At 60.7% G+C, this 57,671-nt stretch carries 39 protein-coding genes (1 of these 39 running past the window's edge); 20 read left to right on the forward strand and 19 right to left on the reverse strand.

What is annotated here, in order from left to right:
• Together JFT85_RS00005 and JFT85_RS00010 are read left to right on the forward strand one after the other, a co-directional pair.
• On the forward strand, window positions 1–1,987 hold a 1,987-nt coding region (locus JFT85_RS00005; protein WP_201228705.1), incomplete at its 5' end, for an amino acid adenylation domain-containing protein.
• Between the two features lie 3 nt (window positions 1,988–1,990).
• Window positions 1,991–13,843: a non-ribosomal peptide synthase/polyketide synthase gene (locus JFT85_RS00010; protein WP_201228707.1), complete on the forward strand. Its 11,853-nt coding sequence runs from the start codon at window positions 1,991–1,993 to the stop codon at window positions 13,841–13,843.
• 146 nt (window positions 13,844–13,989) lie between these two features.
• On the opposite strand, the gene JFT85_RS00015 is transcribed toward JFT85_RS00010, so the two are convergent.
• Both JFT85_RS00015 and JFT85_RS00020 read right to left on the reverse strand, forming a co-directional pair.
• Entirely contained in the window at window positions 13,990–16,431 is a 2,442-nt protein-coding gene (locus JFT85_RS00015; RefSeq protein ID WP_141718259.1) for a TonB-dependent siderophore receptor, read from the reverse strand.
• A gap of 109 nt (window positions 16,432–16,540) precedes the next feature.
• A complete protein-coding gene (locus JFT85_RS00020; protein ID WP_053256590.1) occupies window positions 16,541–18,193 on the reverse strand; it encodes a cyclic peptide export ABC transporter in 1,653 nt (550 codons plus the stop codon).
• A gap of 198 nt (window positions 18,194–18,391) precedes the next feature.
• Here JFT85_RS00020 and JFT85_RS00025 point away from each other — a divergent pair, with 198 nt between their 5' ends.
• Window positions 18,392–19,219: a N(5)-hydroxyornithine transformylase PvdF gene (locus JFT85_RS00025; RefSeq protein WP_053256589.1), complete on the forward strand. Its 828-nt coding sequence runs from the start codon at window positions 18,392–18,394 to the stop codon at window positions 19,217–19,219.
• A gap of 143 nt (window positions 19,220–19,362) precedes the next feature.
• On the opposite strand, the gene pvdO is transcribed toward JFT85_RS00025, so the two are convergent.
• From pvdO to pvdM, 3 genes are read right to left on the reverse strand one after another with little or no spacing between them, the layout of a single operon-like run.
• Window positions 19,363–20,235 (reverse strand): dihydropyoverdine dehydrogenase, encoded by an 873-nt coding sequence (gene pvdO / locus JFT85_RS00030; RefSeq protein WP_053256588.1) that lies wholly within the window; start codon window positions 20,233–20,235, stop codon window positions 19,363–19,365.
• A 33-nt stretch (window positions 20,236–20,268) separates the two neighbouring features.
• Entirely contained in the window at window positions 20,269–21,549 is a 1,281-nt protein-coding gene (pvdN, locus tag JFT85_RS00035) for a pyoverdine-tailoring periplasmic protein PvdN (RefSeq protein WP_069552790.1), read from the reverse strand.
• Window positions 21,550–21,568: 19 nt separating this feature from the next.
• Window positions 21,569–22,918 (reverse strand): pyoverdine-tailoring dipeptidase-like protein PvdM, encoded by a 1,350-nt coding sequence (pvdM, locus tag JFT85_RS00040; RefSeq protein ID WP_053256586.1) that lies wholly within the window; start codon window positions 22,916–22,918, stop codon window positions 21,569–21,571.
• Window positions 22,919–23,060: 142 nt separating this feature from the next.
• On the opposite strand from pvdM, the gene pvdP reads away from it, so the two are divergent.
• Window positions 23,061–24,680: a pyoverdine maturation tyrosinase PvdP gene (pvdP, locus tag JFT85_RS00045; protein WP_069552788.1), complete on the forward strand. Its 1,620-nt coding sequence runs from the start codon at window positions 23,061–23,063 to the stop codon at window positions 24,678–24,680.
• On the opposite strand, the gene JFT85_RS00050 is transcribed toward pvdP, so the two are convergent.
• A complete protein-coding gene (locus JFT85_RS00050; RefSeq protein ID WP_053256584.1) occupies window positions 24,673–25,620 on the reverse strand; it encodes a DUF1853 family protein in 948 nt (315 codons plus the stop codon). The two genes, pvdP and JFT85_RS00050, sit on opposite strands and share 8 nt — an antisense overlap.
• Before the next feature lie 143 nt (window positions 25,621–25,763).
• Here JFT85_RS00050 and JFT85_RS00055 point away from each other — a divergent pair, with 143 nt between their 5' ends.
• The 10 genes from JFT85_RS00055 to JFT85_RS00100 all read left to right on the forward strand — a co-directional run bounded on the left by JFT85_RS00055 (window position 25,764) and on the right by JFT85_RS00100 (window position 35,350).
• Complete coding sequence (locus tag JFT85_RS00055; RefSeq protein ID WP_010210870.1) at window positions 25,764–26,654, forward strand: NAD(+) kinase; 891 nt, start codon at window positions 25,764–25,766, stop codon at window positions 26,652–26,654.
• Complete coding sequence (locus tag JFT85_RS00060) at window positions 26,651–27,625, forward strand: metallophosphoesterase (protein ID WP_162232025.1); 975 nt, start codon at window positions 26,651–26,653, stop codon at window positions 27,623–27,625. The genes JFT85_RS00055 and JFT85_RS00060 overlap by 4 nt, the downstream gene beginning before the upstream one ends.
• Window positions 27,622–28,491 carry a rhomboid family intramembrane serine protease gene (locus tag JFT85_RS00065; RefSeq protein ID WP_053256582.1) on the forward strand — a complete coding sequence of 290 codons (870 nt, stop codon included), beginning with the start codon at window positions 27,622–27,624 and terminating at the stop codon, window positions 28,489–28,491. Before JFT85_RS00060 ends, JFT85_RS00065 begins: the two co-directional genes overlap by 4 nt.
• 14 nt (window positions 28,492–28,505) lie before the next feature.
• A complete protein-coding gene (locus JFT85_RS00070; RefSeq protein WP_017138108.1) occupies window positions 28,506–28,766 on the forward strand; it encodes a YeaC family protein in 261 nt (86 codons plus the stop codon).
• Entirely contained in the window at window positions 28,763–29,593 is an 831-nt protein-coding gene (locus JFT85_RS00075; RefSeq protein WP_053256581.1) for a DUF2797 domain-containing protein, read from the forward strand. The genes JFT85_RS00070 and JFT85_RS00075 overlap by 4 nt, the downstream gene beginning before the upstream one ends.
• A 13-nt stretch (window positions 29,594–29,606) precedes the next feature.
• The gene (gene pepN, locus JFT85_RS00080) at window positions 29,607–32,264 is read left to right on the forward strand and encodes an aminopeptidase N (protein WP_201228709.1); all 2,658 of its coding nucleotides are present in this window, start codon (window positions 29,607–29,609) and stop codon (window positions 32,262–32,264) included.
• 206 nt (window positions 32,265–32,470) lie between these two features.
• Window positions 32,471–33,187 (forward strand): helix-turn-helix transcriptional regulator, encoded by a 717-nt coding sequence (locus JFT85_RS00085; RefSeq protein ID WP_053256579.1) that lies wholly within the window; start codon window positions 32,471–32,473, stop codon window positions 33,185–33,187.
• A gap of 52 nt (window positions 33,188–33,239) precedes the next feature.
• Window positions 33,240–33,575 carry a nuclear transport factor 2 family protein gene (locus tag JFT85_RS00090; RefSeq protein ID WP_053256578.1) on the forward strand — a complete coding sequence of 112 codons (336 nt, stop codon included), beginning with the start codon at window positions 33,240–33,242 and terminating at the stop codon, window positions 33,573–33,575.
• Between the two features lie 15 nt (window positions 33,576–33,590).
• Window positions 33,591–34,709, forward strand: coding sequence for a cell division protein ZapE (zapE, locus tag JFT85_RS00095; protein WP_078828453.1), 1,119 nt, complete (start codon window positions 33,591–33,593; stop codon window positions 34,707–34,709).
• Window positions 34,710–34,858: 149 nt separating this feature from the next.
• Complete coding sequence (locus JFT85_RS00100) at window positions 34,859–35,350, forward strand: GNAT family N-acetyltransferase (RefSeq protein WP_053256576.1); 492 nt, start codon at window positions 34,859–34,861, stop codon at window positions 35,348–35,350.
• Window positions 35,351–35,451: 101 nt separating this feature from the next.
• On the opposite strand, the gene JFT85_RS00105 is transcribed toward JFT85_RS00100, so the two are convergent.
• From JFT85_RS00105 to JFT85_RS00120, 4 genes are all read right to left on the reverse strand, one after another.
• Entirely contained in the window at window positions 35,452–35,673 is a 222-nt protein-coding gene (locus tag JFT85_RS00105) for a hypothetical protein (protein WP_053256575.1), read from the reverse strand.
• A 141-nt stretch (window positions 35,674–35,814) separates the two neighbouring features.
• Window positions 35,815–38,043, reverse strand: a complete 2,229-nt coding sequence (locus tag JFT85_RS00110; protein WP_169875332.1) for a TonB-dependent siderophore receptor — start codon at window positions 38,041–38,043, stop codon at window positions 35,815–35,817.
• Window positions 38,044–38,169: 126 nt separating this feature from the next.
• Window positions 38,170–39,912, reverse strand: coding sequence for a phosphoethanolamine transferase CptA (locus JFT85_RS00115; protein WP_053256573.1), 1,743 nt, complete (start codon window positions 39,910–39,912; stop codon window positions 38,170–38,172).
• 164 nt (window positions 39,913–40,076) lie between these two features.
• A complete protein-coding gene (locus JFT85_RS00120) occupies window positions 40,077–40,253 on the reverse strand; it encodes a DUF6026 family protein (protein WP_169874999.1) in 177 nt (58 codons plus the stop codon).
• A 269-nt stretch (window positions 40,254–40,522) separates the two neighbouring features.
• Between JFT85_RS00120 and gnd the strand changes: the two genes are divergently transcribed.
• Genes gnd through JFT85_RS00135 form a run of 3 tightly spaced genes read left to right on the forward strand, consistent with a single transcriptional unit; the run spans window position 40,523 to window position 43,847 of the window.
• On the forward strand, window positions 40,523–41,506 hold the full coding sequence (gene gnd / locus JFT85_RS00125; RefSeq protein WP_053256572.1) for a phosphogluconate dehydrogenase (NAD(+)-dependent, decarboxylating): 984 nt from the start codon (window positions 40,523–40,525) through the stop codon (window positions 41,504–41,506).
• Entirely contained in the window at window positions 41,503–43,026 is a 1,524-nt protein-coding gene (zwf, locus tag JFT85_RS00130; RefSeq protein WP_053256571.1) for a glucose-6-phosphate dehydrogenase, read from the forward strand. Before gnd ends, zwf begins: the two co-directional genes overlap by 4 nt.
• The gene (locus JFT85_RS00135) at window positions 43,023–43,847 is read left to right on the forward strand and encodes a Cof-type HAD-IIB family hydrolase (RefSeq protein ID WP_073638686.1); all 825 of its coding nucleotides are present in this window, start codon (window positions 43,023–43,025) and stop codon (window positions 43,845–43,847) included. Before zwf ends, JFT85_RS00135 begins: the two co-directional genes overlap by 4 nt.
• Window positions 43,848–43,922: 75 nt before the next feature.
• On the opposite strand, the gene JFT85_RS00140 is transcribed toward JFT85_RS00135, so the two are convergent.
• On the reverse strand, window positions 43,923–44,183 hold the full coding sequence (locus JFT85_RS00140) for a hypothetical protein (protein WP_053256569.1): 261 nt from the start codon (window positions 44,181–44,183) through the stop codon (window positions 43,923–43,925).
• Window positions 44,184–44,527: 344 nt separating this feature from the next.
• On the opposite strand from JFT85_RS00140, the gene JFT85_RS00145 reads away from it, so the two are divergent.
• Entirely contained in the window at window positions 44,528–45,853 is a 1,326-nt protein-coding gene (locus JFT85_RS00145) for a sigma-54 dependent transcriptional regulator (RefSeq protein WP_053256568.1), read from the forward strand.
• A 62-nt stretch (window positions 45,854–45,915) separates the two neighbouring features.
• Here JFT85_RS00145 and JFT85_RS00150 read toward each other — a convergent pair whose 3' ends face one another.
• From JFT85_RS00150 to JFT85_RS00180, 7 genes are all read right to left on the reverse strand, one after another.
• Window positions 45,916–47,226: a hypothetical protein gene (locus tag JFT85_RS00150; RefSeq protein WP_053256567.1), complete on the reverse strand. Its 1,311-nt coding sequence runs from the start codon at window positions 47,224–47,226 to the stop codon at window positions 45,916–45,918.
• A 49-nt stretch (window positions 47,227–47,275) separates the two neighbouring features.
• Complete coding sequence (locus tag JFT85_RS00155) at window positions 47,276–48,025, reverse strand: hypothetical protein (protein WP_053256566.1); 750 nt, start codon at window positions 48,023–48,025, stop codon at window positions 47,276–47,278.
• A 37-nt stretch (window positions 48,026–48,062) separates the two neighbouring features.
• A complete protein-coding gene (locus JFT85_RS00160; RefSeq protein WP_053256565.1) occupies window positions 48,063–48,740 on the reverse strand; it encodes a C39 family peptidase in 678 nt (225 codons plus the stop codon).
• 61 nt (window positions 48,741–48,801) lie between these two features.
• Window positions 48,802–49,497: a hypothetical protein gene (locus JFT85_RS00165; protein ID WP_053256564.1), complete on the reverse strand. Its 696-nt coding sequence runs from the start codon at window positions 49,495–49,497 to the stop codon at window positions 48,802–48,804.
• A 66-nt stretch (window positions 49,498–49,563) separates the two neighbouring features.
• Window positions 49,564–50,127 (reverse strand): adhesin, encoded by a 564-nt coding sequence (locus JFT85_RS00170; protein WP_069552779.1) that lies wholly within the window; start codon window positions 50,125–50,127, stop codon window positions 49,564–49,566.
• Entirely contained in the window at window positions 50,124–50,579 is a 456-nt protein-coding gene (locus JFT85_RS00175; protein ID WP_053256562.1) for a hypothetical protein, read from the reverse strand. The genes JFT85_RS00170 and JFT85_RS00175 overlap by 4 nt, the downstream gene beginning before the upstream one ends.
• A 318-nt stretch (window positions 50,580–50,897) precedes the next feature.
• Window positions 50,898–51,893, reverse strand: a complete 996-nt coding sequence (locus JFT85_RS00180; RefSeq protein WP_053256561.1) for a FecR family protein — start codon at window positions 51,891–51,893, stop codon at window positions 50,898–50,900.
• 151 nt (window positions 51,894–52,044) lie between these two features.
• On the opposite strand from JFT85_RS00180, the gene JFT85_RS00185 reads away from it, so the two are divergent.
• Complete coding sequence (locus tag JFT85_RS00185) at window positions 52,045–52,314, forward strand: PepSY domain-containing protein (protein ID WP_053256560.1); 270 nt, start codon at window positions 52,045–52,047, stop codon at window positions 52,312–52,314.
• 19 nt (window positions 52,315–52,333) lie between these two features.
• Here the strand turns inward: JFT85_RS00185 and JFT85_RS00190 are convergent, their stop codons facing one another.
• Window positions 52,334–57,478: a dermonecrotic toxin domain-containing protein gene (locus JFT85_RS00190; RefSeq protein ID WP_201228711.1), complete on the reverse strand. Its 5,145-nt coding sequence runs from the start codon at window positions 57,476–57,478 to the stop codon at window positions 52,334–52,336.
• A gap of 169 nt (window positions 57,479–57,647) precedes the next feature.
• Between JFT85_RS00190 and JFT85_RS00195 the strand changes: the two genes are divergently transcribed.
• Window positions 57,648–57,671, forward strand: the beginning of a protein-coding gene (locus tag JFT85_RS00195; RefSeq protein ID WP_201228713.1) for an Ldh family oxidoreductase. 1,014 nt of this gene lie beyond the right edge of the window; the window shows 24 of its 1,038 coding nt (coding positions 1–24); its start codon is at window positions 57,648–57,650; the stop codon falls past the right edge of the window.

Raw genomic sequence — 57,671 nt, forward strand, 5'->3', positions numbered from 1 at the left:
CACCATCGAACGCATGGCCGAGCATTGGCAGAACCTGTTGCAGAGCATGGTAGACGATCAGCAGCAGGCCATCGGGCAACTGAACCTGCTCAACCTTGATGAGCAACAACACATTCTGCAGCTCTGGAATGGCACCGATTCGGGCTACTCGGCCAAGCGCCTGGTGCACGAGTTGGTCGCCGACCGTGCCCGGGAAAACCCGAATGCAGTGGCGGTAAAATTCGCTGCGCAAACGCTGACGTACGGGGAACTCGATGGCCAGGCCAATCGCCTGGCGCATGCGCTGATCGCCCGTGGCGTGGGCCCGGAAGTGCGCGTGGCCATCGCCATGCCGCGCAGTGCCGAGATCATGGTGGCGTTCCTCGCAGTGCTCAAAGCCGGCGGCGTGTATGTGCCGCTGGACGTGGAGTACCCGCGTGATCGCTTGCTGTACATGATGCAAGACAGCCGCGCGCAACTGCTGCTCACGCACACCCGCGTGTTGCAGCAATTGCCGATCCCTGAAGGGCTGAACACCTTGGCGATAGACCGCAGCGAGGACTGGGCCGAGTACAGCGACACCGCACCCTCGGTCGCACTCGACGGTGACAACCTCGCCTACGTGATCTACACCTCCGGCTCCACCGGCCTGCCCAAAGGTGTGGCGGTGTCTCACGGTCCGCTCGTGGCGCATATCATCGCCACCGGCGAACGCTATGAAACCGGCCCGGCCGATTGCGAACTGCACTTCATGTCCTTCGCCTTTGACGGTTCCCACGAAGGCTGGATGCACCCGCTGATCAACGGCGCCAGCGTGCTGATCCGCGATGACAGCCTGTGGCTGCCGGAATACACCTACGCGCAAATGCACCGCCACAACGTAACCATGGCGGTGTTCCCGCCGGTGTACCTGCAACAACTGGCCGAGCATGCCGAACGCGACGGCAACCCGCCGGCTGTGCGCGTGTATTGCTTTGGGGGGGATGCGGTGGCGCAGGCGAGCTACGACCTGGCCTGGCGCGCGCTCAAGCCGACCTACCTGTTCAACGGTTATGGGCCGACCGAGACAGTGGTTACGCCGCTGTTGTGGAAGGCGCGCAAGGGCGACCCTTGCGGCGCGGTCTATGCGCCGATTGGTACGTTGCTGGGCAACCGCAGCGGCTACGTATTGGACGCGCAGTTGAACCTGCAACCGATCGGCGTGGCCGGTGAGTTGTACCTGGGCGGCGAGGGCGTGGCGCGCGGTTATCTGGAGCGTCCGGCGCTGACCGCCGAGCGGTTTGTGCCGGACCCGTTCGGCACACCCGGCAGCCGTGTGTACCGCAGCGGCGACTTGACCCGTGGCCGTCCCGATGGCGTGGTGGACTACCTGGGGCGTGTCGACCACCAAGTCAAAATCCGTGGTTTCCGTATCGAGCTGGGTGAAATCGAAGCCCGTCTGCGTGAGCAGGACAGCGTCGGTGAAACCGTGGTGGTGGCGCAGGAAGGGCCGACCGGCAAGCAACTGGTGGCGTATGTGGTGCCGACCGATCCGGCGCTGATCAACCAGGTCGAGTTCCGTGACACCTTGCGCCGCGCGCTCAAGGCCCGGCTGCCGGACTACATGGTGCCCACGCACTTCATGTTCCTGACGCACATGCCGCTGACCCCCAACGGCAAACTCGACCGCAAAGGCTTGCCTGCGCCGGATGCGAGCCTGATGCAGCAACGCTATGTGGCACCCGAAACCGAACTGGAACAGCAGATTGCGGCGATCTGGGCCCAAGTGCTGCGCCTGCCGCAAGTGGGCCTGGATGACAACTTCTTCGAAGTCGGCGGCCACTCCTTGCTGGCGATCCAGATCACGTCGCGGGTCCAGGTCGAGTTGGGCCTGGAGGTGCCGCTGGTCGAAGTGTTCCAGACCGAGACGCTGCGTGCCTATGTCCAGGCCGCTGCCACTTTCCGTGCGGGCAGCGCGGAAGACTTTGATGATCTACGTGACTTTTTGAGCGAACTAGAGGCGATTTGAACCATGCTTTCCAACCCGAACATCGATCTGGTCTCGCGCTTTCTTCGCCTGCCGCTTGAACAACGCCAGCAGTTTTATCAGCGCCTGCAAGCGCGCGGCATGAGCTTCGCGCAATTGCCGATTGCCCCCACCCGGCATGATCTCGACACATTGCCATTGTCTTACGCCCAGGAACGCCAGTGGTTTCTTTGGCAGCTCGACCCGCACAGCGCCACCTATCACATTCCTGGGGCGCTACGCCTGCAAGGCCAGCTCGACCTCGCGGCGTTACAGCACAGTTTCGACCGTTTGCTGGCCCGCCACGAAAGCCTGCGTACCCGCTTGGTACAGGACGGTGAGCAGCTGTTGCAGGTGGTGATGCCTGAGGCCAGGGTCGACATCGTGCAGATGCAAACGGACGAACAGCAATTGATGGCGCACGTAGAAGCGCAGGTTGCACGGCCGTTTGATCTGCTCCAGGCGCCGCTGTTGCGCGTGACACTGTTGCAGCTGGCCGACGATGAACATGTGCTGGTGATGGTTCAGCACCACATCATTTCCGATGGTTGGTCGATGCAGGTGATGGTTGACGAACTGGTGCAACTCTATGCGGCCTGCTGCGAGGGCCGCAGCCTGGCGTTGCCGGACTTGCCGATCCAGTACGCCGACTATGCCCTGTGGCAGCGCGGCTGGATGGAAGCAGGGGAGAAAGCCCGTCAGTTGGCGTACTGGCAAGCACTGCTGGGCGGCGAACAGCCCGTGCTGGAGTTGCCCCTCGACCACCCGCGACCGGCGCAACAAAGCCATCGCGGCAACAGCGTGCAGGTGCACCTGCAACCGGCACTGGTCAGCGGTATCAAGCGCCTTGCGCAGCAAGAGGGCGCCACCCCGTTCATGTTGCTCCTGGCCGCGTTCCAGAGCTTGCTCTATCGCTACAGCGGGCAATCGGACATCCGTGTCGGCGTGCCGAATGCCAACCGAAACCGTGTCGAAACCGAGCGGCTGATTGGCTTTTTTGTCAACACCCAGGTGCTCAAGGCTGACCTTGACGGGCAGATGACCTTCGTCGAACTGTTGCAGCAAACCAAGCGGCGCTCGCTGGAGGCCCAGGCTCACCAGGACCTGCCGTTCGAGCAATTGGTGGTGGCACTGCAGCCCGAGCGCAGCCTGAGCCACAACCCGTTGTTCCAGGTGATGTTCAATCACCAGACCGACGCCCAGGGCGGACGCGAAGGGCAGCAATTACCCGGCTTGCGCGTTTCGGAGCTGGATTGGGACAACCAGACCACGCACTTCGACCTGAGCCTGGACACCCATGAATCCCCGGAAGGTATCTGGGCCGCGCTGACCTACGCCACTGACCTGTTCGACGCCGCGACGATAGAGCGTTTGGCGCAGCATTGGCAGAACGTGCTGCAAGCAGTGGTGAGCGCACCGCACAGCCGTCTCAGCGACCTGCCGATGCTGAGCACAACCGAACACACGGTGATTCGCCAGGAATGGAACGCCCCGGCGACCGGCATCGACCTGCACGCGGTGCATCAGCTGTTCGAAGCTCAGGCCCAGCGGCATCCGCAACGCCAGGCGTTGGCCCTGAATGAGCAGGCCATCAGCTATGGCGAGTTGAATCGCCAGGCCAACCGTCTGGCCCATTACCTGATCGCCCAGGGCGTAGGCCCGGAGGTGCTGGTCGGCATTGCCGTGGAGCGCTCGTTGGCCATGGTGGTGAGCCTGCTGGCGGTGCTCAAGGCGGGCGGCGCGTATGTGCCGCTCGACCCGCAATACCCGCGTGAGCGCTTGGTGCACATGCTCGAAGACAGTGGATTACAGCGGGTGTTGACCCAGTCGTCCCTGCGTGAGCGTTTGCCGTTGCCTGAGCACGTAGTGGCCCTGGACATTGATCTGGCCGATGCGCAACTGGCGCAGTGTGCCGAACACAATCCCGGGCTCGACTTCGAACCGCGCAGCCTGGCTTACGTCATTTACACCTCGGGTTCTACCGGTAAACCCAAGGGCGTGGCGATCAACCATGCGGCTTTGAGTGAGTTCGCAAGCATCGCTGCGGGCTACTCGGGCCTGACCCCGGATGATCGGGTGTTGCAGTTTGCGACCCTGAACTTCGACGGTTTCGTCGAGCAGTTGTACCCGGCGCTGACTGTCGGCGCCAGCGTGGTCCTGCGTGGCCCGCAGCTGTGGGACGGGGCCGAACTGTACCAACAGATTATCGCCCAGGGCATCACCTTGGCCGACTTGCCGACGGCCTACTGGAAACTCTTCTTGCAGGATTGCCTGGCGGCCGGCCCACGTGCCTACGGTGCACTGCGCCAGGTGCATATCGGCGGCGAAGCCATGCCGCTCGATGGCCCGACGTTGTGGCGTCGCGCGGGGCTCGGCCATGTACGCCTGCTCAATACCTACGGGCCTACCGAGGCGACGGTGGTGTCCAGCGTGCTGGACTGCAGCGACGACGCGACGGTGATCGGTGCCAGCGCCAGCCCTATCGGCCGCGCGCTGCCGGGGCGTGCGCTGTATGTGCTCGACCGCGATTTGAATCTGCTGCCGGTCGGTGCCGTGGGTGAACTGTATATCGCCAGTGAAAGTGGTCTGGCGCGAGCCTATCTGCAGCGACCTGCGCTGACCGCCGAACGTTTTGTCGCCGACCCTTTCGGCTGCGCGGGCGAGCGCCTGTACCGCACCGGTGACCTGGCCCGCTGTCGCGCCGATGGGGTCATCGAGTATGTCGGGCGCGTCGATCACCAGGTGAAAATCCGTGGTTTCCGCATCGAGCTGGGTGAGATCGAGGCGTTGCTGTTGGCCCAGGCAGGCGTGCGTGAAACGCTGCTGCTGGCCGCTGACAACCAGTTGCTGGCTTACGTGGTCCCCACGCAAGCGCTGTCCGCGCCAGCGCAGCGGGTTGCCGGTGAACAGCTCAAGGCCAGCCTGCGCGAGCAATTGCCGGATTACATGGTGCCGACGCACCTGATCTTCCTCGCGCGCATGCCGTTGAACCCCAATGGGAAGCTCGACCGCCACGCGCTGCCCAAACCGGATGCCGCGTCGGTGCACACCGATTGGCAAGCGCCTGTAACGGCCTTGCAACAACAGGTTGCCGCGATCTGGGCCGATATCCTCGGCACTGAGCGTGTGGGCCTGACTCAGCACTTTTTCGAGCTGGGTGGGCATTCCCTGCTCGCCATGCAGGTGGTCTCGCGCATACGCCAGGCGCTTGACCTCGAAGTGCCACTCAAGACGCTGTTTGAGCAGCCGCGCCTGGATGGCTTTGTCGCGGCCATTGAAGCCCATTCGCCGACTGCGCCCACGGCTCCCGCGCTGCTGCCGGTGGGGCGTGACCAGCCGTTGCCGTTGTCGTATGCGCAGGAGCGCCAATGGTTCCTTTGGCAGTTGGAGCCGCAAAGCGCCGCGTATCACATACCGAGTGCCTTGCGCTTGAAAGGGCGGTTGGACACGGCGGCGTTGCAGCGCAGTTTCGATACATTGCTGGCCCGTCACGAAAGCCTGCGTACCCATGTGCGCCAGACGCACACGGGCGCCGAGCAGGTGATTGACCCGCTGGCGTCATTGCCGATGGTGCGTGCCGATGTCGAGGAAGCCCACCTCAAGGCGCGCGTCGAAGCTGAAATCGCCCAGCCGTTTGACCTGCAACAGGGGCCGTTGCTGCGTGTGACCCTGTTGCGTCTGGCGGATGACGAGCATGTGCTGGTGCTGGTTCAGCATCACATCGTGTCCGATGGTTGGTCGATGCAGTTGGTGGTGCAAGAGTTGGTGCAGCTTTACGCCGCTTACAGCCAGGGGCAGGGCGTGCAATTGCCGGAACTGCCGATCCAGTACGCCGACTACGCGGTGTGGCAACGCAACTGGATGGACGCGGGCGAGAAAGCCCGTCAGCTGGCGTATTGGCGCGAGGTGCTGGGCGGTGAGCAGAGCGTGCTGGAGTTGCCATTCGACCACCCACGCCCAGCGGTGCAGAGCCACCGTGGCGCGCGTTTGCCTATCGAGCTGGCACCGCCACTGGCCCGCGACCTCAAGGCGCTGGCCCAGCAACAAGGCGTGACGCTGTTCATGCTGTTGCTGGCATCGTTCCAGACCTTGCTGCACCGCTACAGTGGCCAGGAAGAGATCCGCGTCGGCGTGCCGATTGCCAACCGCAATCGCAGCGAGACCGAGCGCCTGATCGGCTTTTTCGTTAACACCCAGGTGCTCAAGGCTGACCTGCATGGCCAGATGAGCGTCGCGCAGTTGCTGCAACACACGCGCCAGCGCGCCCTGGATGCGCAGGCTCACCAGGACCTGCCGTTCGAGCAATTGGTGGAAGCGCTGCAACCGGAGCGCAGCCTGAGCCACAACCCGTTGTTCCAAGTGATGTTCAACCACCAGACCGATGTGGGCCAGGCCCAGGTTCAGCATCAACTGGCGCAATTGCGGGTCGAAGGGCTGGACTGGGAGAGCAAGACCGCGCATTTCGACCTGGACCTGGATATTCAGGAATCCACCGAGGGCATCTGGGCCACCTTCGGGTATGCCCAGGACCTGTTTGAAGCCGACACTGTGCGCCGTATGGCCCGGCATTGGCAGAACCTGCTGCAGGGCATGGTTGCCAACCCGCAGCAAACCCTCAGCCAATTGCCGCTGCTGGACACCGCAGAGCAGCAACAGATTCTGCAGCTGTGGAATTGCACCGATTCGGGTTACTCGGCCAAGCGCCTGGTGCACGAATTGGTCGCCGACCGTGCCCGGGAAAACCCGAATGCAGTGGCGGTAAAATTCGCTGCGCAAACGCTGACCTACGGGGAACTCGATGGCCAGGCCAATCGCCTTGCGCATGCGCTGATCGCCCGTGGCGTGGGCCCGGAAGTGCGCGTGGCCATCGCCATGCCGCGCAGTGCCGAGATCATGGTGGCGTTCCTCGCGGTGATGAAATCTGGTGGCGTGTATGTGCCGCTGGACGTGGAATACCCGCGTGATCGCTTGCTGTACATGATGCAGGACAGCCGCGCCAAGCTGTTGCTGACCCACTCGGCGGTGCAGCAGCGGCTGCCGATTCCGCAAGGCCTGGCAGTGCTTGCGGTTGATCAGGCCGAGGCCTGGGCCACGGTTGACGACACCGATCCACAGGTCGCACTCGACGGCGACAACCTCGCCTACGTGATCTACACCTCCGGCTCCACCGGCCTGCCCAAGGGCGTTGCGGTGTCGCACGGCCCGCTCGTGGCGCACATTATTGCCACCGGCGAGCGCTATGAAACCGGCCCGGCCGATTGCGAACTGCACTTCATGTCCTTCGCCTTTGACGGTTCCCACGAAGGCTGGATGCACCCGCTGATCAACGGCGCCAGTGTGCTGATCCGCGATGACAGCCTGTGGCTGCCGGAATACACCTACGCGCAAATGCACTGCCACAACGTGACCATGGCGGTGTTCCCGCCGGTGTACCTGCAACAACTGGCCGAGCATGCCGAACGCGACGGCAACCCGCCGGCCGTGCGCGTGTATTGCTTTGGGGGTGACGCGGTGGCGCAGGCGAGCTACGACCTGGCCTGGCGCGCGCTCAAGCCGACCTACCTGTTCAACGGTTATGGGCCGACCGAGACAGTGGTTACGCCGCTGTTGTGGAAGGCGCGCAAGGGCGACCCTTGCGGCGCGGTCTATGCGCCGATTGGTACGTTGCTGGGCAACCGCAGCGGCTACGTATTGGACGCGCAGTTGAACCTGCAACCGATCGGCGTGGCCGGTGAGTTGTACCTGGGCGGCGAGGGCGTGGCGCGCGGTTATCTGGAGCGTGCGGCGCTGACCGCCGAGCGGTTTGTGCCGGACCCGTTCGGCACACCCGGCAGCCGTGTGTACCGCAGCGGCGACTTGACCCGTGGCCGCCCCGATGGCGTGGTGGACTACCTGGGGCGTGTCGACCACCAAGTCAAAATCCGTGGTTTCCGTATCGAGCTGGGTGAAATTGAAGCCCGTCTGCGTGAGCAGGACAGCGTCGGTGAAACCGTGGTGGTGGCGCAGGAAGGGCCGACCGGCAAGCAACTGGTAGCGTATGTGGTGCCGTTGCACCCGGCGATGATCGACGATGCCGTGGCCCAAGCGAACGGCCGTGAGGTGCTGCGCCGCGCCTTGAAAACCCGCCTGCCGGACTACATGGTGCCCACGCATTTCATGTTTCTGGCGCGCATGCCGCTCACGCCCAATGGCAAGCTGGATCGCAAAGGCCTGCCGCTGCCGGACGTGAGCTTGATGCAGCAGGTGTATGTTGCGCCACACAGTGAATTGGAGCAGAAAATCGCCGCGATCTGGTCCGACGTGCTGCGCCTGCCGCGCGTAGGGCTGCATGACAACTTCTTTGAACTGGGTGGCGACTCGATTATTTCGATTCAGGTCGTCAGCCGTGCCCGCCAAGTCGGTGTGCGGTTCACGCCCAAGGACCTGTTCCAACACCAGACGGTCCAGAGCCTGGCGGCCGTCGCCCGCGAAGGCGAGGGCACCGTGCTGCTGGATCAGTCGGCGCTGACTGGCGAGCTGTTGCTGCTGCCCATTCAGCATGCGTTTTTTGCCGATGACATCCCGGCGCGGGAGCACTGGAACCAGTCCGTGGTGCTGCAACCGCACCAACGCCTGGAGGTGCCTGTGCTGGCGGCGGCGCTACAGGCCTTGATTGTGCACCATGACGCCCTGCGCACCGGGTTTGTCCAGGGTGTGAATGGCTGGGCGGCGGCGTATCGAAGTGCCGAACATCATCAGGCCGAACAGGTGCTGTGGCAGACCACCCTCACAACGCTCGCAGAGCTTGAAGCCTTGGGCGAGGAAGCCCAGCGCAGCCTCGACCTGAGTCAAGGCCCGTTGCTGCGTGCGGTGTTGGTGAGCATGGCCGATGGCTCACAGCGTTTGTTGCTGGTGATCCATCACTTGGTGGTGGACGGTGTGTCCTGGCGCATCCTCCTCGAGGACCTGCAAACCGCCTACCGTCAAATTGCCCAAGGCGCAGCGGTGGTGTTGCCCGCCAAGACCAGCTCCACGCGCGCGTGGGCCGAGCGGCTGCAAGCCTACGCCGGCAGCCCCGCGCTGGCGCAGGAATTGGCGTGGTGGCAGACGCAGTTACACGGCAGCCGCGCCGGTTTGCCCGGCGCCGACCCGCAGGCCAGCCTGAGCAACCGCCATGCACTGAGTGTGACGACCCAGTTGGACCCAGGGTTTACCCGTCGCTTGTTGCAGGACGCTCCCAGTGCTTACCGAACACAGATCAACGACCTGCTGCTGACGGCCCTGGCGCGTGTCATTGTGCGCTGGACCGGTGACGCGTCGATGTTGATCCGGCTGGAAGGCCACGGCCGTGAGGACCTGTTCGATGAGATCGACCTGACCCGCACCGTCGGTTGGTTTACCAGCCTCTATCCCGTGCAGCTGGCGCCGACCGATTCCCTGGCGGGCTCCCTCAAGCAGATCAAGGAGCAACTGCGCGCCGTACCGGAAAAAGGCCTCGGCTTTGGTGCCTTGCGTTACCTGGGCGATGCCGAGGCGCAACAGGCGTTGAGTGCCTTGCCGCAACCACGTATCACGTTCAACTACCTGGGGCAGTTTGACGGCAGTTTCGAGGGCGGCGAACAGGAAGGCTTGTTCGCGCCTTCCGGTGACGCCAGTGGTGCCGAGCAAAGCCTTGACGCACCGCTGGGCAACTGGCTGGAAATCAACGGCCAGGTCTACGCCGGCGAACTGAAGTTGAACTGGAGTTTCAGCCAGGCAATGTTTGCGCAAGCGACCGTGCAGCAGTTGGCGGATGACTACGCGGTTGAGCTCAAGGCGTTGATCGAGCATTGCTGCGCCGCCGCCAACCAAGGTGTCACGCCGTCGGACTTCCCGCTGGCGCGCTTGTCTCAAGGCCAGCTGGATGCGCTGCCGCTGACCTTCTCCGAGGTGGAAGATCTGTATCCGTTGTCGCCGATGCAGCAAGGCATGTTGTTCCAGTCGTTGTACGGCGAAGGGTCGGGCGACTACATCAACCAAATGCGCATCGATGTGGACGGCCTGGATGTCCCGCGTTTCCACCAGGCCTGGCAGGCGGCTGTCGACCGGCATGAGATTCTGCGCAGTGGTTTCCTCTGGCAGACCGATGCAGAGCAACCGTTGCAGGTGGTTTACAAGCAGCGGCGCATGCCGCTTGAGGCGCTCGATTGGACGGACCGCGCGGATTGCCCTGCGGCCCTCGACGCCCTGGCCGAGTCGGCGCGGGCCCAGGGTTTTGTACTGGAGCAGGCGCCGCTGCTGAGCCTGTCGGTCATACGCACAGGCGTGTCGAGTTACCACCTGATCTACACCAACCATCACATCCTGATGGACGGTTGGAGTGGTTCGCAGTTGTTCGGCGAGGTATTGCAACACTATGCCGGCGAGCCGCTGGCTGCGCCGACAGGGCGCTATCGCGATTACATCGCCTGGTTGCAGGCGCAGAACAAAGCCGTCAGCGAAACCTTCTGGAAAGACCAGTTGCTCAACCTGCAGGCGCCTACGCGCCTGGCATACGGCGTGGCGAATGAGGCACCGACGGCACTGGTGGCCAACGGTGAGCATCGCCTGAGCTTTGATGCCGCGCAGACCGAACGCCTCAAAGCGTTCGCGCAGAGCAACAAGGTCACACTCAATACGTTGGTGCAGGCCGCCTGGTTATTGCTGCTGCACCATCACACCGGGCAGGCCACCGTCGCGTTCGGCGCCACCGTGGCGGGGCGGCCGGCCGAGCTGCGCGGTATCGAGCAGCAAGTCGGGTTGTTTATCAATACGCTGCCGGTGGTGGCCACGCCTGAGGCGCAGATGCCGGTCAGCCAGTGGCTGCAACACGTCCAGTCGCAGAATGTGCGCTTGCGTGAGCAAGAGCACACGCCGCTGTTCGAAATCCAGCGCTGGGCCGGCTTGGGCGGGGAGGCGCTGTTCGACAGCATCCTGGTGTTCGAGAACTACCCGGTGTCTGAGGCGTTGGAGCAGGGCGCACCGTCGGGTTTACGCTTTGGTGCGGTGCGCAGCCTGGAGCAGACACACTACCCGTTGACCGTGCTCCTGGGCATGGGCGATAGCCTGGGGCTTGAGTTCAACTACGATCGGCAGGCCTTCAGTGCTACGCATATCCAGCGCCTGGCCGAACACTTCCAGCAGCTGTTGAGTGCGCTGATTGTGGATGCCGACCAGCGCCTGGCCGCACTGCCTTCGGCGGCATTGGCCGAGCGCCAGACGCTGCAGGCCTGGAACGCCACGGCGCAACGCTACCCGCTGCACCAGGCTGTGCATCAGTTGATCGAGGCGCAGGTGGTGCGTACGCCAGACGCGACGGCCCTGGTGTTTGCCGGGCAGCACTTGAGTTACGCCGAGCTGAACCGTCGTGCGAACCGCCTGGCGCATCGCTTGATCGCGGCCGGTGTGGGGCCGGACGTGCTGGTGGGCCTGGCGGTGGAGCGCTCCATCGAGATGGTCGTCGGCCTGTTGGCCGTGCTCAAGGCCGGTGGCGCCTACGTGCCGCTGGACCCGGAATACCCGCGTGATCGACTCACCTACATGGTGCAGGACAGTGGCGTGAGGTGGCTGCTGACCCAGGCTCATCTGCTGGAGCAACTGCCGATCCCGGCGGGCATTCAACACCTGGTACTGGAGACCGGCGAGGCGTGGCTTGAGGGTTATAGCGCACACAATCCTGACAGTGCTGTCGATGGCGAAAACCTGGCTTATGTGATCTACACCTCGGGCTCTACCGGGCAGCCGAAGGGGGCCGGTAATCGGCATTCGGCGCTCACCAATCGGCTCTGCTGGATGCAGCAGGCGTATGGCCTGGAGGCCAGCGACAGCGTGTTGCAGAAAACCCCGTTCAGCTTTGACGTGTCGGTGTGGGAGTTCTTCTGGCCGCTGATGAGCGGCGCGCGGCTGGTGGTCGCCGCGCCCGGGGAGCATCGCGATCCGGCGCGGTTGGTCAGCCTGATCAACGCCGAGCAGGTCACCACGCTGCACTTCGTGCCGTCCATGTTGCAAGCGTTCTTGCAGGACGAGGCGGTAAGCGCCTGCCATAGCCTGCAACGCATTGTGTGCAGCGGTGAAGCATTGCCGGTGGATGCCCAGCAGCAGGTGTTTGCCAAGCTGCCCGGTGCGCGGTTGTACAACTTGTATGGGCCGACGGAAGCCGCCATTGATGTGACCCACTGGACCTGTGTTGATGAAGGGCAGGACGCCGTGCCGATTGGCCGACCCATTGCCAACCTGGGGTGTTATGTACTCGATAGCAACCTGGCGCCGGCACCGCTGGGCGTGCTGGGCGAGCTGTACCTTGGGGGCATCGGTCTGGCGCGGGGTTATCACCGTCGGCCGGCGCTGACCGCTGAGCGTTTTGTGCCTGACCCGCTCGGCAGCGGCGCACGCCTGTACCGCACCGGCGACCTGGCGCGCTATCGCGACGAGGGTGTGATCGAGTACGCCGGGCGCATCGACCATCAGGTCAAGCTGCGCGGGCTGCGGATCGAGTTGGGTGAAATCGAGGCGCGTCTGCTGGAGCATGCCTGCGTGCGTGAAGCCGCCGTGCTGGCCGTGGACGGCACGCACCTGGTGGGTTACCTGGTGTTGCAGGAACCGTGTGCGGACTGGAAAGCCTTGCTCGGCGCTCACCTCGCGTCACAACTGCCGGATTACATGGTGCCCGCGCAATGGGTGGTGCTGACACAGATGCCGTTGAGCCCGAATGGCAAGCTCGATCGCAAAGCGCTGCCCAAGCCTGAAGCACAGGCTGCGCAGGCGTATCAGGCGCCGCAAAGCGACATTGAGCAGCAGGTCGCGGCGATTTGGAGCGAGGTGCTCGGTGTTGAGCGCGTCGGGCTGAACGACAACTTCTTTGAGTTGGGTGGCCATTCATTGCGCGTGCTGCTGCTCAAGGAGCGCATCAGACAAGTCAGCGGGGTCAACCTGTCCGTCAGCCAGTTGATGCTCAACCCCACCGTGCGTGGCCAAGTCAATTGCGTGCAGGGCGAGGTGCGCAGCGAAGTGATCGTCAAGCTCAACAGCCAGACCCAAGGCACGCCGTTGTTCATGTTCCACCCAAGCTTCGGCTCGGTGCATTGCTACACCGCCATTGCCCTGGCACTCAGGGAGCAGCGGCCGGTGTTCGGCGTGATCTGCCGGGCGTTGGTGGAAGAGGGCGCCGCGGTGCCCGAGTGGCAGGCGATGGTTGACGATTACACCGCGCAACTGTTGAAAACTCAGCCACAGGGCGCCTATCGCCTGGCGGGTTGGTCGCTGGGTGGCAACCTGGCGATGGAAGTCGCCTACGCACTGGAGCAAGCCGGGCGTGAGGTTGAATTTGTCGGCTGGATTGATTCGGCCCCGCCGCAGTGGCTCACGCCTTATTGGGATGCGGTGGTGAGCGAGGATGATCGCGAGGTATCAGCCAATGAGCGTCGTGCGGCGTTGCTTGGAGCGATGTTCCCGGCGTTTGCCGAGCAGATTGAAGGGGCGTGGCAACAGTGTCGGCGTCAGGCTGCGGATGAAATCGGGCAATGGCAGGCGTTTGTGGCCTGGGCCGAGCAGACCCTGGGTGAGGCGTTCACCGGCATCAAGGACGCGCTGCTGCGTGGTAATGACGCGCAGATTTCCTGGGAAGTTGACCGGGCATTGAGCGAGCGCATGACCGTGGCTGACTTCAAGCCGATCCAGGCGCCGGTCAGTTGCTGGTGGGCGTCATTGAGCCGCGCGGGGCACTTCAAGGCGCTGATCGAGCAGAACATGGCCGGGGTGATTGGCCAGGGGCGCATCGAGCGTTCGGTGATGATCGATACGGATCACGACGGGATCATCGACAGCGCCGCGTTCATCAACAGCCTGGTGGCGGCCATGGCATAAGGGGCGCCCGTACGAATAAACCCGGATCATTGATCCGGGTTTTTTTTGTGCGTGTTTTCAGGCCAGGCAGGCAAAAAAAAGCCCGATGAAAGCGGCGCTTTCATCGGGCGGCGGTTTGATCGTCCGGGGGCGATCAAGGCATCCGGTCAGAAGTCCCAGCGGGTGCTGAACATCACGTTACGCGGCTCACCGTAGGCGGCCGAGTTATAGAAGCCCACGTTGGTGTAGTAGGACTTGTCGAAGATGTTGTTGAAGTTGACGGTCGCCGAAAGGTTCTTGGTGACTTGGTAGCGCGTCATCAGGTCCACCAGCCAGTAGGATTCCTGGGTGATGTCCTGGTTTTTGTTGAGCGGCGAGTTCCAGATCTCGTACCAGCCCTTGCTCTGCCAGCGCAGGCCGCCACCGATGGTGAACTTGTCCAGGTTGCCCTTGAGCTTGTAGGTGGTGTTCAGGTTGACCTGATGCTCCGGCTCGAAGGTGGAGATCTTCTTGTTGTCTTCGTCGCGCACGATCTTGTGGGTGTAGCCACCTTGTACTTGCCAGCCTGGGCTCAATTCCCCGGAGATTTCCGCTTCATAGCCTTTGGTGACGGCTTTGGAGCTTTTGAACGCATAGTTTTGCGGGGTGGGCGTCTGGTTGTTGTACGCATCGTCCGAGATCGGCCGGTTAGTCTCATGCACCTCGAAGTAGGCGATGCTGGTGTTCAGGCGGCCGTCAAGGAATTCGCCTTTGAGACCGAACTCGTAGTTTTGCCCTTCGTCCGGGTTCAGCAGCTTTTCGTTGCGGTCTTTATAGGTGCTTTCTTGAGGTTGGAAAATATCGGTGTAGCTGGTGTACAGCGAGAAATTGTCGTTGAGGTCGTAGATCACGCCCGCATACGGGATGAACCGGCCGGTTTCCTTGTACGAGGGGTTGATACCGGTGACGTGGTAGTTGGCAACGCGCCCACCGAGGATCACGTTGAGGTCATCCATCACGTTCAAGCGCGTGGTCACGTAGTAGCCGGTCTGGCGGATCGTGTCGTCGGTGTACTGTTGGGGCGGACCGTAGATTGGCCGCGCGATCTTGCCATTCCAGTTGTAGAAGTCGACTTTGTTGCCCTGCGGCCAGTCAGGCGACCAATAGCCCTTGCCCTGCCAGCGCGAGGTACCGATCGAGCCGCCTACCACCAGTTCATGGTCGCGGCCAAACAGGCTGAAAGGCCCGGTGGCATACAGGTCGGCGGAGGTGCTTTTGGTCTCGCCGGTGTACTTCTGCCCGTTGATCGACGCGCTGCCATCGGTCTGGGGTTCAACGAACTGAATCGAACCGAGGTCGGCATGGTAACTGTTGATCTTATGGTCGAGTTGGAACTTGGTCACCCAGCCGTCGCCCAGGTCATGTTCCAGCATGGCAAAGGCGGTACGGGTATTTTGCTCCCAGGAACTCCAGTCAGCGCCGTTGTTGTAGGAGCGCGGCATCTTGTTGATGCTGCCGTTGGAGTTCACCAGCGGGAAGGCACCGGACCAGCTGGAGCCTTTCGGAATGTTGTCCTGGTAGTCGAAGCCGACGGTCAGCATCGTGTCCGGGGACAGGTCGAATTCGGTGATGCCGTAGTAGGTTTCGGTCTTGCGTGAATAGTGGTCCATGAAGGACTTTTTGTCCTGGTACGCGGCAACCGCGCGACCACGCACATTGCCGCTCTCGGTCAGTGGGCCGCTGACATCCACTTCGCTGCGGTAGTTATCCCAGGAGCCTGCGCCCAACTGGACATGGCCCTTGAACTCCGAGGTGGGCTTCTTGCGAATCAGGTTGATGGTCGCACCCAATGAGCCCGCACCGTTGAGCAGGCCGGTGGCGCCCTTGAGTATTTCGACACGGTCATAGATTGCCATGTCGCTCAGGGTGTTGCCCGCCGAATACCCGACGTTGCGCACGGTCGAGGGAATGCCGTCGTACTGGAAGCTGTTGACCGAGAAACCACGGGAATAATAGTTGGTGCGGTCGGTGTCATACGCCGACACGGTGATGCCCGGCGTGTGGCGCATCACGTCATCGACGTTATTCAAGGCGAAGTCTTCGATGTGCTGACGGGTGATGACAGTGATCGATTGTGGCGTTTGCCGAGGCGTCAGGGTCAGCCGTGTGGCGGTGGCAATGGTGCCCGGCGTGTAGGAACCGGAGTCCTCGGTGATGTTGCCCAGCGCGTTGCCGGTCACTTGGGTCGGGCTCAGTTCCAGCCCTGCGGTTGCGCCGGCAGCGGTCACGGTCAGCGAGTTGCCACTGAGGCTGTGCGTGGTCTCAGTCCCACCCAGCAAGGTATCAATTGCCCGCTGTGGCTCCATTTTGCCCTTCACCGCACGACTGTTCTTGCCCTGCACATCGCTTGGGCTGTACAGCACTTGCACGTTGGTCTGACGACCGAATTCCTGCAGCGCGCTCCCCAGCGCCTGTGACGGAATATCCAGCTCGATCTCCTGCGCCTGCGCATAGCCTGCCACCGGCAACGATATCGCCAGGGCCAGGGCGTTCGGAAGCAGATTGATGTTCAGGGCCCGGCGCATGGATAGCGCTTTGCTCAGAGGGCTGAGACCGAGTCTTGCTGGCATGGATGCTTTCTCTTCTATGTGTAAGTGGGCAAGTTATAGGTGTTTATTGAGGCTGGTTCTCATTAACACTAGTGAGACGTTCCTACTTGGATAAACCGGAAAAGAAATTTCAGGCAGGCTCCCATTCGTGCACAACCTGGCCGGCGCGCAGGCGTACCAATTGGTCGGCGATATCGAAATAGCGGTCGTCGTGGCTGATCACGATGATGGTTTTGCCCAGGCGCTTGAGGTCGGGCAGCAGCTCGGTGTAGAAAATCCGGCGAAAGGCCGGGTCCTGGTCGGCCGCCCATTCGTCAAACACCAGCACCGGGCGTTCTTCGAGCCACGCGTTGACCAACGCCAGGCGCTTGCGTTGGCCGGTGGACAGGTCGGTGGTGCTGAATACGCCATCCTTGACGCTGACCTTGTGCGCGATCTCCAGGCGTTCGAGGTATTTGGCGGCGCTGTCCAATGACGAAGTGGCGCTGCCCTGCACCAGGTCATCGAACAGGTAATAGTCGGAAAAAATCGTCGTGAACAGTTGGCGATAATCATCGCGCTCAGGGTCGGTCACGGCCTCGCCGTTGAGGCGGATCTCGCCGGCCTGCGGTGAGTACAGGCCTAGCAACAGTTTGATCAGCGTGGTCTTGCCGCTGCCGTTTTCGCCGACGATAAACACGATATCGCCTTGTTTGATGCTCAGGTTGATCGGCCCCAGGTGGAACGGTTCGCTGCCTTCTACTGCCGGCGGGCGGTAGCTCACGCCGCGCAGTTCCAGGCTGTTGACCACGGGTGTGGGGGCTTCGCTGTCATCCATCAGCAGGTGCGGTTCGGGGGAGGAGAAGCGCTGTGACAATTCGCTGATACGGCCAAAGGCGATCTTCGCCTTGCCCACCACCGGCAGGTAGCCCAGCAGGTGTTCCAGCGGGCCTTTCATGTACAGCAGCACCAGCACGAAACCGGTGATCACGGTCGGGTCCGGGTTCGGGTTATAGGCCTGCATCGCCAGGGCCAGGCCGATCACCACGAAGAACAGCATCGAGCCAAAGGTCTTGGCCAGGATATAAATGTTGACCGAGCGCACCTGGATGTCGCTGATGCGGTCGGCGGTTTCCTGGATGCGATGGGTGTTCATGCGAAAACGCCGTGGCCGGTGCATGCGCAGTTCCTTGGCGCCGGAAGCGATCGCGTTGTAATAACGCTGCAGTTCATCCTCATGGCTGCGCGCCAGGTCGAAACCCTGGATGCCTTTGCCGCCGGCGATGAACTGCACGGCACTGCCGATAATGATCGCCACCACCATCATCAGGAACATCGGCACCGACAGATAGGCCAGGTAACCCAGGCAGCCGAGGGTGACGGTCGCGGCGATGGCCAACGGCGTGAAGGCAAAGGAAAAGTCGCTGATGGTGTCGACATCATGGGTCAGCACCGGGATCAGGCGGTGCGAGCGATACTGCTCGATCTGCCCGATGGGCGCCGACAGCACTTTTTCACCCAGGTCTTTGCGCAGGGCGGCGATGATGCGTTGGCCGACGTAGTTGGTGCCGATGTCTGAAATGATCGAACTGACCAGGGCCAGTACACACAGCACCGCAAAGGTCAGCACCACGCCCTGGGTCATGCCATTGGCCGAATGCAGGGCGTTATTGATGGTGGCCAGCAGCAGGGTGATGGCCAGGCCGCCGACCATGCCGAGGGCGACAGAGACGGTCACGATGCTGCGAAACGGCCTGAGCAAGGCGAGCAGACCTTTGAAGGCGCTGCGTTTGGGGTCGGTCATAAATACTTCCCGGAGAGTGAAAAGAGGGGCTGGGCACACAGACCCTTACCCATGACAAACGAAGCGTCAGCGCGAGTATTTAGCGCCGCACGCCCGACGGCTGCGGCCAGGCATAAATTGCCGCCGGGCTGGTTCGTTCTTGTGCTGTAGGCGCACGTGTATTGGCGCTGTGCGCAGTCCATTCAGCGAGAGCGAAAAATGACCAAAAAGAACCTGGTGTATGTGTGGTCCCTGAGAAATGCCGCGGCCGACAAGGCAGGGCAGCCGGTGGCTTACAAAGACCATGAGCGCTACATGAAATCGGTGTTGGAGTTTCTGGTGGGGTCGCTGAACGACACGCCGCTGGGCGCGGCGTATAACCTGGTCGGCGTGGTCTACGACGATGACGAACACAACCCACGGGACCAGCAGTTGGTCAGCGATTACGGCTTTGCCTATCAGCCGGGCCGCCAGTGGCTGTACCCGGCGGACTTGCGGGTGCAAGGGCAGCTGGTCAACGACCTGTTGCTGAGCGTGCCGTCCACCTACCGCCGCCTGCCTCGCGGTAGCGCCGAACACATCGCCGGCAAGCAGGATTTCGAGCGCCGCTTGCACGACACGCTGGTGGAGTTGAAGGCTGACATCGTGGTGTTGGATGGTTTGTTGGTGATCCTGGATGAACTGGTGCGGCCGGGCGCCCCGTTTGCGCGGCGCATCATGAACATTCACCCGGGGATTACCCGTCTCGAATCGCCTTACGAGCGCCGTGGGGCCTATGCCACCTGGAATGCCTTGTACGGTGCGCGTGGGCAAACCGTGGTGGATTGGGCGACCAAGGCAACCACGCCGTCGCAGCCGCTGTATCTCACCGGGGCGTCGTTCCACTACGTGGACAACGGCATCGATTCGGGTGAAGTGTTCCACGACGTGCTCAAAACCGAGATTTCGCCGCAAGACACCATCCTTGAATTGCGCTGGAACAACTTCAACAACAGCCTGTTCCCGGCGTTGCATGAAGGCTTGGAATTGCTGGCCAGGCAGGCTTGATTCAGCCGAGCTGTAGCTGAGGTATGCAGGGCAAAATGTGGGCGCGGGCTTGCTCGCGAAAGCGCTGTGTCAGTCGCCGGATGTATCGACTGATTCACCGCCTTCGCGAGCAAGCCCGCGCCCACATTTGAGGGGTGTCGGTCTTAGAGATCGCGCACTACGCGAAAACCAATCCAGTCACCGCGCGTCTGCGGGTAGATGTTGTTGCGGTTGCCCGAGCGCGAAAATACCGGCGCCTCGCCCCAGTCATTGCCGCGGATCTGGTAGCTCTCGCAGTTCGGCTCCACCCAGGCGCTGCCGTCGGTGGGCGCGCCGATGTAGTTGGGGTGTTCACAGTCGGCCACACGCTCATACACATTGCCATGCATGTCATACATGCCAAATGCATTCGGCGGGTAACTGCCGACCGGCGAGGAATAGCTGTAGCCATCCGCCGGCCCGTAAGTATTGGCGTGTTCGGCGATGCTGTAGCCCTTGCCTGCATCGAAAGGAAACGGGAACGGTCCGCTTGTGCCGGCGCGGGCGGCGTATTCGCGCTGGGCTTCACTGACCATGTGATACTGCTGCCCAGTCTTTTTCGACAGCCAGGCGACGTAGTTCTTCACGTCGTCCATGTCCATGCATACGGCCGGTTGGCGCGGCCCTTGCGGGTAGCGCGGCTTGCTGGCAATGCATTCGCGGCCGGGGCGAGTGTCGCCATCGGCGATCTTGACCCCGCTCTGGCGGATATAGCTGTCCCATTCGCCGGCGGTGATCTGAAAGCGGCTCATGGCGAAAGGTTTGGCGAAGGTCACGGCGTGCATCGGACCTTCGTCGGGCTCGCGACCGACTTCGTCTTCGGGGGTGCCCATGGTGAACGTGCCGGCCGGCAGCACGACCATTTCCGGGCAGTCCTTGCAGTCTTTGAACACCTTGCCGGGCTGCGGCGTAGCGGCCTGGGCCAGATTCGGCAGTGCCGCCGCGCATAGGGCGGTCAACGCCAGGGCTGTCAGGGGGTTGAGTCGGGATGGATTCATGTGGGCATCTCGTTCAAAGGAAAAAAGTCGCTGTCACAACCGTTGGCTCAGCAAGGTCATGAAGTGCTGGATCTCGTCCGAGCTGTTAAGCAGGCCAGGCGAGGTGCGAATCACTGGGCCGACATCGCGGTCGACCGCATCGACCACCACGCGCTTTTTCATCAGGTAGGCGGCCACGGCATCGCTGTCCTGGCCCTTGACGCGGAAGAACGTAAAGCCGGCTGACAGGTCGGTGCTGCGCGGCGTGACCAGTTCGATCTGCGGGTGGGCCAGCAGTAGGTTTTTCAGCTCGGTGTTCAGTTCGTGAATACGCGCCTGCACGGGTGCCTTGCCCAATGTCAGGTGCAGCTTGAAGGCCTCGTCCGCCGCCCAGCGATGCTCGAACGCGTGGTAGCCACCGGGGGTCATGGTGGTGGCGAAATTGGTGTCTTCGGAGAAGGTCGGCACCATCGGTGTCACGTAGTTGTTCTCGGCATCGCGTGCGCAGACCAACCCGGTGCCGCGGGGCCCGAACATCCATTTATGGGTGCCGGCGATAAAGAAATCGCAGTGCATGGCCGGAAAATCCAGGTTCTCCACGCCAAAGCCATGCACGCCATCGACCACATAGAGAATGCGGTCCTTGTCGTCACGGTTGCGGTTGAGGGCTTCCACCAGCCTGCCGATCTCGCCGATGGGCAGCTTCACGCCGCTGCCGGATTGCACCCAGGTCATGCCCAGCACGCGGGTATTGGGGCGAATGGCGCGCTCGATATTGCCAAGCACTTCGTCTACGGACACCTGGTGGGCATTTTCGAACAAGCGAATTCGGCGCACCTGCGTACCTTGCCGGGCAACGCGAAAATCCAGCACGCTCTGCGTGGCGTAGTGCTCGTGCTCGGTGGTGAGGATTTCCTGGTCAGGCCGCAGCTTGATCCCGCCGTAGATCATTGCGAGGCCTTCCGAGGTACTGCCGGTGAGCGCGATCTGTGGCGGTGTGGCGTTCAGGTAGCGCCCGGCCCACTCGCGGACCTGGCCTTCGCGTTTCCAGGTTTCCTCAAGGCCCCAGTCCATCGCCAGGCCCGGGTTGCGGTCGATCTGCTGGCGGTAGCGATCAATGGCTTCGCGCACGGGCTTGGGGTGTGACGTCACCAGAAAGTTGGAAAAGTGCAGGTAGTCCGGGTCCTGGGTGAACAGCTGTTTGAACCCTGCCCATGAGTCGTTGCGGGCAGGCGCAGGGGCGGCTGCCGTGGCGTGCGGGAGCAGGGCTGCGCCCAGCGGCAGGCTGGCGGCAAGTACGCCAGCCTGCTTGAGAAAAGTGCGGCGGTCGGTCATGGGCTTACTTCAAGGCTGATTAGCGGTTGGCCAAGGGCTTGGCGGCTTTTTGTACCTGGTCCCATACGCGCAGGAAGTTGCCTCCCCACAGCTTGGCAATGTCGGCTTCGGAGTAGCCACGCTGGATCAGCTCGGCGGTGACGTTGCGCACCTCGCCGACGTTTTCCCAACCCTGGATGCCGCCGCCGTCGTTGAAGTCCGACGAGATGCCGACATGATCGATTCCGATTTTGCGCACGGTGTAGTCGATGGCATCGCCCCAATCCTTGAGGGAGGCCTTGGGTTCTTCGTCGAGAATCGCGTACAGCGCGCTGGCGTACTGGCCGAACTTTTGCTCGGACCAGGCGGCAATGATCGCGTCGCCGGGCATCAAGGCCATGGCCAGGTTAGGCAGTGGGGGCAAATCGAAGCGCGCGCGCAGGGCGTTGAGTTTGGCCTGGGTCGGTTGGCTCAAGGGGCGCAAATAGGCCGGGAAGCCCACCACCTGCACCACGCCGCCGCTGTTCTTGATCAGTTGCAACTCCTTGTCGCTGAGGTTGCGCGGAATATCCACCGAGGCGCGTGGCGCCGAGTGGGACGCTACCATTGGTGTGCGGCTTAGTTGCGCCACTTGCTCAACGGCCTTGGTCGACATTTGCGACACGTCGATGATCACGCCCAAGTCATTCAGGCGATGCACCGCTTGCTGGCCGATCGCCGACAGCCCTTCGAGGGCGTCGGTCGAGTCATTGAAAAACGGCAGCGGGCGCGACGAATCGGACCAGGCGTTGTTGCCGATATAGCTGAAGCCGAACATGCGCATGCCGCGTGCCGTCCACAGGTCCAACTGGTTGAGGTCGTTGCCCAGCGGGTAGGCATTGAGCATGCTGATAAAGATCGCAAACTTGCCCTCGCCATGCAGGCGCCGGAAATCGTCCGGGGTGTAGGCGATGCCCACTTGATTGGGAAAGTCGCGCACCATGCCGGAGATGATCTTGTAGCGCACCTCCTGCTCGTGACGGGCTTCTTCGACAAAGCCATCGCTGGGTTTGTGTGGCGCATTGGGGCCGTTCCAGATTTCCGGCCAGCCGAAAATCGTCAAGGCCGCGCCCGACAAGCGTCCGCGTGCGGCCTTGGCGAGGTCGAACTGGCCGCTGCCATCTTTGTCGGCTTCATTGCCGGCCGTGCCGAAATCCAGCGGCACCGTGATATGGCTGTCAAACGACAGCAGACGGTCCTGCATTTCATTGGCCTGCTTGATCACCTCCAGCGGGTAGCCGGCATTGCCGCGCAACCAGTGGTCCCAAACCAGAAAGCCGGCTCCGGCGCCGATGGCCAGTGCCAGCGGCAGGCCGATATACAGCGCCTTTTTCGAACGTGGTTTTGTCATTGCCATCTCAGTCAGTTGAGGCCTTTGCTATCAGGGAAGAACGAGCGCTGGCGGGGGAAATTTAGGCCCGGGCGAGGCGCCGGTAAATTTGTCGCGGCCGCCAACGTTCTAGCTCTGATCAAGCCGTTTTCTAAGGTAAACAATGACCATCTCTCGACGTGGCTTCATCGCAGGCCTGGCGCTGACAGGCGCTGCGGTGCCGGCGGCCTTTTATGCCCATCGCGAGCTGACGCGTGAAGAAGAATTCCCCATCACGGCGGGCGAGGCCACGGTGGAGTTGGCCGACACTGCCGGCCAACATTTGGCGAACAGCCTGCGCGGCGTCTGGAGCCTGCGCCTGGAAGGCCATGACGCCGGCCTCAAGGGCTTGCCGCTGCAAGGCCTGGAATTGTTGCTCGACATCGCCCCGCGCGGGCGGGGTTTGCGCGGTTACCTGGACACCGCGCAAAACTTGCGTGCCGACGGTGAGCCGCGTTACCGCGTATTGGGTGACCTGCTGACAGGCGAGGGCGCATTGCTCTATTGGCGCCTGATCGACCGCGAGGCGGCCAATGGCGCGCCCGCCTATGAGTTCAAGATGAGCCTCGACGAAGTTTGGGCCGACTTCGCCAACGCCGGCAGCGGGACCCTCAGTGGGCAGATCCTCGACCTCAATCGCCCGCTGGCCCTGACCGAACGCGACAGCCGCTTTATCGCCCACAAGCAGCTGTTTCCCGAGGCTCGCGAGCGTATCGGGCTCAACCCGACCTTGTTGGCCTGGCTGATTTCCCCCGAACACCGGCTGTTTCACCAGCTGTGGCACGCCTCCCGGGACCAGTGGCACAAGCTGTCCGATGAAAAGCGTGACGCCCTGCGCGGCATCGGCTGGCAACCCGGGCCGCGCGGCCAGGAGCGCGACGCGCGCGGCAAACGCAAAGACCGTAATGGTTCGGGCATCGACTTCTTTTTCATGCACCGTCATATGCTCGGCACGGCGCGTTCAATGCAGGACCTGCCGTCGTGGCCGCAATTCCCCGCGCCGCAACCGGCCCTGGAGCGCGATCGCCTGGGTTTTGTGCGGTACTTCGATAATCATGACGGCTTTGCACTACCGCCCACCTGGTCGGCGCCGGATGACAACGATTACACCCAGTGGGTCAGCGATATCAAGGCGGCCGAGACCTACCACAGCAACTTCCAGGTGTGGGAATCCCACTACCGCGACCCGCGCTACCTGGCCAGGCTGACCTTGGGCCAGTTGGGGTCGGAAATGGAGCTGGGCCTGCACGATTGGTTGCACATGCGCTGGGCCTCGGTGCCCCGCGACCCGTCCAACGGCGCACCGGTGCCGTTCGCCCGTGACCCGGCGGACTTTGCCGCGCGTTGGTATGCGCCCGAGAACGATTTCCTCGGCGACCCGTTTTCATCCCATGTAAACCCGGTGTTCTGGCACTTCCACGGTTGGATCGATGACCGAATCGAAGACTGGTTCCGCGCCCATGAGCGGTTTAATCCGGGCGAGGTCAGCCGGCTTGAGGTCAACGGTGTGGCCTGGTTTGCACCGGGGCGCTGGGTGGAAGTGGGAGACCCCTGGCTGGGGCCGGACACCCATGGCTGCAGTACCACGCCGGGTGTACAGAGGGGGCGGTCGATGGAAATGGACCCGGAAACCATGAAGCTGGCGCTACGGATTACATTTGCGGCTGAAGAAGAGGGGCTGCAGGCGTTGTTCAAGCGCGTGCCGAAGCGGCCCTGGTATGCGCGGCACTTGAAGGTCAAGTGAGCCCTGGAACGTTTGGCCAAAGGTCCGCCACCAGGAACAAACGTTCGGCTTCCTCCCAGTCCTCGCCGTTCTGAACCAGCCTTACCAGCAGTTGCGCCGGCGCCATTGGCTCGAGTTCGGCCAGCCAGCCGTGCATCTGCTCCTCGCGCCACACTTCACTGGCCGGGTAATGCGCCGGCGCCAGCCAGGCATGCCGGGGCAGCGGTTGCCAACGCCCCGGCGGGCTAACGCTGACGAAGTCCCGCCAGTCACGCTGATGCAACCAGCGCCCGCGCAGATGCTGCGGGTGGGCGCCGTGGGGCGGTTCGGCCTGGCCCGGCCACGGATAGAGCAAATACCCGCCCAGCCACAAATGTGCATCGAACTGCTGAATATCCAGTGCGGCCAAGGCTGCGCGGCTTTCCGGGCGTGCCGAGATCGGCAGTTGATGCTGGGCAAGGTGCGCCAGCTTGCGGTCCAGCCGGTCATGGCAACCGGGGCCGAGCCATTGCGCGGTGTCATGGCCGTCGCCGTCTTGCGGGCCCAGGTAGAGTTTGATCGCCAGTTCCAGGTGGTGCACGCCTTCGCGGTCGCGCAGCAGCATATCCAGCTCACCCAAGGTATGCCCGGCGCGGCGGATCGGCAGGTTGGCGGCCAGCAACTCCACGCCCGGCGCATGCTGCACGGCGAATTGCCACAGGCGCTCGTAGTACAGGCCCAGGCGGCGAGTGCGTGACATGCTCAGCCAATGCTGCAAGGTGCTGCTGTCTTGATCGAGTGTGCGTAACCAGCGTTCGAGACGATCGGGCGCCTGCACCCAGTCGCTGCCGGCCAGCGGATGGCGTTGTGGCCAAGGCGTTTGCGCAAGCATCGGGGGCGCGAGCATCACCCACGCCAAATCGCGCACCTCGGGGTGCCGCAACTGGCGGGGCAGGTTGAGCAACTCTGGGAACACAGTCATGGTCCGAGCATAGCCTTTTAAGCACGGTACGGGTGGCTGAGAAACATTGTCATCAAGGCCGGTGGCGACAAAGGATTTTGCCTGACGCAGCCTTTCGCCCATAATCGTTCTTTTTGCCACACCCCACATCCCGCAGGAGCCCCATGGAGCAATTTCGCAATATCGGCATTATCGGTCGCCTGGGCAGTACCCAGGTGCTGGACACCGTCCGCCGGCTGAAAAAGTTCCTGTTGGAACGCCACCTGCATGTGATCCTCGAAGACACCATCGCTGAAATCCTCCCGGGCCATGGCTTGCAAACCTCGTCGCGCAAGATGCTCGGCGAAGTCTGTGACATGGTGATTGTGGTGGGCGGCGACGGCAGCCTGCTCGGCGCGGCCCGGGCCCTGGCGCGGCATAACGTGCCGGTGCTGGGGATCAACCGTGGCAGCCTGGGGTTTCTCACGGATATCCGCCCGGATGACCTGGAAGTCGAAGTCGCCAAGGTGCTCGACGGCCATTACCTGGTGGAAAACCGCTTCCTGTTGCAGGCCGAAGTGCGCCGCCACGGTGAAGCCATCGGCCAGGGCGACGCCCTCAATGACGTGGTGCTGCACCCGGGCAAGTCCACGCGGATGATCGAGTTCGAGTTGTATATCGACGGCCAGTTCGTCTGCAGCCAGAAGGCCGACGGCCTGATCGTCGCCACGCCGACCGGTTCGACGGCCTACGCGTTGTCGGCCGGTGGCCCGATCATGCATCCCAAGCTGGATGCCATTGTGATCGTGCCGATGTACCCCCATATGTTGTCCAGCAGGCCGATTGTGGTCGATGGCAACAGTGAGCTGAAAATCGTGGTGTCCAAAGACATGCAGATCTACCCGCAAGTCTCCTGCGACGGGCAGAACCATTTCACCTGCGCCCCCGGTGACACCATCACCGTGAGCAAAAAGGCACAGAAGTTGCGGTTGATCCACCCGCTGGACCACAACTACTACGAAGTGTGCCGGACCAAGTTGGGCTGGGGCAGCCGCTTGGGGGGTGGAGGCGACTGATGCTTGATCCCGCGCGTAGCTACGACCTGATTGGTGACGTGCACGGTTGCGCTCATACCCTTGAGCACTTGCTCGACCAATTGGGTTACCACAAGCAGGGCGGCACCTGGCGCCATCCGTCGCGCATGGCGGTGTTCCTCGGCGATATCATCGACCGTGGCCCACGCATTCGCGAGGCGCTGCATATTGTGCATGACATGGCCGAAGCCGGTCAGGCGCTGTGCATCATGGGCAACCACGAGTTCAACGCGCTGGGCTGGAGCACACCGGCGCCACCGGGCAGTGGCAAGCAGTTCGTGCGCGAGCACAACCCACGCCATGCGCGCTTGATCCATGAAACCCTGACCCAGTTCGAGCACCACCCGGCTGACTGGCATGACTTCCTCGGCTGGTTCTATGACATGCCGTTGTTTGTCGACGCCGGGCGTTTCCGTGTGGTGCATGCCTGCTGGGATGACGGCTTTATCCAGCCGCTGCGCGCCACCTTCCCGGATGGCTGCATCGACCAGCATTTCCTGCAGGCCGCTGCCGTACCGGGCAGTTTTGCCTGCAACGCGTTCGACCGCCTGTTGCGCGGCACCGATATGCGCCTGCCGGATGGCCTGACGCTCACCGGTGGTGATGGCCTGACGCGCTCGTTCTTTCGCACCAAGTTCTGGGAAGACGACCCGAAAACCTACGGCGACATCGTGTTCCAACCCGATGCGCTGCCGGAGCCGGTGGCGCGTACGCCACTGTCGTCCTCGCAGAAAAACTCCCTGCTGCGCTACGGCGTCGATGAACCGTTGTTGTTCGTCGGCCATTACTGGCGCAGCGGCAAACCGGCGCCGATTCGCCCGAACCTGGCCTGCCTGGACTACAGCGCGGTGCTGTACGGCAAGTTGGTGGCCTACCGACTGGACCAGGAAACCCAACTGGATCCGCGTAAATTCGTATGGGTCGACGTTGAGCGGCCCGAGGTGATTTCATGAGTACCGTGGCTGTATTGCGTTTGCCACTGAGCGTCGACCTGGGCGGCTTCGTCAAACTGCTGCAACGCATGCAAGTGCCGCATCGCGTCAGCGAGGAAGCGGGGGAGCAGGTGTTGTGGGTGCCCGAGACCATCAGCGACGACGTGCGCGTGTTGTACCAGCGCTTTCCCGCCGGTGACCCGGACCAGCAACTGGATATTCCCGAGCAGGCGCCTGTGGCGCGTGCTGGCTTAGTCCAGCAATTGCGCATGAGCCCGGTCACGGCGCTGGTGCTGCTGGCCAGCCTGATCGTCGGCGCGGTGACGCTGCTGGGCGAAAACCTGCAAGCCATGAGCTGGCTGACCTTCCTGCCGTTTCACGTCTCGGGCGAGTACATCCAGTTCACGCCGTTCGCCGAGACGATGGCTTCGGGGCAGTGGTGGCGGCTGGTGACTCCGATGCTGATCCACTTCGGCATTCTGCACCTGGCCATGAATGGCATGTGGTACTGGGAGTTGGGCCGGCGCATCGAAGTGCGCCAGGGCAGTATCAACCTGCTCGGCCTGACGTTGTTGTTCAGCCTGGTCTCCAACTACGCTCAATACGCCTATGGCGGCCCCGGCCTGTTTGGCGGCCTGTCCGGCGTGTTGTATGGCTTGCTCGGGCATTGCTGGATTTTTCAATTATTGTCGCCTAACCCGGCCTATCGCCTGCCTCGTGGGGTATTGGTGATGATGCTGGTCTGGCTGGTGCTGTGCCTGTCGGGGCTGGTCTCGATGATCGGCTTCGGCGAAATCGCCAACGCTGCCCACGTTGGCGGCCTGGTTATCGGTTGCCTGACAGGTTTGCTGGGTGGGCTTTACAGCCGCCGCAAAGCGTCTATTTGATAAGGAAGAGCCTCATGTCCTCTTTTGCTGAAATGATCGAAAACATCACCCCGGATATCTACGAGAGCCTCAAGCTCGCCGTGGAAATCGGCAAATGGTCCGATGGTCGCAAGCTCACCGCCGAGCAACGCGAGCTGTCCCTGCAAGCGGTGATTGCCTGGGAAATCCAGAACCTGCCGGAAGAGCAGCGCACCGGCTACATGGGCCCGCAGGAATGCGCGTCCAAATCGGCGCCGGTGCCGAACATTCTGTTCAAGTCGGATGCGATCCATTGATTGAAATCGGTCGCGGTGCAGTCAGCAAAATGTCGGCGCAACTCGGTGAGCCGACCGTTCAATACGCGTTTCGTCTGGGCGACACCGAGGTGCCGGTCAACCCGTTGATCGGCACCCACGTGCGCCTGGAATACCTGGGTGCCATTCATTGCAGCCATTGCGGCCGCAAGACCAAAACCAGTTTCAGCCAGGGTTACTGCTACCCGTGCATGACCAAGCTGGCCCAGTGTGACCTGTGCATCATGAGCCCCGAACGTTGCCATTACGACGCCGGCACTTGCCGTGATCCCGGCTGGGGCGAAACATTCTGCATGACCGACCATGTGGTGTACCTGGCCAATTCGTCGGGGATCAAGGTCGGCATCACCCGGGCCACCCAACTGCCGACGCGCTGGCTCGACCAGGGCGCCAGCCAGGCGCTGCCGATCATGCGCGTTGCGACCCGCCAGCAGTCCGGTTTTGTCGAAGACCTGTTCCGCAGCCAAGTGGCCGACAAAACCAACTGGCGCGCCTTGCTCAAGGGCGATGCGCAATCGGTGGACCTCAAGCAGGTGCGCGACCAGCTGTTTGCCTCTTGCGCTGAAGGCCTGCTGAGTTTGCAGGAACGCTTTGGCCTGCAGGCCATCCAACCGGTGACCGACATCGAACCAATCGAGATCCGTTACCCGGTCGAGCAATACCCGGCCAAGATTGTCAGCTTCAACCTGGACAAGAACCCGATTGCCGAAGGCACGCTGTTGGGGATCAAGGGCCAATACCTGATCTTCGATACCGGCGTTATCAACATTCGTAAGTACACGGCCTATCAGCTCGCCGTGCATCAGTAAAAGGATGCCACCCATGCGCACCGAACAACCGAAGATGATTTACCTGAAGGACTATCAGGCGCCGGACTACCTGATCGAAGAGACGCACCTGACCTTCGAGTTGTTCGAGGACCACAGCCTGGTCCACGCGCAGTTGGTGATGCGCCGCAACCCTGAGCGCGGTGCCGGCCTGCCGCCGCTGGTACTCGATGGCCAACAGCTTGAGCTGCTGACCGTCAACCTGGGCGACCAGGAGCTGACCGAGGCAGACTACCAGCTGACCGACAGCCACCTGACCCTGCACCCGAGCCGTGAAACCTTCACGGTCGACACCAGCGTGCGCATCCATCCGGAAACCAACACCGCCCTCGAAGGCCTGTACAAATCCGGCAGCATGTTCTGCACCCAGTGCGAGGCCGAGGGCTTTCGCAAGATTACCTATTACCTCGACCGCCCGGACGTGATGAGCACCTTCACCACCACGGTGATCGCCGAGCAACACCGTTACCCGGTGCTGCTCTCCAACGGCAACCCGATTGCCAGCGGACCCGGTGAAGACGGTCGTCACTGGGCGACCTGGGAAGACCCGTTCAAGAAGCCGGCGTACCTGTTCGCGCTGGTGGCCGGTGACCTGTGGTGTGTTGAAGACACGTTCACCACCATGACCCACCGCGAGGTGGCGCTGCGCATTTATGTCGAGCCGGAAAATATCGACAAATGCCAGCACGCCATGACCAGCCTGAAAAAATCCATGCGCTGGGACGAAGAAACCTACGGCCGTGAGTACGACCTCGACATCTTCATGATCGTGGCGGTCAACGACTTCAACATGGGCGCCATGGAGAACAAGGGCCTTAATATCTTCAACTCCAGCGCCGTGCTGGCCCGCGCCGAAACCGCCACCGATGCCGCGCACCAGCGGGTCGAGGCGATCGTTGCCCACGAATACTTCCACAACTGGTCGGGCAACCGCGTGACCTGCCGCGACTGGTTCCAGCTGTCGCTGAAAGAAGGCTTCACCGTGTTCCGGGATTCGGGTTTCTCCGCCGACATGAACTCCGCCACGGTCAAGCGCATCCAGGACGTGGCGTACCTGCGTACGCACCAGTTCGCCGAAGACGCCGGCCCCATGGCCCACGCGGTGCGCCCGGACAGCTTTATTGAAATCTCCAACTTCTACACCCTGACGGTGTACGAAAAGGGCTCGGAAGTGGTCGGCATGATCCACACCTTGCTCGGTGCAGAAGGCTTCCGTAAAGGCAGCGACCTGTACTTCGAACGCCACGACGGCCAGGCCGTGACCTGCGATGATTTCATCAAGGCCATGGAAGACGCGAACGGCGCCGACCTGACTCAGTTCAAACGCTGGTACAGCCAGGCCGGAACCCCGCGTCTGGCGGTGAGCGAGTCCTACGACGCGGCGGCTAAAACCTACAGCCTGACCTTCCGCCAGAGCTGCCCGGAAACCCCGGACAAGGTGCAGAAACTGCCGTTCGTGATTCCGGTCGAGCTGGGCTTGCTGGATGCGAAGGGCGCCGGCATTGCCTTGCGCCTGGCCGGTGAAGCCGCGGCTGGCGGTACGTCCCGGGTTATTTCGGTGACTGAAGCCGAGCAGACCTTCACCTTTGTAGAGATCGCCGAACAGCCGCTGCCCTCGCTGCTGCGTGGCTTCTCGGCGCCGGTGAAGCTGAGCTTCCCGTACAACCGCGATCAACTGATGTTCCTGATGCAGCACGACAGCGATGGCTTCAACCGCTGGGATGCCGGCCAGCAACTGTCGGTGCAGGTGTTGCAGGAACTGATCGCCCAGCATCAGGCCGGCCAGCCGTTGAAGCTGGATCAACGCCTGATCGACGCCTTGCGCGCCGTGCTCAGCGATGAGCGCCTGGATCAGGCGATGGTCGCCGAAATGCTGTCGTTGCCAAGCGAAGCCTACTTGACGGAAATCAGCGAAGTGGCGGATGTCGAAGCCATCCACACTGCCCGTGAGTTTGCCCGTAAGCAGTTGGCTGACAACCTGTTCGAAGGCCTGTGGCTGCGCTACCAGGCCAATCGCGAGCTGTCCCGGCAGACGCCGTATGTTGCGGCGGCCGAGCATTTTGCTCGTCGCGCCTTGCAGAACATTGCGCTGTCGTACCTGATGCTCAGCGGCAAGTCTGAAGTAGTGGCCGCGACCCTGGAGCAGTTCGACGCCTGCGACAACATGACCGAACGCCTGACCGCGCTGGCGGTGCTGGTGAACTCACCGTTCGAGGCAGAAAAAGCCCAGGCATTGGCGGTGTTTGCCGAGAACTTCAAAGACAACCCGTTGGTCATGGACCAATGGTTCAGCGTACAGGCCGGCAGCACCTTGCCGGGCGGGCTGGCGCGGGTCAAAGCGCTGATGGAACACCCGGCCTTCAACCTCAAGAACCCGAACAAGGTACGCGCGCTGGTGGGGGCGTTTGCCGGGCAAAACCTGATCAACTTCCACGCGGCGGATGGCTCGGGCTATCGTTTCCTGGCGGACCTGGTGATCCAATTGAACGCCTTTAACCCGCAGATCGCTTCGCGCCAATTGGCGCCACTGACCCGCTGGCGTAAATACGACAGCGCACGCCAGGCGCTGATGAAGGCGGAGCTGGAGCGCATTCGTGCGTCCGGTGAGCTGTCGAGTGACGTGTTCGAGGTGGTCAGCAAGAGCCTTGCGTAAGTTCTGCCCATAAAAAAACGGCCTGTTCAGGCCGTTTTTTTTCGTCTCGGATAATCGCCGGTCATCGTGGTGCTCATGCTGTGTTGCCTGGCCCAGCGGTAGGGGCGCGGCCATTCATTTCATCAGCAGTGCGTGTTTGCTGCTGACATTTTCTGACAGGGTGCTCTGCTAAGCTGCGGCACTGTTTCTTTTACGGCGGGATCGACGTGTCACGTACCACTCGTTTACTGACCTTGTTGCAGGCCCTGCGCGGTAAAAAACGCCCGGTAACCGCTGCCGTATTGGCGGCTCAATTGGAGGTGTCCGAGCGCACGCTGTACCGTGATATTGCTGAATTGACTGCACTGGGCGCGCCGATTTTCGGCGAAGCAGGGGTTGGGTATGTGTTACGCAGCGGCCTGTTTCTGCCGCCATTGATGCTCAATGCCGAGGAAACCGAAGCGATCGTGCTGGGGTTGCGCTACGTGGACCAGCGTGGCGATGACGTGCTGAGCCGTGCGGCCGCAAATGCTTTGGCGAAGATTGCCGACGTGCTCGACCCTGCCGCGCAGGAAGCCCTGCGTAATCCGACGCTGCTGCCTGGGCCGCCCGGGTTTGGCTACCCGGAGAACCGCGTGCCGCTTAACGTGTTTCGCGAGGCGATTCGGCAGCAAGCCAAACTGCATATGGAGTACGCGGACGCCAGCCAGACCCAGAGCCAGCGGCTGATCTGGCCACTGGCCCTGGGCTTTCTCAATGAGGTGCGGGTGATCGTGGCGTGGTGCGAGTTGCGCGGTGCTTATCGCACCTTTCGCACCGACCGGGTGGCCGCCGCCGAGGTCCAGGAGACGCGTTATCCGGGGCGGCGCAGCGACCTGTTACGGGCGTGGCGCAAGGTGATGGAACAGAATGAATCGGCGCCCTTTACTCCTGACAAAAACTGACACAGCTCTGGCTTAGCATGACGCCATAAATTGCTAAAAAAGGAGCTGTGCCATGTCCCTGCCTGAATTGGCCCCCGCCATTGCGGCGTATATCACTGCGGCCAATACCCGTGATACCTCGGCCATTACCGACTGTTTCGCCGAGGATGCCAACGTCTTCGATGAAGGGCAGCATCAAGTCGGTACGGCCGCCATCGCCCGTTGGATGGAAGACACCGGGCGGCGTTATCAGCCCAGGGTCGAGGTGATCAAGGTGCAGCATCGCACCGGCAAGGTGTTGGTCAGCAACGTGGTGTCCGGGAATTTTCCGGGCAGTCCGCTGGAGTTGCGCTACACCTTTCGCCTGAACGCGCAGGGCAAGATTTCACGGCTGGATATCTCTGTGTAAGTCATACTGGCACGCATGACTTTTGAATCGCCGCTCACGGCCTACCAACACGCCATCGCCCAGCAGGGGTTTGTGCCTGACGACGCTCAGCGCCGTGCGGTGCAAGCCTTGCAAACCTGCCATGAAGCCTTGCACGAAGGGCGCTCGCCGATTCCCGGGGTTTACCTCTGGGGGCCGGTCGGTCGGGGTAAAACCTGGTTGATGGACCAGTTCTATCAAAGCCTGCGAGTGCCTGCGCGGCGCCAGCATTTTCACCACTTCATGGGGTGGGTGCATCAGCGTCTGTTCCAGCTCAGCGGCATCCACGACCCCTTGCAGGCCTTGGCGCGGGAGCTCAGCCGGGAAGTGCGTGTGCTGTGTTTCGACGAGTTGTTCGTCAATGACATCGGTGACGCGATCATTCTCGGCCGCCTGTTCCAGGTGATGTTCGAAGAAGGAGTGGTGATGGTCTGCACCTCGAATCAGCCTCCCGACCAGCTGTACGCCGGTGGCTTCAATCGCGAGCGTTTCCTGCCGGGTATCGAGGCGATCAAGCAGCACATGCAGGTGGTGGCGGTAGACGGCGGTGAAGACCACCGTTTGCACCCCGGTGTCGGGCTGCAGCGCTATTGGGTGGATCAGCCGCACGCGCTCGCCACGGTGTTCACACAATTGACCGAAGGGCAGGCGCTGGGCAGCGGGCCGATCAGTGTTGGTTTCCGCTCGATTGTGACGGTGCAGTACAGCGACACGGTGCTCTGGTGTCGCTACGTGGAGCTGTGCGAGCAACCGCTGGCCGCGATGGACTTCATGTTGCTGTGCGATCGCTTCAAGGCGATCCTGCTCGGTGACGTCCCTAACCTGAGCGCACAAAAACGCCCGGGCCGGATTGCCCGTGGCACTGAAGATGCTGCGCAGCGCGTGGTGGCCGGTGATCGCGAGTTGCCTGAGCTGTCGGTGCACGATGACAGCGTGCGGCGCTTTATCGCCCTGGTCGACGAATGCTACGACCGCAAGGTGCCGTTGTTCATTGAGGCCCGCGTACCGCTGGAGCGTCTCTACACCGAAGGCTACCTGGAGTTTCCGTTCCGCCGCACCCTCAGCCGCTTGCAGGAGATGCAGTTGCAGCGCTTTGGTGCATCGGGCAACGCCTAAAAAGACGGATGACAGCGTTTTATGTGCACAACCTGCGTACTTTCTGTCAGGTATTTGTCGTAAATCGCCTTCATCTGCGGCCGAGTCCATGCTTACAATCGTCGCTTCAAAGGGAACCGATTCCCTTGTTGTCGTGATTGAGGAAGGAAATGGACACCCCAGACATCCTGGTACTGCAAGCCAGTTACACCAACCCCGTGCACGCCGAGGCCATCGGCCTGGTGCTCAACCATTATGCTGAAGACCCCATGGGTGGCGGCCATACGTTGCCTGCTGACCTGTTGCAGCAACTGCCGGCCGAACTCGCCAAGCGCCCCCACGCGTTCAGCGTACTGGCGTTTGTCGGTGGTGAACCGGCGGGGCTGGTCAATTGTTTTGAAGGGTTCTCGACGTTCGCCTGCCGTCCATTGATCAACGTGCACGACGTGGTGGTGATGAATCAGTTTCGTGGCCTGGGCTTGAGCCAGAAGATGTTGCAAAAGGTCGAAGAGATCGCGCGTCAGCGAGGTTGCTGCAAGATCACCCTGGAAGTGCTTGAAGGCAATGATGTAGCGCAAGCGGCATACCGCAAGTTCGGTTTTGATGATTCGATTTTTGATCCCGCCCATGGGCGTATGCTGTTCTGGAGTAAGCCGCTTTAATAAATCAAATGCAAAAAAAAGGCGCCATTAAATGGCGCCAAGTTAACCTTTGCCAAAGGAGCGGGATGGCACAGGGTCATGCGGATTAACTAACGATTAAATCAGCTATTGGGGCGTTGCTCTGCACTGGTTTGATCGGCAGTGCCAGTCTTAACATTCTTGCCGTCGGCCAGCGCAGTTTGATCCGTTGTGCCGTGCGTCTTCTGCTGCATAAACGTGAAGTTGTTATAGAACTCCTTCGAGCGCTCTGCGCCGCCTTCTGCAAAGGCGGCTGCTGAGGTCAGGGTCATCAAGCTGGCGAGCATCAAGGTGGAGAGTTTCATGGCAGTATTCCCATTAAGAGTAAGAAGTGTCTGATCGCTTCGTGATCCGATTCGTGAAGCGACTATGGCGCTCGCTTATTAAGTGGGAATTAACGTGGTGCGGCCCCGAAGTTAACGTTTTTGTTAACTTCGGGCTCGGTGTTATAGCCGCCAGTCCAGCGCCAGCGTGAGGGAGCGCGGTTCTCCCCAATACACGCCGTTATAAAAGCCGACGCGTTCGTAATATTTTTTATCAAATAGATTATTGACGTTGATTGAGGCCGAAACATGTTCGTCGAACTGGTAGCGCGACATCAGGTTGACGACGGTGTAGGCCTGTTGCGTGATTTTGGCGCTTTCGGTCATCAGGTCGCCGTTATCGTCTCGCGCACCTGTCGGGCGCCGGGCAACGTCGTAGGCATCGCTTTGCCAGTTCACCGCGCCACCCACCGTCAAGCCACGCCATTGTCCCGGCAGGCGATAGGCCGTTGAGACCTTCAACAGATTGAGTGGCTGGTTGCGGTTGGCGCGCTGCTTCTCGCCATTGCGCGAGTGGGTATAGGTGTAGCCTGCGGTAAGGTTCCAGTCCGGCATGACTTCGCCCGATACCTCCACCTCAAAGCCTTGCACCTTATTGCCTTTACCGCCTGATTTGTAGAATTGCTCGCGTGTGATTGGATCCGGCGGTGCACTGTTATCGAGCTCGGCGACGTTATCCTGAGTACTCCAGAAATAAGCGCTGGCCAGGTTGAGACGCTCGTTGAGCAGGCTGCCCTTGAGGCCGATCTCATAGTTGCTGCCCACCACCGGCTCCAGGTACTTCTTGCTGGCGTCGCGTTCGTCCTGTGGGTTGAAAATATCGGTGTAGCTGGCATACACGGTGTATTCGGGTGTTAGGTCGTAGAGCACGCCGGCATACGGCGTCCACATGTCGTTGTGGGTCTGGCTGGTTTTACTGGCGTTGATCAGCTGATTATTGCTGTTGTAGTCAGGCGAGACCGTTTCGCTTTCCCAGCTGCCATAGCGGCTTCCCAGCACGGCGTGCAGTCGGTCGGTGAGGCTCAGGCGGGTGGCGAGGTAGCCCGCCTTCTGTTTTTTACGGCTGTGCTCGCCCTTCAGGCCGGTGGTGCGGTCGGGGAATTTAACGATGCCGCCCATGTGTTGCCACTGGTTGATGTGTTCGTAGCCCGCAGGCGTTGTGTAGCGCTGGAATGGCGAAGTGTCGCGCTGTTCGGACTCGCCGTACCCGACCATCAGCTCATGTTCGCGTCCAAACAATGAATAAGCGCCAGCGAGATTGAAATCCACCACGTCCATTTTCGACGTGCCGACCATCTGGTTGGTCCAGGCACTCATGCCGCTGCCATCCGGATTGGGGAAGCCGGCACCGCCGTAATACACCTTGCCATCAGTGTCGCTCTGTCGATGGGTGTAGGCGGCTTTCAGGCGCCAGTCGGGGGACAGTTTGTGGTCGATGGAGGCGAAGGTGGTCTTGTCTTTCAGCGGCCAGGAGCTCCAGTCGGTGGCCATGTTTGCCGAGCGCGAGAGCCGCGCCTTGCTGCCGTCGCTGTTCCAATAGGGCAGGGTGCCCCAGGAGGTGCCTTGCACATGTTTGTTCTGATAGTCGAAACCTGCGGAAACCACGGTGTCGTCCGTCAGGTCGCCTTCGAGAATGCCGTAGCCCACTTCCCGTTGCAGCGCGTAATTATCGCGATAGGACTGGCTGTCACGGTAAGCCAGTACGGTGCGCCCGCGCAGGCGTCCATCGAACGCCAGGGGGCCGCCCACATCGACGTAGCTGTAGTAGTTGTCATGGCTGGCAGCGCTGACGCCGGTCCGGGCTTGCCAGTCGGCAGTAGGCCGCTTGCGGATCATGTTGACCGTGGCCGAAGGGTCGCCCGCGCCGGTGGTCAGGCCTGTGGCGCCGCGTACGACCTCGATGCGGTCGTAAATGATGGTGTCGGCATCTGACTTCATCCGCCCGAAGGTGCTGAGCATGCCGTCAACCTGGAAGTTGTTGATCGAATAGCCACGGGATGAGTAACCCGCCCGATCCGAGTCCAGGTGCTGCACCGTTACCCCTGTGGTCTGGCGCAGGGCGTCGGTCAGCGTATTGAGGTTGAAGTCATCCAGCTGCTGGCGGGTGATCACCGAGATGGATTGCGGGGTTTCCTTGATGGACAGGTTCAGGCGAGTGGCAGTGCTCATCGAGCCGGTGGTGTAGGCCTGGGTGTGCTCGGTAGTGGCACCCAGGCCTTCGGCGGTGACGCGGGTGCTGCCCAGCTCCAGCACGGTGTGTTCGGGGTCGGTTTCGGCCAGCAGTTCCGGGCTCAGCACCACGCTGAACAGGCCAACGGTGAAGGTCATGGAGCGGGTAAAAGGTGCAAGCATTGCGGCAGACTCCTTGTCTTTGTGGCCTTCTCGATAAGAGAAGGCCTTGGCTCAAAGACGAAAGGAGGCGTGGAACTTTAGGCTTAAACGAGAATGATTGTTATCTTTTTGCCGCGGAGCCTGTGATCACTTAACCACCACCTCGGTGGTATCAGTGCTCTTCGGCTTGAGCAGGCTGAAATCAATCAGGCCCTTTTTCTGGCCGATGTAGGGATCGCCAATCATCAGCGGACGCGGCTTGAAGCTGTCGCTGACCAGGCTTTTGCTGCGGTCCCATTCATCAAAACTCAACCCCGCCAAATCAGCCCAGGTGTGAATCAGCTGTGAGCTGCTGGAGGCGCGCTGTAAGTCGCCGGCGAAGCTCCAGTCATGGGTTTCGCGCCATTTCGGTGAGGCGTAGGCCATGAACGGAATGGTGTACATCGGCGCGGTGGGTTTGCCTTCGTTACGTCCCAGGGTGCTATGGCCCGCCGAGTCGTAGACGTCTTCGCCATGGTCCGAAAGGTACAACAGGAAGCCGTTGGGGTCGGTCTTGGCGTAATCCTTGATCAGGCTCGACACCACGAAGTCGTTGTACAGCACCGCGTTGTCGTAGCTGTTGTAGATCGGCAGCTGGGCGTCGCTGATGCCGGCCGGTACGCCCTGGCGATCAGTGAATTTCTCAAAGGTCGGCGGGTAGCGGTACTGGTAGCTCATGTGGGTGCCGAGCAAATGCACCACGATGAATTTGCGCTCGGCGGGGTCGGCCATGGCCTTGGCGAACGGCGCGAGTACGTCGCCGTCGTATTGGCGGGCGTTCTGGTTGCGGTTGTTATTAAGGTACACCTGCTCGTCGGCCTGTTCGGAGAAGGTCGTGAGCATGGTGTTGCGCTTGGTCATGGTCTGCTGGTTGGTGATCCAGTAGGTCTTGTAGCCGGCCTGTTTCATCACGCTGACAATCGACGGCGTCTTGAGGTACAGGTCCGGGTTCTCTTCATCAGCGAACGTCAGCACTTGTTGAAGCGCTTCAATCGTGTACGGGCGTGGGGTGATTACGTTGTTGAACACCGCCAGTTGGTCGCGCAGCTTGTCCAGCTCCGGTGTGGTGTTGCGCGGGTAGCCATAAAGGCTCATGCGCTGGCGGTTGGTGGATTCACCGATCACCAGCACCAGGGTAGCCGGCTGCCCGGCCATGGTGTCCTTGAGGTTCTTCAAGGGCGGGATCTTGCTGGCGCTGGTCAGCATGCCTTGCATGTTGTTGAGCTGTTCGGTGTAGCGGCGGTAAGCGACGATCATCTGCCATGGCACGGCGGGCTCGACACGGGACTCGAAGCCGTCGATGGCCAGTTCCATGGTCGGGTTGGTCGCAATCTGTTTAACCAGCGGGTAACCGACCACCGCCAGCACAATGGCGGTCGCCGCCAGCATCGCTTGGCCTCGTGGCAGGTAAACCGGGCGCAGGCGCGTCCACAGGAAAACCGCCATGGCGGTATGGGCGAGAAACGCCAGCACAATCCACCAGGCGAAGTATTGGGTCGCGTATTCACCCGCTTCAGAAATGTTCGACTCGAACATGATGAAGATGACGCTTTGGGAAAATTCCTGCTGGTAGATGAAGAAATAACCCAGGCTGGCCATGGAGCAGGCCCACAGCACGATGCCGATCAAGGCGGCAAGCAGGCGCGTACGTCGCGGGAAGAGCAGCATCGGCGCGAGCCAGAACGCACTCAGGAAGAAGGCTTGACGAAAACCGCTGAAACCGGAGGTGCCGGTCAGCTGGATCAGGAGTTGGGTGATTCCCGAGAAATACCAGAAAAACAGAAACAGCCAGCCGAGACCGGCCCAATCAAAGCCTTTCGCAGACGTGGTGCTGCGTTTGAACATCGCCATCCAGTAATCCAACCCGATAATTTTTGCAGTTGACGCGCAAGGACGCACGCAACAGAGGCCACCCATGCATGGGGTGGCCCTTCTTCGCGGGAGTATCGAGAGGGATATGTGAAAACTTTGTGAGAATTTTGTGGACGTTATCTTACATTCTGTTCAGCGGCGGTTCAGCAAAGGGCTGATCGGGCGGCTGACGTCTGATCCAGCTGGGCTTGCAGGTGTGAGCGCAGGCGCAGGACTTCCTGCTGCAGTTGATCGCGCTCATCTTTCAATTGGCGCAATTCATCGCGACGGACGCTGACGTAAAGGGTCTGTGGCGGGCGGGTCATCTGTGCTGTGCTCATTGCTTACCTCGCAAATAGCCGGTAGATCGCGGTGCCGGAACGCATGAGTCGCGCTGCTCGGCAACAGTCAGCGCAATTCTGAATTCTTTTCTGGGGCAATGGAACTTTTTTATTTTTGGTGGTCGCTGTGACTTTTTGGGCGGTGATGCTGAAACGCTGGCATTTTTTTGTGATGAAACTACACGGATCCGCTCTGGACTAACCCTCAATAGGCTCATTGCGCTATAAACTATGTCACACATTTATTTAGTAGTTAGGAGCATCAGCACATGCAACTGGGGATTATCGGACTAGGCCGCATGGGCGGTAACATTGCGCGGCGCCTGATGCTCAATGGGCATACCACCGTTGTATACGACCGTAACGAAGCATTCGTCAAAGGCTTGAGCGAGGAGGGCGCCACCGGCGTTGCCGACTTGAAGGCGTTGGTCGCCGGGCTGCAAAAGCCACGCGCCGTGTGGGTGATGTTGCCGGCAGGCGCCCCCACCGAAGACACGATTAATCAATTGAGTGAGCTGCTTGAAGACGGTGACGTGATCATCGATGGCGGCAATACCATGTACAAAGATGACATCCGTCGCGCTCAAGCGTTGTCGGTGAAAGGTCTGCATTACGTCGACGTCGGCACCTCCGGTGGCGTCTGGGGGCTGGAGCGCGGCTATTGCATGATGATCGGTGGTGACGCCGAAACCGTGCAGCGTCTCGACCCGATCTTCGCCAGCCTGGCACCGGGCCTGGGCAACATCCCTCGCACCAAAGACCGTTCTGTCTCCGCCGACAGCCGCGCCGAGCAGGGTTACATTCATGCCGGCCCAGCTGGTTCCGGGCACTTTGTGAAGATGATTCACAACGGCATTGAGTACGGGATGATGCAGGCCTTTGCCGAAGGCTTCGACATCCTCAAGACTAAAAACTCCGACAACCTGCCGGAGCACGAGCGCTTCGACCTCAACGTTGCCGATATCGCCGAAGTGTGGCGCCGTGGCAGCGTGGTGTCGTCGTGGCTGTTGGACCTGACCGCTGACGCGCTGGCCACTGACCCGAAACTCGACGGTTACTCCGGCTCCGTGGCCGACAGTGGCGAAGGCCGCTGGACCATCGAAGCGGCGATGGAGCAAGCGGTGCCGGTACCGGTGCTGTCGACCTCGCTGTTCGCACGGTTCCGTTCCCGCCAGCAGAGCACCTACGGTGACAAAATGCTCTCTGCCATGCGCTTCGGCTTTGGCGGCCATGTGGAGACTTCCAAAAAATGACGGCTAACGGCAAGAAACTCAAGGCCGAACCTGCACCCCCAACCACACTGTTCCTGTTTGGCGCCCATGGCGACCTGGTCAAGCGCCTGCTCATGCCGGCGCTGTACAACCTGAGCCGCGACGGGCTGCTCGGCGACGGCCTGCGCATTGTCGGCGTTGACCACAATGCCATCAGCGACGCGGACTTTGCCAAGAAGCTCGAGGATTTCATTCGCACCGAGGCCGCGAGCAAGGTCAAGGGCAAGGGTGAAAATGCCCTTGACCCCGAACTGTGGGCCCAGTTGGCCAAAGGCATCAGCTACGTCGAGGGTGATTTCCTCGACGACAGCACCTATGCCGACATCGCCAACAAGATCGCCGACAGCGGCACCGGCAATGCGGTGTTTTACCTGGCCACTGCACCGCGCTTCTTCAGTGAAGTGGTGCAGCGCCTGGGCAGCGCCGGTCTGCTCGAGGAAAGCGATGAGGCCTTCCGCCGCGTGGTGATCGAAAAACCGTTCGGCTCCGACCTGGCAACCGCCGAAGCGCTGAACGCCTGCCTGCTCAAGGTGATGAGCGAGAAGCAGATCTATCGCATCGACCATTACCTGGGCAAGGAAACGGTGCAGAACATTTTGATCAGCCGTTTCTCCAACGTGCTGTTCGAAGCGTTCTGGAACAACCATTACATCGACCACGTGCAAATCACCGCGGCGGAAACCGTCGGTGTGGAAACCCGGGGTAATTTCTTCGAAAAAACCGGCACCCTGCGGGACATGGTGCCCAACCATCTGTTCCAGTTGCTGGCGATGGTGGCCATGGAGCCGCCCGCGGCGTTTGGCGCCGATGCAGTGCGCGGTGAAAAGGCCAAGGTCGTCGGCGCTATTCGCCCGTGGTCTTTGGAAGATGCCCGCGCCAACTCGGTACGCGGCCAGTACACCGCTGGCGCAATCGCTGGCAAGCAACTGCCCGGTTACCGCGAAGAAGCCAATGTCGCGCCCGACAGCAGCACCGAGACGTTCGTTGCGCTCAAGGTGATGATCGACAACTGGCGCTGGGTCGGCGTGCCGTTTTACCTGCGAACCGGCAAGCGCATGAGCATTCGCGACACGGAAATCGTGATCTGCTTCAAGCACGCACCGTATGCACAGTTCCGCGATACCGACGTGGATGAGCTCAAGCCCACCTACCTGAAAATCCAGATCCAGCCGAATGAAGGCATGTGGTTCGACCTGTTGGCGAAAAAGCCTGGGCCGACCCTGGAGATGGCTAATATCGAGTTGGGTTTCGACTACAAGGACTTCTTCGAAATGCAGCCATCGACCGGGTATGAAACCCTGATCTATGACTGCATGACCGGTGACCAGACCTTGTTCCAGCGCGCCGACAACATCGAAAATGGCTGGCGTGCGGTGCAGCCGTTCCTTGATGCCTGGAAGGAAGACAATGGTATCCAGACCTACAAGGCCGGTGAAGACGGCCCGGCAGCGGCCGACGCCTTACTGGCCCGAGATGGCCGCACCTGGCATAGCCTCGGATGAGTGACGCAGCGATTCATCCCATCCGTTTTATCCTCAGCGATGTGGACGGCACGTTGTTGCATCCGGACCACAGCCTGAGCCAGCGCACGGCGGATGCCATTCGCGCCTTGCGCGACGCCGGGGTGTTTTTCAGCCTGGCCAGTGGGCGGCCACCCAAGGCCATGCGGCACCTGATCGAAACCTTCGGCATTGATGTTCCGGTCGCCGGCTTTAATGGCGGCACGCTGATCAACCCGGATGGCAGCATCCTGGTTGCTCATCATCTGCCGATGGAGGCGGCGCTGGTGACCCTGGCGCTGTTTTCAGCAGAGCCGGACGTAGAGGTTTGGGTGTTTGCCGACGGTGATTGGCTGCGCCGTGACCGATCCGGGCCGATGGAGCAGCGTGAAGCCAATGGCCTCGGTTATGGGCCAGTGGTGGTGGAGAGTTTTGAGCCGTACCTGGATCGGGTCGACAAGATCGTCGCTGCCAGCAATAACACGCAGTTGCTGGTGACGCTCGAAGCTCAGTTGCAGCCCAGGGTGCACGGCTTGGCTCAGGTGTCGCGCTCGCAGCCGGTGTACCTGGACGTAACCGCCATGCTGGCCAACAAGGGCGAGGCCTTGAAGACCCTGGCGGCGCACCTTGGCGTGCCCATGGAGCAGACGGCGGCCATCGGCGACGGTGGCAATGACCCGGCAATGTTTCAGGTTGCCGGCTTGTCGATTGCCATGGGGCAGGCGGAAGAGGCGGTCAAGCGCCAGGCCAATGTAGTGACCGGCAGTAATATCGACAACGGTGCCGCAGAAGCGATCGAACGGTTTATTCTCGCGGCACAGTAAGCGTCCACTGTACGCTGACTGAATGTGCGCTCATTGTGGTGTGGTCATGCAATGAGCGCACGTTGCAGTCTCGATTTACTTCGGCATTGCCCACGACGTTAACTGATGGCCGTTTTTGTCGAGTTCAGCACGGGCTTGCAACAACAAATCTTCCAATTGCGCCGGGTCGGTATAAGTGCTCGACGTCAGGTGTTTGCTGCCGATACGGGTATTGGTACGGTCGATGACGCTCAGGCTGAGGGCGCCATTGCCATCGTGCCAGGCCACGCACTGAAAGGGTTGGAAAGCACGGTCTGCGATCAAAAGAGCTTCGTTGATGCGGAGCGGGGCGTTCATGTGGGTCTTCTCTCTAAATGCCCAATCAAGTGAATGCCGTCGGTTGGGCGAGCCAGGCGGCGAGTTACTTGTACTGATGCACGATGGCGGGGTACGGGTCACATCTTAGAACAACAAATTTCGACCTTTCGTGATTGACGTCATGTAAGCGACTGTTTTAACAGCCCAATCAACGTTCTCTTGGGTTGCAACTTTTTACCTGCAACCGCCGTGAGGTGGCTTTTTGCCAACACTTATAGCGAAACGGTACAAGAACAGCGTCAATATCTTGCTAGTGTTAGCGGCAGGTTTCACAAACCTTTGTTTATAAATAACTTTAACAATTTTGGCGCCAAGGAATAGTCATGGTTGTTACACCTGTTCAGCGACGCCTTTTGGTGGTTGACCCCTGCGATGACTGTCACGGCCTGTTGCCTGGCCTGCGCGCCGCCGGGTGGGAGGTGGACAGCTGCGCCCTGAGCGCCGTGGGTGATCGGTCGTGTGATGTGGGGCTGTTGCGTTTACAGCCCTTTCACCTGGAGCGTCCCGAAGCGGTCAAGGAACTGATCAGCCGCAGTGGCACCGAATGGATCGCCGTGCTCAGTCAGGATGTTTTGCGCCTGCAAAATGTCGGTGATTTTGTCTGTGAGTGGTTTTTTGACTTCCACACCTTGCCGTTTGATGTCGCGCGCGTGCAGGTCACCCTCGGGCGTGCGTTCGGTATGGCGCGCCTGCGGGGCAAAGGCCACACGCTGATTGATGCGCAGGAACATGAGTTGCTGGGTGACAGCCGACCGATCCGCGAGTTGCGCAAATTACTGGCCAAACTCGCGCCAACGGAGTCTCCCGTGTTGATTCGGGGCGAAAGCGGCACCGGCAAAGAGTTGGTGGCCAAGACGCTGCATCGTCAATCCCAGCGCCATGCCAAGCCGTTTGTCGCAATCAACTGCGGCGCGATTCCCGAGCACCTCATCCAGTCCGAACTGTTCGGCCATGAAAAAGGCGCGTTCACCGGTGCTCATCAGCGTAAGGTCGGGCGGATCGAGGCGGCCCACGGTGGCACCTTGTTTCTCGATGAAATTGGCGATTTGCCGATGGAATTGCAAGCCAATCTGTTGCGTTTTCTCCAGGAAAAACAGATCGAACGCGTTGGCGGCAGCCAGCCCATTGCAGTGGATGTGCGGGTGTTGGCAGCCACCCACGTTGATCTGGAAGCCGCGGTTGCAAAGGGCTCGTTTCGAGAAGACTTGTATTACCGGCTCAATGTCCTGCAGGTGGTGACTGCGCCCCTGCGTGAGCGACATGGCGACGTGGCCATGCTGGCCAATCACTTCTCGCGCTTCTACAGTCAGGAAACCGGGCGTCGGCCACGCAGTTTCAGCGAGGAGGCCCTCGTTGCAATGGGGCAACACCCGTGGCCGGGGAATGTGCGCGAGTTGGCCAACCGCGTGCGCCGTGGCCTGGTACTGGCAGAAGGGCGCCAGATCGAAGCCGTTGATCTGGGACTCCAAGACGAACCAGCAATCGTGCCGCCGATGGCTACACTGGAAGATTATAAGCACCGCGCCGAACGTCAGGCGTTGTGTGATGTGCTCAACCGGCACAGCGATAACCTGAGCATCGCGGCCCGCATGCTGGGCGTGTCCCGGCCGACGTTCTACCGGTTGCTGCACAAACACCAGATCCGCTAGGGCGGGTAAACCGAAAAGCCCCGCAACGACCCTTATCGTTGCGGGGCTTTTCCTTGCGGGCCTTAAAAGTAGTACGGGAATTTCAAGCTGAACGTAAAGTCCGGCGCATCATCCGTCATGCCGATGGACAGGTTCGGTACGATCGTCAGGTTTTCCGACGCGGCAATGGTCATGCCCACGTTGAAATAACCGGCGTTGGCGTCGCTGGATACCACCGATTGCCAGTCTTGGCCGGTCTGCTTGATCCTGCTCTTACGCTGCACCAGGTCCGACACGGAAAACGACATGCTCATTTTCTCGTTGAGCGCGAAAGCTACCCCTACGCCGAGTTGAAAGCTGTCGCCCAGGCTGATTTTGCCGGGGACTTTCTGATTGACGTTGGGGCTGATATCGCCGAACGACTCCTCGAAGTTATGGGTATACGACAGCGAACCGAACAGCACCGCCGGATCGAAGGTTTTCACCAGGGAGATGCCTGGCGTCACCGACCACACCCCGTTACCCGTCGGCAGGCTTTCCGGCACGGCCAGGTTATTGTTATTGGCTTGCTCGATCAGCTTGATGCCGTAGGGCTCCTGGCCAGTGGGGGCCTTGACGCGCACCGAAACCACAGCGTCCGGCAGGTTGGCAGTCTCATCGAGGAATTTGTAGGCAATCCCGAAGTTCACGTCGCCGATGGTCGGGTCTCGAGTGACGGAGGCTTCCGACATGGCGTTGGCGTCGCCGTTGACACCCCCCGACTGGTACGTCGATTCGCGGTAGACCACCGGTACGTTCAGGTCGAACTGCCAGCGATTGTCCAGGTTGTAGCGCCCGGTCAGGTCCAGCGTCCAACTGTCGGATTTGATCCGGTCCAGGTTGATATTCCCGAGGAAGATCGAGTCCAGTGCCAAAAAGCCGTTGAGCGATAACTGCCGGGCGTCGTAGCGGGCATAGGTGACGCCGGTCTCAAAGCTGAATTTGCCGTTGCCGAAAAAGCCGCTGGCCTCGTTATAGAGGTTGCTGACACTTTGTGCCGGCGCCGAGTCGTCCTTGAGACTTTGCCCGTAGGAACTGCCGCCGCCCGCGCCACCTGACGCCGCCGCAGCGCCCACTCCAGGCGTATGACCTGCCACGGTAGTGCCGCCTTTCTGGAAGTCGGCGGGGGACTTGGCCAAGCGTTTAGGCGCGGGCGTTGCGGGTTGGTCTTCTACTTGCCGTACACGTTGTTCCAGCACCGCCAGTGCTTTTTGCTGCACTTCATAGCGTTGCTTGAGCTCCAGAAGTTGCTGTTTTAAGGTTTCGATGTCGGCGTCCGGCGCGGCGTAGAGCATGGATGCCGGCAATAGCGTACTCAAACAAATCACGGTACGTAACGATAACGATCGATGCATGAAATAAGCCGTCCCTTTCTAATGCGTAAGTGCCGAGGCTCAGCGTAGTTCAATAACCTGAAGGGCGTAGGCCTTTGAGTTGATCGAGGTTAAGGTTCTGGGTGATGTTGTTTAATCCGTTGTTACCCAGCACCACGTTGAGTTGGGTCATATTGTTTACAAAGTTGCTGTTGCCTTGAATGACCGTGCCTTGCAGGACGTTGCCGCTGCCAATTTGCTGCACCACATTGCCCTGGTTGTTATTGGCCTGAAGTGCCATTTGCAGCCCGCCGTTCTTGGCCGATACCGTCACCTGGCCGGCAGCGGTGCCACCGCTGATGGTTTGGCCTGCCATTAGCGCTTGCCCTGATTGCACGTAGTTGGCGGGGGCCAAACCGTTTTGGGTGACGTTGATGTCCACGCCGTTGCTGGCGGTGTTGCCGTCGCCAGCGGCGCGTACGCTTTGCGTCACGCCCTGTCCCGTTCCGAGGCCGGAGCCGCCGATGACCGTGCCGGTGCCTTGAGGTTGCTTGACGATGCCGTTGCCGTCATTGCCGGTGACTTGCACATAAAACTGAGGGGTCACGGTGGACGAATTGACTTGCATATTGGCGGTGCCAGTGACGGTCGCACCGGCGGCATTGGTCCAGGTGCTGCTCATGACGATGCCAAAGCTGATAATCCGGCCCGGCATCACATAGCGTCCGCGCAGCTCGGCCATTTCCGAGTCTTTGAGTTCGATCGGCTTGAACGCCGAGGTCGCATAAGCAGGTGCAGAGGCTGCCAGGCACATCACCGTCAGCCAACGGAAAGTGTTCATCGTGTGCTCCTGGAGCGTCCTGCTCCTTATTGCGCCTCTAAAAGAAGTCGCTCTGGATAAAACCGAAGTCCATCAGTTCACTGTCGCGTACCGGGCTGAACTCGTTCAGTTGGTTCTTGGCGGTCAGTGGGGTGGGCGGGGTGAGCAGGGCGTTGGCCTTGTCATAGCCCTCACCGATGACGGCGAACACGATGCCGTTCCAACCCTTGACGAAATCGTCCTTGGCGTAACGCTTGTTGCCCAGCACGGGGTCGCCGATATAGGCCCAGTCCTTGTCAGCGCGTTGCAACACCACGAAGTGCTTGTAGCCGCGAATGTCCAACAGCACCACAACCGGCACTTTTACGGTGGTCAGTACCTCAGGTGTAATCCGGTAGCCCTTGGCGCGCATGTGGATGCTTTCCAGGTAGCGCTTCATGTCGAGCATGGAGAAACCTTGGGTGCGCACCAGATTCTGGTCAGCGTTGACCAGCATGCCCTTGATGACATGGTCTTCATCCACGTCCATCCAATAGGCTTGGCGCAGGATGGTCGCCAGTGCGGCGGCGCCACAGCTGAAATCGGTTTTCTGTTCCACCAGGTTGGCGAACTTGCGTTCACGGATGCTCTCGACTTTCTTGTAGACCACCGCGCCATTGGGCATGACCACTGCCATTTGCGCTGCCCAGGCAGGGCCGGTGAGTGCTAGCAGTAAAAGAAGGGCTGCGAAGCGCATGATCGTACGACCTGTTGGACGCTGGAATAAAAAGGGCCCTGTTGCCAGGGCCCGATCTGGATCAGAAGCGAGTGATTGCTACGTTGTTCTGACCTTGGTTGCCGCTGCCCGACAGAACGTTGGAGTTCGACACCCCAGAGCTGAAGTTCATCGAGTTGTTCACGCTGGCATTGTTGACCACGGGTTTGGTGCTCCAGCCGTGGCCGCTGCTCAGGTTGAGGGTCAGGTTGCCCGACACGTCCTGCACGCCGGTGACGGCTGCGGAGCCGCTGGAGCCATTGCCGGAGGCAATTGCAACACTGCTGCTGCCTTGGTTGGAGGTGCCTGCTTCGGAGTTCAGTTGAATGATGCCCGAAGCGTGGTTGCCGCTGTCGTTCAGAGAAGCATTGTTTTTAGTACCGCTGTTGAGCACCTTGTTACCGGTGTTCGATTGTGCGGTGCCGGTGCTGGCGAACACGAAGTCTGCGTCGCCGGAAACGATGGCCACATCGTTTTTGCCTTGGTTGTTGTCGCCGCTCAGCACGTTGCCGTTGGCCACGCCACTGATGTTGTTGTAGGAACCATTGGCCGACGCGTTGTTTTTGGTTTTTTCATTGGTGACCACGTTGCCGTGGTTGGATTGACCATCCAGCGTGGTCGCAGACGCGGTGGTAGGCGCTGGCTGTGGATAATGGTTGGGTTGACCCGCTTGAGCAGCAACAGCCATGAGCGCAGCGAGAGCGAAAGCCAGTGGTTTAAGAGCCATTGTAGTTTTCATGGTGTATCTCCTTGCTTCTATTAGTTGGTTAAGTGTTGGTGCGGTCCAGCGATCGACTCAGCTCCATCAGTTGAGTCGTAAGTTCAGGGTGTTAGCCACTCGGTTCCCCACCCCGGCGCTCTGGTTGACCTGTACCACTCCACGGCTGCCGGTGAAGGCCTGGTCGCTGGTAACGACCTGGCGGCTGCCAGTGGTAGGGGTCAACGCTGAGTCGGTTGCAAGCGCAACGGTCTGTTGCGACATGACGCTGTCGTCGATGCTTTGCGGGCCAGCACTCACGCTGATTCGCACGGCATTGATCATCTGGTTCTGGGCCCCGGCGGACTGGTTGACACTCAGTGCACCGTTGCCTTTGCTGAAAGAGTTGCCCTGGATCGCGGCGTTGGCGTTCAGGGAGCGGTCGGCTGCTGCGCCGCTGATTTTTTGTGTGACGGAAAGGTTTGCCTGCGCGTTGTGGCCGACTGCGATGGCGAGGTTGTTGCTCAGTTGTTGCTGGTCGCCGGCTGCCTGGTTGGTCGAGACCACACCGTCGTATTGGTTGCCGGAGTGGGTGATGGTTGCGTTGTTGTTGCTGTCGGCCATCGCCGCTGTGCAACTGAGCGCCGCAATAAGCATCCAGGAGTGGTTCATTTCATTGCCCCCCCGACCATGCCGCTGATGTTGTTCAGTGGGGCGAGGCCGCTGGATATCGCCCCATTGACCGTGCCGGAGATTCCGCTACCACTGTTGTGGCCGGCCGCGCTGCCGGCCCCCAGGCCAGTACTGCTGCCGAAGTTGTTCAGGCCAGTGATGTCGCCATTGGGCATGATGCTGCGTGTAATGCTTGAGCCACTGCTGATACCAGCGATGTCGTTGTCGCTGAGTTCATTGCTGGTGGCGTGCAGGATTTGCGCTGATGGGTTGGCATTCACGGTGGTGGGGTAGGGGTCTTTACCGCGTGAGCGGCCGATTGCATAAGGTTGGACCTGACGCTGGACCACGATCACACCATCACCGTCCGCAAAAGCCGGAAGGCTTGCGCTGGCACTCAGTACACAACTGATCAGCAGGAGGCTCAATGAGCTCGGATTATGTGTGTCCACGGCAGTGTTCCTTATTCTTAGCGCTGACCCTAAACAGCGCTGTAAGGGAGAGAGCAGAACGCGTGCCGCTTTTTATTTGTTGTGGGTATTCAGCGGGTTGTAATTAAACCGAGACCCTGGGATGGCTGGGGTGTTTCACCGTTGAGACAGTGCCCGCATGGCCGCCTATGCGCAGCCCCGCCTCAAGGCTGTCTCAGCGATGTAACAGTCGGCATGACAAAACGATGAATCCGCCCGGGGCGGGCGGTTCAGGCGAGAGAGGTGTTTCAAAAATGGACACTATGGGCGCGAACAGACCTGCAGGTGCAGGCGTAAGACTTAGCCTTTGGGGGTTTTGCGCGGGATCGAATTAAGTACGGGGTTGCCGTCCTGGTTCTGCGTCAGATAAACCGGCAAAACCTTGGGCAGGGAAGGGACGAGGTTGTTGACCTCATTGAGGTTGTAGATGCCGCCGATGCGAATCGCTCCGGTACTGGCGTCTGCCAGCATCACCGGTTTGTTCAGGTAGCGGTTGATCAGTGGCAATGCGTCGCTCAACGCCAGGTTGTCGAGCACCAGCTTGCCCTGGCGCCATGCCAGGCTTGCGTCGTTGGGGTGGATGGCGACGACTTGCGGGGCCGCCTCACCGTGGTGATAGCTGGCCTGCATGCCCGGGCTCAGCGCAACGCTGGCGTGGGCCTGGTCGCTGGACACCTGCACCGAGCCTTCAAGCAACATCACCCGTACCTGGTCTTCATACTTCCAGACGTTGAATTGGGTGCCTGTGACCCGCACCTGCCCCTCGCCAGCCCGCACAATAAACGGGTGCCTGCTGTCATGGGCAACGTTGAAAAAAGCCTCGCCCTTTTTCAAGGTGACCCGGCGTTGGTCCTTGTAGTTGCTGAACACCAGCTCGGTGCCCAGGTTCAACTCGACCTGGCTGCCATCGCCGAGCGTCACCTTGCGTTGCTCATGGCTGGCTTCGACACGTTCATAGGCATTGGGCACCCAACCCGCTTCCCAACCGGTGAAGGCGGCAAGCGGCAAAGCGCCGAGGCAGACCGCGGCAGCCACCGCGTAAGTGCGCAAGCGACGACGCGGCGTGGGCGGCAGCACAACCGGCGCCGGTTCATGGCGCGGCAAGTGATCGGCGACATCCCAGATTTCCAGCATGGCCGCGTATTCAAAGGCGTGCAGTGGATGAGCATCGTGCCATTGCACAAAAGCCTGACGCTCGGCCGCCGTGCAATCACTGGCATGCAGTCGCATGCACCAATGCGCGGCGGCGTCGGTGATGGCGTCATATTCGGCTTCTGAAAGGGGCTTGTCGCTCATGGGCTCATCCTGATTTCGCCCATTCTAACCTCTGGAGGCAGACGGCGAGAACCGCAGTCATGGCGATTGCACATCAATTGGAACTTATTCTCGTTTGTAACCCTCAGAAAATACAGGACACGAGTCCGTCATCCCCCAATGGAGAACGAACATGCTCAAGAAAACCGTAGTCGCCCTGTGTGCAACCACCGCCCTGTTGAGTGCCGGCGCGGCCCTTGCCGATAAGCCGGGGGCCGGCTGGATTCCGATCGAAAAGGCCATTGAGACTGCCAAGACCAAAGCCGCGTATGTCGAGGTCTATAGCGCCGAAGCCGATGACAATGGCTACTGGGAAGTCAAAGGGCGCAAATCCGATGGCAGCGTCTACGAAGCACGTATCGACGGTGTGTCCGGCAACATCCTGCGTGACCAGAAAGACTGACGTCACCTGCGGGGGCCGCTCAGGCCCCCGGCTCCAAAACACGGCCCAGCTGCGTTATCAGGTAGGTGACTGAGTCGGCGTTAGCCAAGATGGTGTCAATGCGTTTGTCGGGGTTGCTCATGAACACCTGCCGAGCGTCGTCGAGGTTATTCGCACCCGTGATGCTAAGCACTTTACGTTTGACGTGATGGGTGTCGGTGTCATGCCCGTAGTCTTCCCACGATGCGGTCAAATCATCCCAGGTCTTGAACAGCATGGTTGCCGGCGTCAACGTCGACAATGCAGTCCTGCGTATGTCCTCCAGGTCGGTTTTCAGCGCTTGAGCACCAGGCCTGCGTGTATTCAACAGATCAGGGAACGGTCGCATGCTGTCAAGGTAGGCAATGTCGGCAGTCTTGGTCTTCAAATGTGTCAACTCGTGTATCAGGATACTGGCTCTGGCGTGGGCGGAGATATCGAAGGGCGCGTTCAGGCGATTCTGGTAAGCATCCAGATCCGGATCAAAGAAACGATCGAGCAGATACAGCTTATGTTCTCTGTCTCCGTCGAGCACAAAGGCGTAGGTGGCGGCCGGATTCAAGCGGCTGGTGCCGCTGACAAACCGTCTGGAATCGGGGCCGGTCAAGCTGGGGTCGCTTAACTCATCCAGTATCCCGTCAACTATCCTCTCGATCCTTTGTACTTGATCAGGGGTCAGGCTGATGACACCGAACATCTCACCGAAAAAAAGGCCGACCTGGCTATCAGGGTCGAGGGAATTTGAAAACTGAGCGATGTTGCGCTTGCAAGTGACGGCGTAGTAAGTCGCCACGTTCAGCGCCTCATTGATGACTTGGGCCTTCCAACTGGAGAGCGCAGCAATGTCGCGGATACCCGTCGCTTGGATATTGATCGCCTCCCGTTCGCTGGCGCGTGCTCTCATGCGCGACAGGGTTTTGCCGAAGCGTGGGTTGTGACGACTCAGATCTAATACCCATTCGCCGCGTGAGTTGAGCCCTACATAGGGCCCCGACAGATCGTCGTTGGCCAGGCGCCAGCGTTGGGCGGTTTTCTTGACTGAATACACTTTGCCGTCCAGCGGGACGTAATTCTTCAAGGTTTTCTGGTCTTTATAAACATCGGTGACGGTGCTTTTTTCAAGGTCTTTCAAGGCCACATCGTGGCCCTCGAAAGGCTGCATCCGCGTACGTGAGGCAGCGGTGATATCCAGGCTGGCGAGTGTGGTGGCGGCGGGTAACGTTTCACTCGACAGTTCGGCCTCTGGCACCTCTTGTGCCGTCGGCGGCGGGCGCTCGGAGCCCTCAAGTTCACTGCGCAGGCCGGCCATTTCAGCCACCCCGCAAATAAAATCTTTCATGGCCGCCTTCCAATGGTGCAGCTGCAGCGCTTCGGCGGAGCGCTTGAACAGCGTGTAGCTACGCCAAACCACCAGCGGATAGGCGAGCTTTCCCGCCATGAACTGCACGGCGGTGCCAATGTCCTTGCGCAGCAGGCTGATGACGCTGTCCCATAGCGGCTTGGCGCCTTTCTCGAATTGGCAGGCAACCACCTTGAGCAGGAACTGCTTGGTTTCATCGAACAGGTAATGCAGGGCGTTGCCTGCGACGGCAGACAAGCCGAGACGGATCTCAAATGGGCGATGATGGTTGTTTTGCAGCAGGTTGCGATAAGTTGCCTGATGTGGTGCTTCCACGTGTGTGAGGACCCAGTCCTGAAGCGCTCCCGGTCTTGCTAATTCATCCAGCAGCGATTGCTCGTTCGAGTATTCCTTGAGTGCATGGTTTTCGTAGAAGGGCGCGTACAGCACCACCGTGCCAGACGCGCCTGCGTCCGAGCTTATCAGGTACATTCCGAGCACGTTGACAGTGCTGGCACCCTCGGTCGCCATCAGCCCCAAAGGGCTGATCATGGCTGACGCACCCGCGAGCGATGCGCGTGCCAGAGCGTCAGGCATGTCGAATACCTGTTGGACCAGGCTCAGTGCCTGCGCAGAAAGACGCTCGCGCAGTTTTTGCTCGTGGGCGTATTGCAAGGTTTGCCACGGCAGTTGCCGGCAGAACCGGCGCCTGCGTGTGCGGCCCTCATCAGCTTGGGTGTTCAAGTGGTCTTGCAACCGCGTCTGGTAAGCGGTTTTCAGGTCCAGCTGCCGGACCATTTGCACCACGGTACTTGCATCCAGTGAGCTCGGCAGGGACGTGGCGGTGCGTGAGCGTGGGCGGATGCTTGCGGCCTCCAGGTCTGGCCAGTGCCGCAAGGCAAAGTCGGTCAGGGTGAAATCATGGATGCCAAGCGCCTGGTGAACAGGAATCAGAATGTCATCGGGGTTGAGGGCCTGGCCGGGAAAGCGTGCCAGCAGTAACGCCTGAAGCGTTGTGAACGCGTGTTCGCGCACGGGCGTGATGCCATGCAGATAGTCTTCCTCATCCGGCGCACTGTCGTGGTATTGCTGGAGCAGCTCCGCCTGATGGCGTTGGTCCTCGGGCGGGGCCATGCCCAACCAGACCGGCAGCGCCTGCTGGTTAATCACGGCGCGGGCGATCGCGCTGGCCCTTGCAAGGTTGGTCGGCGCGGCATGTTCTATGACGGTATCCAGGCGGTCCTGCAAGGCCCGGGCGGGCAACTTCATGGCGAGCAGCTGATCGACGCCGTCCATGACATAGTCGCTGTGGGTTTGCAGGCGATTATTCAGCACATTTTCGTCAATGCGTTGCAGTGCGCCCCATCGATAAACCTGATGAGGAATGCGCACGGAGGGTGGCAGGTTTTCCAGCAGACTCAAGCGCTTGATCGGATGTTCCAGGCGTCGCGTTATGGCTTCGCGCAAGGCGTTAACCGAGGCAAAAGCCTCATGTCCGCGCCGGGGCGTCCAGAGCAGCGCCCTGCCGGAGCGCTGTGGGTCTAGACCGCCGCGCTCAGTCAGTACAAACAGGTTCGCGAGGGGCTGGAGTGTCGCCGACGTGCCGATGCCAAGCGCCAAGGCGTAGGCATCCGGGATAAAACCGTGAATGCCATGCCGGGTCAGGCGTGTAAGGCTTTCAGGCGTGAGCACGGTGTCCAGCACGGCGTGATCCAGGGCACTCAGGGTTTTACCCAGCAACCTCAGTTCGGCCTCACTGCGCAGCCCGTGCAGCATCGAGTGAGCCTGTTTGTCGCGGGTATTACGGTAAAACAGGCGCGGGAGTTCTCGCATTGAGTGGCTGGAAAACACCTTGAGTACTTTATCCATAATCGAATTGAAGGTTTTCAGCGTCATGCTGTGCAGTTGATTGGCACTGCCCTGGTCACGTTTGCCGTAAAACCAGGTTCTGGACGAAGTCGCGAGAGGTCCGGTGTCAAGGCTCAGGCGCTCGATAAAGTGTTCAACCATGCTCAGGGAAGACACGGGCAGGCGGTCTTCACGCTCTTGGGCGCGAGTGGCGTAGGTGTTTATAAAGACCGCCTCTGCGCTGAGGTCCTGTTGCTGTAAGAGCAGTTCCGCGTTCAAGGCGTGGGTGACCATGCTGCGTAATGTCGGGTGCTTTTTGCGCTCCATGGCCAGGGCATCCGCGGTAACCCTCAGGCGTTGCAGTTGCAGTTTGGCGCGCTCTGCCTGCACCGTCGAAGGGCGGTCATTGCCGCTGGTGACAGGGTGGAGGGTCCAGCGACCATCGGCATCCAAGGCTGCCAATCGATCGTCGAGCATGGCGCGTATATCCAGTGCGCTATCGAGCAGGGCCGCCAGGTCGACCTGCCCATCACTGAGCCGGAACAGCCCCAGGGCGTGGTTCATATTGCTGATTTGCTTGAGCGCAATGTCGTCGATCAGGTCGGAAAAAACGTCGCCCGTTACGGGGCGCGAAGCAATGTTTACCTGGTCCAGGCCAATAAACGTGTTGCGCTCATCCAGGGACAGGAAGTTGAGTAGCTCGTCCTCATGCCCAGCGGCCTTGAGCATGCTCAATAACGTATCTTTCAAGTCATCCAGGTCTTCGAGCACCTGCAGCCCGCGAGATTGCGTGTAGAGGTAGGCGCGGCTTTCGCTGATCATCAGTGTGCTGGCCAGCTCTACGTAGTGCTGGTAGGGCGCGTAGATGCGCACTTTTTCCACACTCAGGGTCGCCGAGTAGGCGCCGCGAGCGCTCTGGTCGCTAAGGAATAATGCCTGGAGCCGATGGCTTTCGTCGGCGCTGATAATCTTTTGCTGGCGCTTGAGCAGTGCCTCGATGCGAAACTTCTCTGCCATGACGTGCGCGAAAAGATCCCGGCGTGAAGTCCCGTTGTCGATGTCCTCGTTCCAGTAAGTTTGCAGCAGGCTCTCCAGCAGTTTGGACAGGATGCTGGAGGCCTGTTCGGTCAGCGTTTCCCAGTGCTGATGATCTTGCTCCAACTGGGCCAGGGTGAAGGCGGTGGTGACATGTTTGGGGTTAACGAACTCGCGGGTTTGCGCCTTGGGCCAGGCGTGTCGCACATAGAACTGTAAGAGCGCTTCGCTTAATGGCACGGAGCCGACCCAGCGTCGATCAGTGTTCGGCGGGGTGTTGATAAAGCAGTTCACCTGCGTATCGCGTTGATCCAGGCCTGGAAAAAAAGCCCGCGCCATGATCCCGAGCACTGTGTCGAGCATGCTCGCCAGGGTGGGCGTTTTTTGCAGGTGCTCAAACATGGTGTGTACGTTGGCTTGCTGACACGCCTGCAGGAGCCGCTCCTGGTCTTCCATCACGGCGCCTTCGATGATCTCGGTGGTCAAGGTCATGGCCGTGCCAACGGGCAGTGCGTTGCGCTGGGCAATCGAGACGAACTTCAGCAAGTCCACGCGCTGCAGCGGGTCGGCCAACGCCGCGCTGACGTCGGCGAGCAGCGAGGCATGGCTGTCAGCGACCTGAATGCCGCCATAGGGCGTGTAGAGCAGAGCCTTGGCACCGTCCGGGCTCGGACTCATCAGGAAAGCGCCGGCGATGGGAACCGGGGGTTGCCCCGAGACGTGGATCAGCAACCTTTCGACACGCATGGGATGGCTTTGCAGGCGGGTATCCTGTCGGGCCGTATCATTGGCGTAGTACAGCGTATGCAGCCAATCAAGGTCCTTGACGGTGAGCCCCAGCGCACGCTCCCGCTCGCTGGGTGTTTTGCGGCTAAGGGGCAGCAGGAACTCGTCAAAGAAATACGCTGGGGTAACGCGCACCATGGTCTGTCTCCTTTGTGGACGGGAGATCACAGGGTAAGTACGCGTCAGCGCCGAGCGGGGGTACATAATCAGCCCCGCACAAGTTGACAGCAGGCGGCGTGCGTGGTGTTTAATCAACCGCCTGAATGTTCATTCGTTGCCCCTTCCAATCATAAAAACGGAGCTTCAAATGTCTGCGCAGTCTCCGACAGTT

The sequence above is a fragment of the Pseudomonas sp. TH04 genome (genome assembly GCF_016651355.1).
Classification (GTDB): domain Bacteria; phylum Pseudomonadota; class Gammaproteobacteria; order Pseudomonadales; family Pseudomonadaceae; genus Aquipseudomonas; species Aquipseudomonas fluorescens.

What these genes read in the sequence shown, in the direction of transcription:
- JFT85_RS00135 (WP_073638686.1), top strand. Translation starts at nt 43,023, where the DNA reads ATGAGTGACGCAGCGATTCATCCCATCCGTTTTATCCTCAGCGATGTG.
- JFT85_RS00190 (WP_201228711.1), bottom strand. Translation starts at nt 57,478, where the DNA reads ATGGTGCGCGTTACCCCAGCGTATTTCTTTGACGAGTTCCTGCTGCCC.
- JFT85_RS00020 (WP_053256590.1), bottom strand. Translation starts at nt 18,193, where the DNA reads ATGACCGACCCCAAACGCAGCGCCTTCAAAGGTCTGCTCGCCTTGCTC.
- JFT85_RS00015 (WP_141718259.1), bottom strand. Translation starts at nt 16,431, where the DNA reads ATGCCAGCAAGACTCGGTCTCAGCCCTCTGAGCAAAGCGCTATCCATG.
- JFT85_RS00180 (WP_053256561.1), bottom strand. Translation starts at nt 51,893, where the DNA reads ATGAGCGACAAGCCCCTTTCAGAAGCCGAATATGACGCCATCACCGAC.
- JFT85_RS00100 (WP_053256576.1), top strand. Translation starts at nt 34,859, where the DNA reads ATGGACACCCCAGACATCCTGGTACTGCAAGCCAGTTACACCAACCCC.
- JFT85_RS00025 (WP_053256589.1), top strand. Translation starts at nt 18,392, where the DNA reads ATGACCAAAAAGAACCTGGTGTATGTGTGGTCCCTGAGAAATGCCGCG.
- JFT85_RS00090 (WP_053256578.1), top strand. Translation starts at nt 33,240, where the DNA reads ATGTCCCTGCCTGAATTGGCCCCCGCCATTGCGGCGTATATCACTGCG.
- JFT85_RS00185 (WP_053256560.1), top strand. Translation starts at nt 52,045, where the DNA reads ATGCTCAAGAAAACCGTAGTCGCCCTGTGTGCAACCACCGCCCTGTTG.
- JFT85_RS00105 (WP_053256575.1), bottom strand. Translation starts at nt 35,673, where the DNA reads ATGAAACTCTCCACCTTGATGCTCGCCAGCTTGATGACCCTGACCTCA.
- JFT85_RS00070 (WP_017138108.1), top strand. Translation starts at nt 28,506, where the DNA reads ATGTCCTCTTTTGCTGAAATGATCGAAAACATCACCCCGGATATCTAC.
- pepN (WP_201228709.1), top strand. Translation starts at nt 29,607, where the DNA reads ATGCGCACCGAACAACCGAAGATGATTTACCTGAAGGACTATCAGGCG.
- JFT85_RS00115 (WP_053256573.1), bottom strand. Translation starts at nt 39,912, where the DNA reads ATGGCGATGTTCAAACGCAGCACCACGTCTGCGAAAGGCTTTGATTGG.
- JFT85_RS00120 (WP_169874999.1), bottom strand. Translation starts at nt 40,253, where the DNA reads ATGAGCACAGCACAGATGACCCGCCCGCCACAGACCCTTTACGTCAGC.
- JFT85_RS00170 (WP_069552779.1), bottom strand. Translation starts at nt 50,127, where the DNA reads ATGAACCACTCCTGGATGCTTATTGCGGCGCTCAGTTGCACAGCGGCG.
- zwf (WP_053256571.1), top strand. Translation starts at nt 41,503, where the DNA reads ATGACGGCTAACGGCAAGAAACTCAAGGCCGAACCTGCACCCCCAACC.
- JFT85_RS00110 (WP_169875332.1), bottom strand. Translation starts at nt 38,043, where the DNA reads ATGCTTGCACCTTTTACCCGCTCCATGACCTTCACCGTTGGCCTGTTC.
- JFT85_RS00050 (WP_053256584.1), bottom strand. Translation starts at nt 25,620, where the DNA reads ATGACTGTGTTCCCAGAGTTGCTCAACCTGCCCCGCCAGTTGCGGCAC.
- zapE (WP_078828453.1), top strand. Translation starts at nt 33,591, where the DNA reads ATGACTTTTGAATCGCCGCTCACGGCCTACCAACACGCCATCGCCCAG.
- JFT85_RS00160 (WP_053256565.1), bottom strand. Translation starts at nt 48,740, where the DNA reads ATGCGCTTCGCAGCCCTTCTTTTACTGCTAGCACTCACCGGCCCTGCC.
- pvdP (WP_069552788.1), top strand. Translation starts at nt 23,061, where the DNA reads ATGACCATCTCTCGACGTGGCTTCATCGCAGGCCTGGCGCTGACAGGC.
- JFT85_RS00165 (WP_053256564.1), bottom strand. Translation starts at nt 49,497, where the DNA reads ATGAAAACTACAATGGCTCTTAAACCACTGGCTTTCGCTCTCGCTGCG.
- pvdN (WP_069552790.1), bottom strand. Translation starts at nt 21,549, where the DNA reads ATGACCGACCGCCGCACTTTTCTCAAGCAGGCTGGCGTACTTGCCGCC.
- JFT85_RS00010 (WP_201228707.1), top strand. Translation starts at nt 1,991, where the DNA reads ATGCTTTCCAACCCGAACATCGATCTGGTCTCGCGCTTTCTTCGCCTG.
- JFT85_RS00145 (WP_053256568.1), top strand. Translation starts at nt 44,528, where the DNA reads ATGGTTGTTACACCTGTTCAGCGACGCCTTTTGGTGGTTGACCCCTGC.
- pvdO (WP_053256588.1), bottom strand. Translation starts at nt 20,235, where the DNA reads ATGAATCCATCCCGACTCAACCCCCTGACAGCCCTGGCGTTGACCGCC.
- JFT85_RS00140 (WP_053256569.1), bottom strand. Translation starts at nt 44,183, where the DNA reads ATGAACGCCCCGCTCCGCATCAACGAAGCTCTTTTGATCGCAGACCGT.
- JFT85_RS00150 (WP_053256567.1), bottom strand. Translation starts at nt 47,226, where the DNA reads ATGCATCGATCGTTATCGTTACGTACCGTGATTTGTTTGAGTACGCTA.
- pvdM (WP_053256586.1), bottom strand. Translation starts at nt 22,918, where the DNA reads ATGACAAAACCACGTTCGAAAAAGGCGCTGTATATCGGCCTGCCGCTG.
- JFT85_RS00055 (WP_010210870.1), top strand. Translation starts at nt 25,764, where the DNA reads ATGGAGCAATTTCGCAATATCGGCATTATCGGTCGCCTGGGCAGTACC.
- JFT85_RS00065 (WP_053256582.1), top strand. Translation starts at nt 27,622, where the DNA reads ATGAGTACCGTGGCTGTATTGCGTTTGCCACTGAGCGTCGACCTGGGC.
- gnd (WP_053256572.1), top strand. Translation starts at nt 40,523, where the DNA reads ATGCAACTGGGGATTATCGGACTAGGCCGCATGGGCGGTAACATTGCG.
- JFT85_RS00155 (WP_053256566.1), bottom strand. Translation starts at nt 48,025, where the DNA reads ATGAACACTTTCCGTTGGCTGACGGTGATGTGCCTGGCAGCCTCTGCA.